This window comes from Aeromonas sp. Lyrl_2, assembly GCF_051948815.1.
GTDB lineage: Bacteria > Pseudomonadota > Gammaproteobacteria > Enterobacterales > Aeromonadaceae > Aeromonas > Aeromonas veronii.
This window is the reverse complement of sequence record NZ_JAYJLJ010000024.1, coordinates 1-57671: the sequence shown is the minus strand read 5'-3', so window position 1 is coordinate 57671 and position 57671 is coordinate 1. Positions and strand designations below refer to the sequence as shown.

Below are 57671 nucleotides of genomic sequence, written 5' to 3'. Positions count from 1 at the left end.
CCGCCACGAGCTGGATCCGGATCGGGTGGTCGCCATGGGAGCTGCTATCCAGGCTGCCTGCCGTTTGCGTGACAGTGCGGTTGAAGAACTCATCATGACAGATGTTTGTCCTTTCACGCTGGGCATCGCCGTCAGCCAGGGTGACCAGCACGGCATCTTTAGTCCCATCCTCGAGCGCAATACAGTTGTACCAGCTTCACGAGTGGAGCGTTACCGCAGTGGCCATGAACAGCAGAGTGCTGTGTGCATCAGCATCTATCAGGGGGAGCGCTTCTGGGTGCGCGACAACCTGCATGTGGACGATCTCGAGATCCCGTTGCCGACCGGCAAGGGCATTCAGGAAGTTGATGTGCGTTTCAGTTATGACATCAACGGCATGCTGGAGGTGGACGTTACCCTGGTGAATTCGGGTGAGCAGTTCCAGAAGGTAATAGACAGAAGTCCGGCTGGCGTGACCGAAGAGGGCAAGCACGAGAGTCGAGAGCGTCTGGCCCGTCTCAAGCAACATCCGCGCGATGCGTTGCCCAATCTGACCCTGAGCGAGCAATTACAGCAACTCTATGAAGAGAGCATCGGTGACGAGCGGCGTCAGATAGAGCAGTGGCTGCTGCAATTTGAACGGGTCCTGGCTGGCCAGGACCCGCAGCTGATCCGCTCATTTCGAGAAGAGATGAACGCTCTGCTCAAGCAGTTGCACTAGTCGAGAATGTCGCTCAGCGACATCCGGCCCTGTTTGTAGAACTCCCTGGGCCAGCCACGGCGCAGTGCGCCCGGCCTTAGCTGACTGCTCATGACTAGGTGGCCGAGCCACAGGGGGATCGCCAGCCAGGCGTTATTGATGTAGAACGCGATGGCTAGCCAGATCAGACTCCAGACCAGATAGTTCCGACTGGTGCGCGGACGTGTCTGGGCCCGGCAGATATGCCACATCAGATAGAGGTTCATGAACAGCATCGCTGCCATATCCAGACCGAGGGAATAATATTCCATCCAGTTGGGGGAGCCGGAGGCGAGGACTTCGCGCAGGGATGGTTCCAGTGGAAACGCGAAGTAGGGCAGGATGGCGGACAATATGCTGACGAACATCAGCTGTGAACCGCTTTGTAGCCTGAAACGCTTTTTAGCGTGTGCCCTGTCATGTTCAAGCTGGGCGTTGAGCTTGTCCTCCAGATAGCTCTGTACCAGAGATCGCACCTCCTGCTGGGCTGGCGTGAGGCCATCCTGTTGCTTATAAAGCGGGTCTAGTTGACGGGCCTGAAAGCCATTTTTGCCAAAATCATGAGCCAGCATGGCCAGGGCATAACAAACGGGATAGACAAACCTGGCTGCCGCTTCGTTCGGGCGGTATTTCTCAAGTTCTTCCAGCGTGGTGATATTGTCAGGGTCCTGTTGCAGGTAAGCGTAAATTAGTGACTCTTCGGCATAGGGGTAGACTTCCAATGCTAATCCCTGTGCCTGGCGCAGTTTTTCGAGCCGTTCGCGCAGTGGCGTCAAAATATAGCCATAGGACTCATTGCTTGCCTTGTGGCTGAGCAGCAGGTTCCACAGCACAATGGTGCAGGCCAGATCCGGTTCGTTATCCAGTCGTCGATCGATCAGGGCTGCCAGTGCGGGTAGTTCGTTCAAGCGGGCTCGTTCGAAAAGCACCTCGTCGCTGACATCAGAGTGTTTAAGAAGTTCTGCCTGGTTGCGCAGTTCCAGCGACAACACGTACTGCTGCGGCCAGCGGGCGCAGGCGTCCATGATGGCAGCTTGGTATAGGGTGGGTTGGGCACAGAGACGCAGGAGGGTGGAGAGCGGTGTGTCCTCCTGACTGGTTGGCAGTGAGCCCACCGACTGGCGAATGGCGTCGAGATGCTGTTTCGGCGTCCAGGGTCTGGCATAGTAGAACTGCGCCCAGCGAAAACAGCCTGGCCAGCTCTCGCCATGCCAGGCATCAGCGAGCGCCGTATCGCTATAGAAGCGTTGATGAGAGAGACGAGCGCCCAGATGCATCCCCAGCATCATCCGCTCATCCCATCCTTCATTGCTTGCGCGCTGGGCGATTGCTTTGAACCAGGAGTCAGGCAGCAGCGGATAGCGGCGCAGGCAATCGAGCCACTGCTCCGGCGTGGCGCAGGCAATCTGCTCGGCACTGGGGGGCGCGATACTCAGCCAGTCATCGCTGCCATAGCGGGCAAGCAGTGCGTCAAGCAGGGGCAGTGCTGGCCGCTCGGCCAGTTTGCGGCGAGCGTGGCGTTGCAGCAGGTGTGCGAGGTACCGCCAGCCGCCCTCGGCCTCGGCCAGCTCGGGTTGTGTCAGTGCTGCTTCCAGTGCCTGCCAGGTGCCATATTCGCTGTGCCACCAGAGGCGTGCCAGGGCACCACGTGTGCCGGGTAGCGCGTCCAGCGCCAGGGCGGTGAGCGGCATATTGTCAAACCCCAGCATCTGGTCGTGCAGCCACTCTTCCACCGGGTCCGGCTGCTGCCAGGGCAGCATCAGCCACTGGGGTTCCCAATAGGCGCTGCGTGAGGTTGGCCACTTCTGGGCTGTGGCGAATGCCTGTAGCCAGCGGGACAGCTCCTGATCGCTGTCTAGATGCCACTGGATAAGGTGATTGGCGAGCAGCGCCTCGTATTCCTGCTCTTCCAGTGCCTCGGCGACCTGCATCACCAGCTGTTCCTTGCCGCAGCGCAGGCTGGCGTCGGAGAGCAGGTGCCAGTCATCTTCACTGAGGTGATCCTGCTCCAGCAGAGCAAGTGTGAGCGCAAGACGGTGGGTGGGATCACCGTGAGTACCGGCGGCATGGAGCGCGCGCAACTGCAGCCGAAGCAGGTCCGGGTGGTCACCGACGATGGGGAGGGCTGAGTGATAGATGAGCCCTAACACGCTATTGCGATCACCTGCCTCGAGCGATAGCAGCAGTGGCTGATAGAAGGCCAACACTGCGCGCTGACGGGCATGATCAAGGGTGGCAAGCCACTTCAGAGGGGCTGCCAGCGGCGTCTGACGCCACCAGTCGAGAAATTCCCCCTTCTTTTGCATGTCCCCGGAAAGGCGAAGCAGTGACGCCCAGTCGAGCGCTTGCCAGAGACGCTCGATCACCGGTGCTGGCAACCATTGCCATTGAAAGATGTGTTGCAGCACTTCGTCCGACAGCCGGCTCTGCTGAACCAGCGAAAGTGACTGCAGTGATGTTTGCCACTTATCCCATTCAGTCATTACAAATCGCCGGCTGGCATCGCAAAGCAGTTCAAGCAGGGCGGTCAGTTCAGCGGCGTCGGCCGGACGAACCAGCTCGGTCTGTGGCTTCGAGGCGTCACTCATGGTTGGACGCGGCTGGCTGGCCTCTTCATAAGCCTCACGCAGCAGGCGGAAGCCTTCGGGATCGTCTTCCGGGTGGCAGTCACGCAATTTGATATGGTAGGCGCGCTTGATAGCGGCCAGATCGTTGGTCTCTTGAAGACCGAGACGTTGCCAGATGTCCATGTTTTATTCCTGCGGATCGCTGTTGAAGAGGTCAATGAGGCTTTGGGGCTGATCTATGTCGGGTAGGGGGACCTCGTACCAGCTCTGTCCGTGGATCGGGTTCTCCTTATCCCTGAGCGCATCGGCCAGCATTGTCCTCATCTCCCTGGCAATCCAGCCGTGTAGCAGAGCCTGGGCGGCTTGCTCCGGCTCCCCCTCTTCATGACTGAATTTCCATAGGCAGCGGCCGGCATACCAGGCTTGGGTGTACTGTTCCCAGGAGTGGTAACGCCGACGAGCCTGGTGGGCGAGATGGTTGTGGATAAAGCCGAACTCCTCCTCGCTGACCCAGCCAAAACGCAGCCCCTCCCGGGTGAGGTACGAGGCGCGCCCATAGTCCCATGCCTGCACACCATGGGGGCCGATATAGGGGGCGGTACGAGCCACGAAGTCGAGTGAGGCGCGGTGACGCGGCGAGGTTGCGCGCTCTCGCATGGTTTGCCACTGGCTCGGTTGCAGGCAGTGAAAGGCGCCGTATTCCTCGAGCATGAGATGCCCGTGGCAGTCGCCAAAGGCCAGCTGACGAACCTGCCGGTGCAAGTCGAGGCGATTCTCAATGCCCCAGTCGTCGGCGAGTGCATTCCTCTCCTCCAGGCCATCTCGCAGGGAGGTGGGTTTGAGATACTCGCGCCACTCGGTCTGGAAGGCGATCTGTGGGGAGGTTAAAGTCAGCCACCATCGTTCGTGTGGGGCAAGATTGGTACTATCTAACATGGGGCTCACCAAGGGTGCGTTTGAGTCAGCTGGCAACTATAAAGGCGTGCGAAAATGGATGCAATTGATCCTCTGTTACTGGTTACGCAACCAGTCGGAGAGTTGTTCAATGAGCTGACGCGCCGCGGGGCTGACTCCGGCCAGTTGGAAGAAGCCGTGTATAACCCCCAGTTGCCGCTGACAGGTAGCCGTGACACCGACTTGCAGCAGTTTGCGATAGAAGGCTTCCCCCTCATCGCGCAGCGGATCATATTCCGCCGTTACGATATGGGTCGGCGGCAATCCTGACAGGTCCGGATGGTGGAGAGGGCTGGCTTCGGTGTGAGTGACGGGCTGCTCCCCCAGATAGGCGTGAAAACCGCTTAACAGCATGTCGCGGGTGATGAGGTAGTCATCCCCTAGCTGTCGATAGCTGTCACTGTCGCCCGCAGCATCGAGCATCGGATAGATGAGCAGTTGGACGGCAGGCAAGGGGGCGCCTCGCTCCTTGAGTCGCAAGGTGGTGATCAGGGCTAGGTGGCCGCCGGCACTGTCGCCCGCAAGGGCAATCCTTGCCGGATCCCCATGCCATTTCTCCACATTGGCCATGATGGCGAGCGTGGCTGCCAGTGCGTCGTCGTGTGCTGCAGGATAGGTGTGTTCAGGGGCAAGGCGGGTATGTACCGCGAACACCAGTGCCTCGGCGCGATTACACAGCATGCGCATCTGGCGGTCGTGGGTGTCGAACTCGCCACTGACAAAACAGCCGCCATGAAAGTAGATCAGGGCCGGACGGTTTGCGCTTGAGGTGGGCGCCGGCTGATAGAGGCGAATGGAATAATGGCCATGTTGCCACTCTTCGACAGCGCCAACCTCCTCCCGTTCACCGCCCAATATGGCCGAAGCAAGATAGCCTTCACGTCGTGCCTGCCAGCTCAGGCTACTCGCCTTGGGGCGGCCTGCAGCGATGAACTCCGCCACCATGGCCGCAATGGCCGGTTCAAGTTGTGTTTCCATAACGCACCAATGACTGTATATAAAAACAGTTATTTTGCGCTTTAAGCCAGAGAGCGCAACCGGCGTTAGCTGAGGCAGCTCACAAAATCAGGCTTCAATCAGCTGGAATTCAATTACATAGAGCGGCGGCAGATCGGGGTAGATATCGCGGATCACCTGTTTGAGCTCAGGTAGGGTCATATTCTCCTGACGGGCGTGCTCGTCATTCAGTTCATCGAAGGCCACTGCGTTGACGGAGAGCACCTCTATGGTGCCAAAGGGCTGATGCTCTGGGTTGGTAAACAGCGCCAGCCGTTGGCCGGGCTGCCAGTTGGCTTCGCTCTCGTCGCGGATGGTGATGGTCTTGCGGCCCACCTGAATATCGGCAACGAAGCGGCTGAAGAAGGTGAATTCGGGATAGGAATGAGCAGACATGGTGACTCCTGACTGGGTGAATCGAAATGAGGTGAATGGAAATCAAAGATCGAGATAGGCGCGCAGCCTGGCCAGATCGGCGATAACGGGGCCGTCACTGCTGTCGGCAATTATGCCCTGTTCGACCAGCTCCTTGAGGGCGCGGCGGTAAACCCGCTCGGTGGTGCCGAAGCGCGCCGCCTCATGGGCCCGCTTGCGCGATCCCAGCATCGGAGTGCGCTGGCGCTCACGCCATAGCTCATAGGCGATGTTGTAGGCGATGGGGTGCAGCAGCCGGCTGGTGGTGATCTCCAGGGTATCGAGATAGTCGCTGGCCAGTGCAGCGGCGAAAAAGAGGGTCAACTCGGGTTCTGCCAGCAGGCGCTGGGCCAGCTTGTGGGCGCAGATGACCCGGGCATCCAGCTCGGTCTCGGCCACCACGTTCCACTGCACCGGAGTGGCGCTGAAGAACTCCATCTCACCGAAGATCTGGCTGTGGCACTCAATTTCGCCAAGCTGGAAGATGCGGCCCGAGTGGACGGCGCTATTGAGGGAGACCCGGCCATGTTCGACCAGATAGAGCTGCTCGCTCTGCTCCCCCTGCCGCATTATCAATTCGCCCGGCAGGTAACGGCGCAGAAACAGGGTGCAGGCGTCGAGCGCCGCGGCAAAGCGGGGTTCAAGCTGCTGGAGTTCGGCGTGAAAACGGCCGAGGGGGTAGGGCTGTTGCTGCATGACTTGCCTGTCGCACCGGATGACGAGGGCCATGAGGCTAGCAAGAGTGCGGGCAGGATACCAGCCCGCACGGTAGCGGATGTGCCGCAGTTAACGGTTTGCGCTTTATTGCACCAGAGCGTGGAGGGCGGCCGCGATGGCTTGCTGCTCACCGGCCATCATCGCCTGTTCGGCGCTGGCGTAATCCGCCACCCCTTGTTGCACATCCTGCTCGAACAGTACCACGTTGCAGAGCACGGCGGCGACCCGCACCTTGCGCAGGCGACCCACGGTCAGCAGGGAGGCGGTCTCCATGTCAGCGCCGAGCACGCCACGGGCATGCCAGTAGCGGCACACCTCCTGCTCGTCATCCCGATAGAAGCTGTCGTGGGAGCGTACCAGCCCGTGCCAATGAGGCTGGCTGCCGGTCGCTAAATGGTTGAGCAAGGCGGCCTGCAGCCAGATATCGGCGCAGGCGGGGTACTCGGCGGGCAGATAGGCCTGCGAGGCGCCCTCATTGCGTACCGCCCCTTCCACCACGATAAGGTCGCCAAGGCCGATGTCGTGCTGCAGGGCCCCGGCGGAGCCGACCCGAATGAGCGAGCGGGCACCGGCTTGCACCAGCTCCTCCAGCGCGATGATGGCCGAGGCGCCACCGATGCCGGTGCTGCAAACCGTGATGGGCAGCCCTTGATAGCGGCCGTTGGTGAGGCGAAACTCCCGGTTTTGCCCCAGCACTTCACACTGTTCGAGCTGGCTGGCGATGCGATCGACCCGGGCCGGGTCGCCGCACAGTACCACCCGCTCGGCAATCTGGTCGGGGCGGCACTGGAGATGGGGTAACAGACTCATGGCTTACAGACCTTGTGGCTGGCGCTTTGCGGCAATCACCCAGAGGCGAGTGCCGTTGGCGGCGATAAACAGCAGGATCAGGTACTCCAGCGACATGGCGTAGACGCCCTGCGCGGCATAGACACCGATGCTGATGATGTTGATGACGACCCAGAGGATCCAGTTCTCCACGTATTTGCGGGTCATCAGGATCTGGGCGACGACCGAGAGCACCGTCATGCTGGCATCCCAGAACGGGAAGGCATCGGGGGAGGGCTCGGGGATGGCAAGGTTGGCACCAAACAGGTTGAGCAGGGAGACTGAGGTGCGTGCCAGGGTGGCGAAGACCGGGTCGATATAGCGGGTCAGCAGAGCGATGGCCAGCACGCTCACGGCGGCGGTCACCATCAGTTTGGATTTGCTGAGCCAGCGGATCTGCAGGGTATCCCCCTGATCGTTGGCCGGGCGGGTCCAGGCGTACCAGCCGTAGACGTTGGCGCAGAAGAAGAACAGCTGCAGCATCAACAGTCCGTAGAGCTGGATCTGGAAGAAGATGATGGCAAACAGGCTGACGTTGATCAGGCCAAACAGGTAGTTGATGGTTTTCTCCTGACTGGCGAACCAGATACAGGCCAGACCAAACAGGGTGCCGATGGCTTCAATCCATGACATGGCATAGCCGCCACCCAGCGGTATGGTCACTAGCGTGTTATTGATGCTGAACAGCTCGAATATGCTCATTTTCTGATCCTTGGGCATGAGGGTTAGTATGCGAGGGCGCCATTCTAAGGGGTGAGGGGGAGGAGGGGCAGGACTTTTGTCCGCCCCGGGCTTGGCCCATATCAAAGAAATCGCCGCTGCTGCCCGGTTATTCCAGCAGTGATGGGTTATGGGGCCCCGGCGGGCCGGACTTTATTGATATGTAGCAAGATGATAGCGCCGTGGCTGTGGTCTGATAGAGTCCACTCTCCGGGAGGAGAATCACGTGATAAAAGGAGGTTGCATTGAATTCCGAGCTTGTCTGGGTGCTCTGTCTGCTGGCTGGCGCCATCTATCTCTTCATGACCAACAAGGTGCGCATGGATGTGGTCGCCCTGTTGATCATTATCCTCTTTGTGCTGAGCGGCACCCTCACCCTGCCGGAGGCGCTGGCGGGCTTTAGCGATCCCAACGTTATCCTGATTGCCGCCCTGTTTGTGGTGGGTGAGGGGCTGGTGCGCACCGGCATCGCCTATCAGGTGGGGGATGCATTGGTGAAGGTGGCGGGTAGCAGCGAGACCAAGCTGCTGGTGTTGCTGATGGTAGCGGTGGCGAGTCTGGGGGCTGTGATGAGCAGCACCGGAGTGGTGGCCATCTTTATCCCGGTGGTGCTGAGCGTGGCGAACCGGATGGGGATCCCGGCCGGTCGCCTGATGATGCCCCTCGGTTTTGCCGGGCTGATCAGCGGCATGATGACGCTGGTGGCCACGCCCCCCAACATGGTGGTCAACAGTGAGCTGATGCGCCACGGCATTCACGGCTTCGGGTTCTTCGATTTCACCCCGATGGGCGTGCTGATCCTGGGGCTGGGCATCCTCTACATGCTGCTGGTGCGCGGCTCCATGGTGGGCGAAGGGGAAGAGGGCAAGGGCAAGCCGACCGGGCGCCGCACCCTGCGAGATCTCATTCGAGACTATCGATTGGCCGGTCGGGCCCGTCGTCTGGCGCTGCGGCCGGACTCCCCGCTGATTGGCCATACCCTGGATGAGCTGCAACTGCGTGCCCGTTATGGTGCCCACGTCATCGGGGTGGAGCGCTGGCGCAAGTTTCGCCGGGTGATGGTGCCAGTGTCCGGGATCAGTGAGTTCCAGGCCAAGGATGTTCTGCTGATCGACATGTCAGACCCCGAGGTGGATGTGCGGGCGTTTTGCAGCGAAGCGCGGCTCGAACCCATGATCCTGCGCGGGGAGTACTTCTCCGATCAGGCGCGGGAGGTGGGGATGGCCGAGGTGTCGCTGATCCCTGAGTCCAAGCTGCTGGGTAAAAGCGTGCGTGAGGTGACCTTCCGCTCCAGCTATGGTCTGAGCGTGGTGGGGCTGCGCCGCGACGGTGAAGCGCTGGCAGGCAAGCTGGTGGACGAGCCGCTGCAGATGGGGGATACCCTGCTGGTGGTAGGAAACTGGAGCCACATCAGACAGTTGCAGACCCATAGCCGCGACTTTCTGCTGATGGGGTTGCCCGCTGAAGTGGACGAGATGGCCCTCGCCCGCAGCCAGGCCATTCATGCCCTCTTCTGTCTTGGAGTAATGATCCTGCTGATGGTGACCGATCCGGTGCCCAACGTGATTGCCGCGCTGATCGCCTGTCTGCTGATGGGCAAGTTTCGCTGCATCGATATGGAGAGTGCCTACAAGTCGATCCACTGGCCGACCCTGATCCTCATCGTCGGCATGCTCCCCTTCGCGCTGGCGCTGCAAAAAACCGGCGGGGTGGATCTGATCGTCGGTGGCCTGATCAATGCGGTAGGGGAGATGGGGCCGCGGGTCATGCTGGCCAGCCTGTTTGCCCTCTGCGCGGTGATCGGGCTCTTTATCTCCAACACCGCCACCGCAGTGCTGATGGCGCCCATTGCGCTGGGCACGGCCCAGCAGATGGGGGTATCGCCCTATCCGTTTGCCATGACCATTGCCATCGCCGCCTCGGCCGCTTTTATGACGCCGGTCTCGTCACCGGTCAATACCCTGGTACTGGGGCCGGGCAACTACAAGTTTGCCGATTTTATCCGTATCGGGGTGCCCTTCACCTTGTTGGTGATGGCGGTGAGCGTGGTAGCGATCCCCTGGTTCTTCCCGTTCTGATAACCGGGATGATGAATGTGTGCACCAGCGGCCTGCGGGCCGCTTTTTTATGGCCGGGAGACAAGAGTGGCAAGGCGTGATCGGAATCAGTGAAGAGGGACGTGAACGTGAATTAACGTGGCGCTGGGTTAATAGAGGAGCGAGAGAAAAACTGGGGAGAGGCAAATTTCAGATACAAAAAAACCAGCGTGAGCTGGTCTGTTTGGTACTGCTATTAATGGTGCGGAAGGAGAGACTCGAACTCTCACGCCTAGGGCGCCAGAACCTAAATCTGGTGCGTCTACCAATTTCGCCACTTCCGCAATATTAATGGTGGCTATGACGGGATTCGAACCTGTGACCCCCGCATTATGAGTGCGATGCTCTAACCAACTGAGCTACATAGCCGTTTGTTATCTACCACAGATGTGGAAGAGAACAGAAAAATGGCTGGGGTACTAGGATTCGAACCTAGGGATGGCGAGATCAAAACCCGCTGCCTTACCGCTTGGCGATACCCCAACAGAAATAATGGTGGCTATGACGGGATTCGAACCTGTGACCCCCGCATTATGAGTGCGATGCTCTAACCAACTGAGCTACATAGCCGTTTGTTATCAACCACTGATGTGGAAGAGAACAGAAATATGGCTGGGGTACTAGGATTCGAACCTAGGGATGGCGAGATCAAAACCCGCTGCCTTACCGCTTGGCGATACCCCAACAGCGCTCCTCAACAGTCATGAGACTGGCAAAGAACTTTTAAAAATGGCTGGGGTACTAGGATTCGAACCTAGGGATGGCGAGATCAAAACCCGCTGCCTTACCGCTTGGCGATACCCCAACAGCGTTCCTCAACAGTCGCGAGACTGGCAAAGAACTTTTAAAAATGGCTGGGGTACTAGGATTCGAACCTAGGGATGGCGAGATCAAAACCCGCTGCCTTACCGCTTGGCGATACCCCAACTAGAGATGGTGGCTATGACGGGATTCGAACCTGTGACCCCCGCATTATGAGTGCGATGCTCTAACCAACTGAGCTACATAGCCAACCTTGCTTCCGATGAGTCGTTACCTCGTCACCGTGCGGGCCGAATTATGCGTATCTGGCTCTGGGGCGTCAACCCTTTTTTTGCCAGAAAAACGCAATTTGAGTGCGTTTGACCAGTTATTGGTCTCTGTTGCGCAAAAGCCCAACAATCTGCTTTTTTTTAAGACATTGCCATGATTGCCCGGGCAATGGCAGATAAAAAACAGGCCAGCAAATGCTGGCCTGTCATGGGATTAGACGTTGAACAGGAAATTCATGATATCGCCATCTTTGACGATGTAATCTTTCCCTTCAGCGCGCATCTTGCCCGCTTCCTTGGCGCCTTGCTCACCCTTGTAGTTGATAAAGTCTTCAAAGGCGATGGTTTGGGCGCGAATAAAGCCTTTTTCAAAGTCAGTGTGGATCTTGCCAGCCGCTTGCGGGGCAGTGGCACCGACCGGAATAGTCCAGGCGCGTACCTCTTTCACACCGGCGGTGAAGTAGGTCTGCAGGTTGAGCAGCTGGTAGCCGGAGCGGATAACGCGGTTCAGGCCCGGCTCTTCGATGCCCAGGTCAGCCATGAACTCGGCGCGATCTTCATCGTCCAGTTCGGCGATGTCGGCTTCGATGGCGCAGCAGACCACGACCACGACCGCGTTCTCAGCGGCGGCGATTTCACGCACCTTGTCCAGATAGGGATTGTTCTCGAAGCCATCTTCCGCCACGTTGGCGATATACATGGTAGGTTTGAGGGTCAGGAAGTTGAGGTAGCTCACGGCGGCCAGCTCTTCCTTATCCAGCTTCATGCCGCGGATCATCTGGCCGTTTTCCAGCGCGACCTTGATCTTCTCCAGGGTTTCGACTTCCAGCTTGGCATCCTTGTCGCCGCCCTTGGCGCGCTTGGACTGGCGGTGAATGGCGCGCTCACAGGCGTCCAGATCCGACAGGGCCAGCTCGGTGTTGATCACTTCGATGTCGTCGGCAGGGGAGACCTTGCCGGCAACGTGGATGATGTTTTCGTCGTCGAAGCAGCGCACAACGTGGCCGATTGCTTCGGTTTCACGGATGTTGGCCAGGAACTGGTTGCCCAGACCTTCACCCTTGGAGGCACCGGCAACCAGACCGGCGATGTCGACGAATTCCATGGTGGTCGGCACAACGCGCTGCGGATTGATGATGGCAGCCAGCTGATCGAGGCGAGGATCCGGCATCGGCACCACACCAGTGTTCGGCTCGATGGTGCAGAACGGGAAGTTGGCGGCTTCGATACCGGCCTTTGTCAGCGCGTTGAACAGGGTGGATTTACCTACATTGGGCAGGCCCACGATACCGCATTTAAAACCCATGGATTGTTACCTTACTTGATGGATGCTGTTGGGGGTCGCCCGCAGGCGGCCCATGTCATGCTTGTTCTGGTCGTTGCTCATGTACCGGCACAATGCCCGTACAGGGTCAAACCGACCTAACCCTTTTCCGCCTTGAAGCTGTGCAAGCGATTCATGGCCTTGGTCATATCTTGTTTGAACAGGATGTCGGTGGCGCGCAGGGACTCGTCCAGCGCGGCGTCGATCAGGTTCTGTTCACTACTGGGGGCCTTGGTCAGGACGAAGCCAGCCACCTGCTCTTTGCTGCCGGGATGGCCGATCCCGAGACGCAGCCGGAAGAAGTTATTGTTGTTGCCCATCTTGGCGATGATGTCCTTGAGACCGTTATGGCCACCGTGACCACCACCCTGCTTGAACTTGGCGATGCCAGGCGGCAGATCCAGTTCGTCATGGGCCACCAGAATCGCTTCCGGCTCAATCTGATAAAAACGCGCCAGTGCGGCCACCGCCTTGCCAGAGAGGTTCATATAGGTGTTCGGGATGAGCAGCCGCACATCCTGCCCCTCGACCAGAATGCGGGCAGTATGGCCGAAGAACTTGGGTTCTTCACGCAGGCTGACATTGTGCCAGCGGGCCAGTTGCTCTACATACCAGGCGCCCGCATTGTGGCGGGTCTTGGCATATTCCGGGCCGGGGTTGCCCAGTCCGACGATCAGTTTGATTTCGCTTGTCACGCTTGATGTCTTCACTCGCAGCTGCCGTGGGCACACTACCCAGGGCAATAGGACGCAATATTCTAGCCGCCGAGTGGCGATCACTCAACCAATGCGCATGTTATGGCGGGATTTGCAGCATTATTGCGGCCAATGGGTGGCTAACGGTGGGCAAACGGGCCTCTTGCAAGAGGCCCGTTTCAGCTTATCGATGGATTGTGCCCGGTTGACTACCGTCGTTATTTGGTACGCAGCAGGGTGACAGTCTCTTCATCCAGTGCGGTCAAGGTGGGACGGGCATCGCGCACATACTCCACGAAAGACGCTGCATCGGTGCCGCAATCCACGCCGCTGGCTTTGCAATCGAGGGCTTGGCCCGGGGCATAGACGGCGCTCAGCAGCTCGCCGTTTTGTGCCACCTTCAGCACCGGGAAGGCGGTCAGCTTGCCATTGACGCTGGCGATATCGACCCGCTCGCTCTTCTGACGCTGGGCATTGGCCAGTGCCTGCCAGCCATCGTTGCCGTTGGCGCTGTAGGCCTTCATCACCACCCGATAGTGCTGGCTATCCACCAGATCTTGCCACTCGCCGCTTGCGGTCTTGCGTTGCAATTGGGTCAGGGTGCCCGCTTTGCCTGCGTCGGTCTCCTGGAAGGTGTAACGCAGGTGGCCGCCATAGGGGAACTTGCCGGCATGGGCGCTGGCGGGCAGGGTGGCGGTGATAGTCTCGGTCAAAAGAGCGCGTACCTCGGCGCCAGTCAGGGTCAGCACCGCGAGCTGGTTCTTGAACGGCAGCAGGGTGAGGGCACTATCCCCCTCACGCCATTCGCCAGCAGGCAGGTCGGCGCGCACGCCCCCAACCGCCACCAGAGCGAAGTCGACCGGGCCACCGGTCAGATCTTGCACTGCTGGGGTATTGGCCCAGTAGAACTCCCCTTCGGCAACCAGCGGCGCCACGTCGGAGCCATGGCTGTCGCTGCCGTTGTCACCGGGGCGACGGGCATTTTGCAGCTGCTCGGGGATGGTGCCGATCACCGGGCCGTAGGCTTTCTCCAGCGCCGGTTTGTAGTGGCTGTCGATGATGCCGCGCAGGCGCGGATCTTCATCCACGGTCACCAGATTGGGCTGGTTGTCGACAAACTGGCTTGCCTCTTTGCTGCGGGCGTCGTCGAGCGCTTGCTTGCGCGCCGCATCGGCGAAGAAATCGCGGCTGGCCAGCAGGCTGTTGTGGCCCTGGCAGTCGGTCACCTGACCCTGGCTGTCAAAGGTCACTTGTGCCAGACCGATGGCCTGGGCGTAGGAGCCCGCCTGCACCACGCAGGTTTTGCCGATGCCATCCGGATTGGTCACCAGCTTGGCGTAATCGCCGGTCTTGCCCCAGCCAATATTGCGAAAATCGCCGAGCAGGCTGTGGGAGTGGCCGCCGACGATGGCATCGAGGCCGTTTACCTTGGCCGCCAGTGCCAGATCCCGCTCGTTGCCGATGTGGGTCAGCGCCACGATCTGGTGGATCCCCTTGGCTTGCAGCATGTCGACCGTGGCCTGAGCCGAGGCGACCTCCTTGCCAAAGCGCAGCTTGCCGACGTTGGGGGCGATATTGCCCATGTCTTCCAGCACCAGACCGATGACGGCGACCAGCTGCTTGCCTTGCGGCAGGTTGTCGAGATCGGTGACCGGGCTCTTCTGGTTGCCGTCAAAGGCGTAGACCACGAAGGGCTTGAGGTTGTCAGCCTTGCTGAGGGCCGGATCGGCCTTGGTGTCGAGGTTGGCGGCCAGCACCGGGAAGTTGACCCCCTCGATGAAGCGGGCCAGCTTCTGGTTATCCAGATCGAACTCGTGGTTGCCCAGCGCCATGGCATCGAGGCCGAACTGGCTCAGCAACTCGGCGTTGGCCATCCCCTCGTTGAGCTTGAAGTAGCCGCTGCCCTGCCAGGCATCGCCGCCGTGCAGCAGCAGCAAGGGCTGGTTCTTGGCCAGCGCCTCGGCCTGATAGGCTTTCGCCATGGTCAGCAGGCGCGGATAACCGCCAAAGCGGGTATAGAGGGTGTCCGTCTCCCCCTGCTGGTGCTGGGCAAAGATCTGCCCTTTGATCTCCGCATTGACCGGATCAAACTGGGAGTGGGTGTCGTTCATGTGAGCCAGGGTCAGCACGAAGGGCTGGTTCTCTTTGGCGGGCTGACAGGCGAACAGGGCGGAGGTGAGGGTCGCGAGCAGGAGGGGACGCAAGCAATTCATGGGTAAATCCTTAAGCCTGCCGGGGGCAGGGTCGTACCAGATAGCAGAAAGTTGGAAAGAGAAGGTCCAGAAAGACGAAAACCGCCTGATGGCGGTTTTCGTTATTGCTGAATCTATCAATGCTCAAACATGGCAGAGATGGACTCTTCGTTGCTGATGCGACGAATGGCTTCGGCCAGTACAGTTGACAGCGTCAGCTGCTTGACCTTGCCTACCGCTTTCATCTCCGCAGTGAGCGGGATGGAGTCGGTGATGATCAGTTCATCGATCACGGAGTTCTTGATGTTCTCGACGGCGGAACCGGAGAAGACCGGGTGGGTAGCGTAGGCGAATACACGCTTGGCACCGCGCTCTTTCAGGGCCTCTGCGGCTTTGCACAGGGTGCCGCCGGTGTCGATCATGTCATCAACGATGATGCAGTCGCGGCCGGCAACGTCACCGATCAGGTGCATGACCTGGGAGACGTTCGGGCGGGGACGGCGCTTGTCGATGATGGCGATGTCGGTGTCATCCAGCAGCTTGGCGATGGCGCGGGCACGCACGACGCCACCGATGTCCGGGGAGACAACGACAGGAGACTCGAGGTTCTTGGACTTCATGTCTTCCAGCAGCACCGGGCTACCGAACACGTTGTCTACCGGAACGTCGAAGAAACCTTGAATTTGTTCGGCATGCAGGTCAACGGTCAGCACGCGATCCACACCGACGCTGGAGAGGAAGTCAGCGACAACCTTGGCGGTGATGGGTACACGGGCGGAGCGGACGCGGCGATCCTGACGGGCATAACCAAAGTAGGGGATAACGGCAGTGATACGGCCAGCTGAAGCACGACGCAGAGCATCCACCATGACGATCAATTCCATCAAATTGTCGTTGGTCGGGGCACAGGTGGATTGAATGATGAAGATATCGCCACCACGTACATTCTCATTGATCTGTACGCTGATCTCGCCGTCGCTAAAGCGACCTACGGCAGCATTGCCGAGTTTGATAAACAGGCGATCTGCGATCTTCTGGGCTAGTTCCGGCGTTGCGTTACCAGCAAACAGCTTCATGTCAGGCACGGTTTGAAACCTCGGGGTTGCATCCAGTATGTGGGGGAGTCTGAAATCAGACCCTATCGTTTTGGGGCAAACGATTTATCAAGATAACGTACAAGGTGTCTGCTGCCCAATGATTGTGATGATACCGGTAACCCGAATCCGTGGCCGAGTGCAAAACCGGCCACGTTAATCATCATCAATACTGTTCGGTAAAATTGGCTGGGGTACTAGGATTCGAACCTAGGAATGGCGAGATCAAAACCCGCTGCCTTACCGCTTGGCGATACCCCAATCATTTGAACTGTTGCAATGTGGAGAAGAGAGGTGATATGTTCTCGCCCTTGGCGACAAACCCATCAAGTCCCTTCGGCACGCAGGCCAACACTTCCCGAGCAGTCACTTCGTCTTCAAATTGAGCAAAGACGCAGGCTCCTGTGCCCGTCATTCTTGACGGCGCGTATTCTAGCAACCAGCCGAGCGCATTGGCAACCTCGGGGTGGCGCTTTTTCACCAGTGATTCGCAATCGTTTTTCCACTCACCTTCCAGCAGGTTGTCCAGCGCCATTTTCGGCGTGGCTCTCGGCAGGTCCGGATCCTGGAATACGGCCGCGGTCGCCACATGGCAATCGGGCTTGAGCACCAGATACCAGGCATCGGGCAGTTCGACCGGTTGCAGCCGCTCGCCCACCCCTTCGGCAAAGGCCGCCTTGCCACGGACAAACACCGGTACATCAGCCCCCAACTGGACGCCGAGCGCTGCCAGCTCATCTTCGCTCAAACCCGCTTGCCAGAGGTGGTTAAGCGCCACCAGCGTGGTCGCTGCATCGGATGAACCACCGCCAATGCCGCCGCCCATGGGAAGCACTTTTTCCAGCCGGATATGGGCACCTTGCGGGCTCGGCAGGGTTGCTTGCAGCAGGCGTGCCGCCCGAATAATCAGATTCTGCTCATCCGGTACCCCGGGAATGGCCGGGCTCAGTGTGAGTGTGTCGTTATTCGGTATCACCTCGAACTCGAGCCAGTCGCTGTGGTTGAGGAAGATAAACAGGGTCTGCAGCTCGTGATAGCCATCGGGACGACGGCCATTGACGTGAAGAAACAGGTTGAGTTTGGCCGGTGCCGGCCAGCGTGTGGAAGCCATTAACGTGCAAGAGTCCATTGGTTGATCTGAAGCTTGAGGCGGCTGTTCTGGCCAGTCATGGTCAGCTGGTGCGGCAGGCGGTAGCCATCCTGATCCCGATAATCGCCATAGACGATTTGCCACTGGCCGTCGCGCACGCTGGCCAGACTGCTGTCGGGGTTGAGTTCAAACTCCGCCTGACCCGGCAGCCCCTTGATCCACTCCGGTAATCCCGCAACCGGAATATTCCAGCCGGTCAGTTGATAGATGAGCGCTTCGGCATCCTGGCTCTGGTGGCGATTGCCGTCGCTGTCGAGCAGGGTGATTTCGCCCTTGCTGCGGGAGAGCTCCAGAATGCTGGTGCCAATCAGGCTGGTGAGGTTGAGGCGATAATCCTCGCCATCCTGCTGCCAGTTGAGACGGGCGCTGCCCTTTTGCTGTGGCGTGATGATGGCCATCTTGCCGGATAGCTGCCAGTGGGTCAGTTGCTCGAGACGGGTCCGCTCCTGGTTCCAGTTCACTTGGTCACGCTGGGGCTGGGTGGTGGCACAACCGGCCAGCAACAGCAGGCAGGTGAGGGTAAAAATACGTAGCAGCAAGAGATGGCTCCAGAGAGAGGAATTTGCCACAGTATACGGGGCGGCCGTATTGCTTTTAAAGACTTACCCTTTCTCGTACAATTGGCAGCCTTTGCACCCAGCGTATGAAATGATCGTCGCCCACTCATGAGTTTGCTTGCCCTCGGAATCAACCACAACACCGCCAGTGTCGCCTTGCGGGAACGGGTCGCCTTTGGCCCGGACTGCATCGATCGCGCCTTGCGTGAGCTGGTGAGCCAACCTGGTGTCAGCGAGGCGGTGATCGTCTCCACCTGCAACCGGACCGAACTCTATTGCAATCTGGAGGAGCAGCGGCAGGAGCAAGTGCTGCGCTGGCTGCAGCAGTTCCACGGGCTGGACGCTGCCGAACTGGTCACTGCCATCTATCAGCATCACGATGAAGAGGCGGTGCGCCACCTGATGCGGGTGGCGTGCGGGCTCGACTCGCTGGTGTTGGGGGAGCCGCAGATCCTGGGGCAGATCAAGCAATCCTATGCCCACGCCCAGCAGGCGGAGTCGTTGAAGGGGGCGCTGGAGCGGTTGTTCCAGAAATCCTTCTCGGTGGCGAAAAGAGTGCGTACCGATACCGAGATTGGCGCCAGTGCCGTGTCGGTGGCCTTTGCCGCCGTCAGCCTGGGTCGGCGGATCTTCTCCGATCTCTCCCAGACCAAGGTACTGCTGGTCGGGGCGGGGGAGACCATCGAACTGGTTGCCCGTCATCTGCGCGAGCAGAACGTCACCAAGATGATGGTGGCTAACCGCACCCTGCAGCGTGCCCAGACCCTGGCAGCCGAATTCGGCGCCCAGGTGATGACGCTCGAAGAGATCCCCGACTATCTGCACGAAGCGGATATTGTCATCAGCTCGACCGCCAGCCCCCTGCCCATCATCGGCAAGGGGATGGTGGAGCGCGCGCTGAAGGCCCGCCGCTTCAAACCCATGTTTCTGGTGGATATTGCCGTGCCGCGCGACATCGAAGCCGAAGTCGATGAGCTCTCCGATGCCTATCTCTACACGGTGGATGATTTGCAGGGGATCATCGAGCAGAACCTCGAAACCCGTAAACGGGCTGCCGCACAGGCGGAAGTGATCGTGCAGGAAGAGCGGGACGAGTTTATGGGGTGGTATCGCGGCCAGAGCTCGGTCGACCTCATTCGCGATTACCGCCATCAGTCCCAGCAAGTGGCTGACGAAGAGTTGCAACGCGCCCTGCTGGCGCTGGCCCAGGGCGAGAGTGCCGAACAGGCGCTCAAGGCGATGGCCCATCGCCTCACCAACAAATTGATCCACGCGCCGACCCAGGCGTTGCGCCAGGCTGCCTCCCAGGGGGATCAGAGCGAGCTCTCCCGCTTGCGGCAGGCGCTGGGGTTGTCACAAGAGCCATAATTTTCGGGCAACCTGCCGGTTGTCCCGTCCTCCATTGAGAATGCAAGAGTTATGAATCCGTCACTGATCAGAAAGCTGGAAGGCCTCATCGAGCGCCACGAAGAAGTACAGGCCATGCTCGGCGAGCCAGATGTGGTCTCGGATCAGGATCGCTACCGCGCCCTGACCCGCGAATATGCTCAGCTGGAAGATATCGTTCACGCCTTCCAGCGTTACCGTCAGGCGCAGGATGATCTTGAGACCACCCAGATGATGCTGGAGGAGGATGATGCCGACCTGCGTGAGATGGCGCAGGAGGAGCTGCCGCTGGCCAAGGCCAATCTGGAGGCGCTGGAGCAGGAGCTGCAACTGATGCTGCTGCCCAAGGATCCCAAGGATGACAACAACTGCTATCTGGAGATCCGCGCTGGTGCCGGTGGCGACGAAGCGGCCATCTTTGCCGGTGACCTGTTCCGCATGTATTCACGGTTTGCCGAGCGTCAGGGCTGGCGCGTCTCCATCGTCAGCTGCAACGACGGTGAATACGGTGGCTACAAGGAGGTGATCGCCAAGATCGACGGCGAGCGCGTCTATGGCCGTCTCAAGTTTGAATCCGGTGGTCACCGGGTACAGCGGGTGCCGGAGACCGAATCTCAGGGTCGGGTGCACACCTCCGCCTGTACCGTCGCCGTGCTGCCGGAAGTGCCGGAAGCCGAGCAGATCGAGATCAACCCTTCCGATCTGAAGATCGACACCTTCCGCGCCTCCGGTGCCGGTGGTCAGCACGTCAACAAGACCGACTCGGCCATCCGCATCACCCACCTGCCGACCGGTCTGGTGGTGGAGTGTCAGGACGAGCGCTCCCAGCACAAGAACCGCGCCAAGGCGATGTCAGTGCTCTCCGCCCGCCTGCAAGCGGCCGAGGATGAGCGTCACCGCGCCGCCGAGCAGAGCACCCGCCGCAATCTGGTGGGCTCCGGCGATCGCTCCGAGCGCATCCGGACCTACAACTACCCGCAGGGTCGCCTCTCCGAGCACCGCATCAACCTGACCCTCTATCGCCTCTCCGAAATTTTGGAAGGGGATCTGGACTGCGTCATCACGCCGCTGGTGCAGGAGTATCAGGCCGATCAGCTCGCCTCGCTGGCCGAGAACAACTGATGCAAATGGTGATTCGGCAAGCTCGCATTAAGTGTCGTGCCCATAAGGTGGAGTGGCACTGATGCAGATACAGCAGGCCCGCACCCATATCATGACTGTGTTGGCTGAGGGGGAGTCCCCCCGCGCCGATGCCGATGTACTGCTCTGCCATCTGCTCGGGTGTCGTCGCAGCTATCTGATGACCTGGCCCGAGCGTGAGCTGGATGCCGCCCAGCAGGCCACCCTGCAGGGGTGGCTGGTCCGTCGTCTCAATGGCGAACCCATCGCCCATCTGGTGGGCGAGCGGGAGTTCTGGTCGCTGCCCCTCAAGGTGAGCCCGGCGACCCTGATCCCGCGCCCCGATACCGAGGTGCTGGTCGAGCAGGCGCTGACCAAAATCCCGCAGGGGCCGTGCGCCGTGCTGGATCTGGGCACCGGCACCGGCGCCATCGCGCTGGCGCTCAAGTCCGAGCGGCTCGAGGTCGATGTGTGGGCGGTGGATCGGATGGCGGATGCCGCGGCACTGGCGCGCGAGAACAGCGTCGCACTGGGGTTACCCATCGAGGTGCGCGATGGCAGCTGGTTCGAGCCCCTTGGCGAGCCGGATCACGACGAAACGCCACGATTTGCGGTGATTGTCTCCAATCCCCCTTATATTGATGGCGCCGATCCCCATCTCGAGCAGGGTGACGTGCGCTTTGAACCCCGCTCGGCGCTGGTTGCCGATGACGCCGGGCTGGCTGATATCCGCCACATCGTGGCCCATGCTCCCGCTTATCTGCTGACCGATGGCTGGTTGCTGCTGGAGCATGGCTGGGATCAGGGGGAGGCAGTGCGTCAGTTGCTGCGTGATGGCGGCTACCGCGAGGTAGCCACGGTGCGTGATTACGGGGATAACGACAGGGTGACGCTGGGCCTCTGCCCGCTGCGCTGACGGTTCCTCACTGTTACTCGGCGGGTTGCCTGTGCGCCCTCATGCAAGGATTGAATATGATTTTTGTGCTCAAACACCTGCACCTCACCCTGATTGCCGGGGCCGTGCTGATGTTTATGCTCCGTTTCTACTGGGTACAGACCGCCACTGGCCGAGCCTACAGCGCGCCGGTGATGAAGGTCAGCGGCTGGCTCAACGGTCTGGTGGTGCTCTCCGGCGTATTGCTCTGCATGGTGCTGGATCTCAACCCGCTCAATAACGGAACGCCCTGGCTCAGCGAGAAGCTGATGGCCATTCTGGTGCTGGTATTTCTGGCGGCGATGGCGCTGCGGCTGGCCAAAAGCAATCTGGTGCGCAGGTGCTCCTTTCTGGGGGCGCTCGGCTGGATCTACTTTATTGCCAAGTTGGCAGTGCTCAAACAGACGAGTGTGTTCGGCTAAGGCATGAAGAGAATGTTACACATAGACGAATGGACCGATTTCGAAGCCCACGACATCACCGAGCTGGCGTTGTCAGTCAGTGACGAGATTTATGGCTCGGTCGAGGAGGGGATGCGCGAGTTGAACCTGCTGGACGAGTGGCTGGACGAGCAGATCGAAGAGGGCACCTGCGATGAGGTGCGCCAGCAGTTGCTGCAGGGCTTCTACCACAGCCTCGGTTTTCATGGCGACTGGCAGGATTATTTCTCTGCCAACAACTGCGATCTCAATCAGGTGCTGGTTCAGCGCAAGGGGATCCCGGTCAGCCTCGGTATTCTCATCATCCAGCTGGGGCGCAAGCTTGGGCTCGATGTGGAGGGGATCTGCTTCCCCGGCCACTTCCTGGTGAGCTTTGCCGGTGGCGAGGGGGAGGTCTATGTTGACCCCTTTACCGGCGACGAGCTGAGCCTGGCCCGCATCGAGCTGCTGCTGCGCGGTGCGTTGGGGGACTTGGCGACCCTGACCCCCGACTACCTGCAGCCCTCCGGCCAGTGGGAGATCATCGAACGGCTGCTCAACGTCAGCAAGGGGGCCCTGCTGCGGGAAGATCGTATGCCCGAGGCGCTGCGTTGCAGCGAGCTGTTGTTGCGTATGAAGCCCGGCGATCCGCTGGAGACGCGGGATCGCGGCTTTATCTACGAGCAGCTCGACTGCCCGCGTCAGGCCGCCGACGATTTTGAATATTTTATTGAACAATGCCCGGACGATCCCGTCGCCGATGTGCTGAAAGTGCAGCTGGCCGCGCTGGATCTGAGCCCCAAGCCCCTCCATTAAGGGCGGCTTGAAACTGAAACAGAAGAATATCAAGGCCGCTGCGTCCGGTCGCAACGGATTAACTAGGCTTCAGGCCCTTTTATTAAGGATGTCTTAGATGGAACAGAAGAATATCAAGATCAACCAGATCGACGTTGCCAATGACAAACCGTTCGTGCTGTTTGGTGGCATGAACGTGCTGGAATCCCGCGACATGGCGATGGCGGTGTGCGAGAAGTACGTGGAAGTGACCAGCAAGCTGGGCATCCCGTTCGTGTTCAAGGCGAGCTGGGACAAGGCCAACCGCTCCTCCATCCACTCCTACCGCGGCCCGGGTCTGGAAGAGGGGATGAAGATTTTCCAGGAGCTGAAAGCGACTTTCGGCGTGCCGGTCATCTCCGATCTGCACGAACCCCATCAGGCCAAGCCGGTCGCCGAGGTGGTTGACGTTATCCAGCTGCCCGCTTTCCTGGCACGCCAGACCGATCTGGTGGAAGCCATGGCCCGCACCGGCAACGTTATCAACATCAAGAAGCCGCAGTTCCTCAGCCCCAGCCAGATGAAGAACATCACCGACAAGTTCGAGGAGTGCGGCAACGACCAGCTGATCCTGTGCGAGCGCGGTGCCAACTTCGGCTACGACAACCTGGTGGTGGACATGCTGGGTCTGGGCGTGATGAAGAAGAGCACCGGTGGATATCCGGTGATCTTTGACGTGACCCACTCCCTGCAGTGCCGTGATCCGCTGGGTGCCGCCTCCGGTGGCCGTCGCGAGCAGGTGACCGAGCTGGCGCGCGCCGGCATGGCGGTCGGTCTGGCCGGTCTCTTTATTGAATCCCACCCGGACCCGAAAATTGCCCGTTGTGATGGCCCGAGCGCCCTGCCGCTGGAGAAGCTGGAAGGCTTCCTCAAACAGATGAAGGCCATCGATGACCTGATCAAGGGCTTCGAACCTCTCGATACCTCGGCCTGATCCCGACGCTGTCATGCCTGATGAAAATGCCCCGCAATGCGGGGTATTTTTATATCTGCCATATTTAGTTGAAGACTCAAATTAATCTGCGAGCAAACAATTGTCGGTTGCTGTGGTGTTAATGGTGTTAATTTTGTTGTGTGATTAATGTCTCTTAATTGTTTTTTATTACATGTAAAGTGGTCCCCGTAGTAATGCAGAAACAGCATGGATCGGGTGAGGTACGCAGATATCTCGTCCGGCTATCTGCATGTTTATTGCTGCCATAACAATGTGCAATTAAATTAACAGGACGTTAATAATGCGAAAGAAACTATTTAGCAGCCTCTATTTTCAGGTATTGCTCGCGATTACCCTCGGGGTATTTCTGGGGCATGTCTATCCGGAACTGGGCGCCGATATGAAGCCCCTCGGTGATGGCTTCGTCAAATTGATCAAGATGATCATCGCCCCCGTTATTTTCTGTACCGTGGTTACCGGCATTGCCGGGATGGAGAGTATGAAGGCGGTCGGCAAGACCGGCGCCATTGCTCTGCTCTACTTCGAGGTGGTCAGCACCATCGCCTTGATCATCGGGCTGTGCGTGGTCAACCTGCTGCAACCGGGTGCCGGCATGAACGTCGATCCGGCAGCGCTGGATGCCAGCGCCATCTCCGCCTATGCGGAGCAGGCCAAGTCCCAGGGCATTATCGCCTTTTTGCTGGATATTATTCCGGGCAGTGTGATCGGTGCCTTTGCCAGCGGTAATATCTTGCAGGTGTTACTGTTTGCGGTGCTGTTCGGCTTCTCCCTGCATCATATCGGTGAAAAAGGACAGATTATTTTCGGCGTCATCGACAGTTTCTCCAAAGTCATATTTGGCATTATCAATATGATAATGAGACTGGCGCCGGTCGGTGCATTCGGGGCAATGGCATTTACCATCGGCAAATATGGAGTAGGTTCACTGGTACAGCTGGGCCAGCTTATTGCCTGCTTCTATCTCACCTGCCTCTTCTTTATCTTCATTGTGCTGGGCAGCATCGCTAAAGCCTCAGGCTTCAGCATCCTGCGTTTCATCTCCTACATTCGCGAGGAGTTGCTGATCGTGCTGGGGACTTCCTCTTCAGAGTCGGTACTGCCGCGGATGCTGGATAAGATGGAGAAGCTGGGTTGCCAGAAATCGGTGGTGGGGCTGGTCATTCCGACCGGATACTCTTTTAACCTGGATGGCACCTCCATCTATCTGACCATGGCGGCGATTTTTATCGCCCAGGCCACCAATACGCCGCTCGACCTGTTCCAGCAGATCACCCTGCTGGTGGTACTGCTGATCTCCTCGAAAGGGGCGGCGGGGGTGACTGGTAGTGGCTTTATCGTGCTGGCAGCGACCATTTCGGCGGTGGGCCATCTGCCACTGGCTGGTTTGGCGCTGATCCTGGGGATCGACCGTTTTATGTCCGAAGCGCGGGCGTTGACCAACCTGATCGGTAACGGGGTTGCCACCGTGGTGGTCGCCAAATACTGCAAGCAGCTGGACGAGAAGAAAATGGATGCAGTGCTCGGCGGCAAGGTCGGGCAACTGGAAGTGGACAGGGCGTAAGCGCTGTTTCCCCCGCACGGCCGCGTTGGTTGGTGCGGGGGCAATAAAAAAACGGCCGATTGGCCGTTTTTTTGTGCTGATACCGCAAGTATCAGCTCTTCACTGCAGGGCGCTGATTACAGGCTCTGGGTGAAAGTACGGGTAACCACGTCACGCTGCTGTTCCGGGGTCAGGGCGTTGAAACGCACTGCGTAGCCAGATACACGGATGGTCAGCTGCGGGTACTTCTCCGGGTTTTCGATAGCATCTTCCAGAGTTTCGCGACGCAGCACGTTGACGTTCAGGTGCTGGCCACCTTCAACAGCAGGCTCAGCCTGAACCGGCAGTTCGCGGTATTCGAACTGACCCAGGTCAGCCAGTTGCACTTCTTGATCGGCAGCGAAAGCATCGCCTTTGACGCAGATGCAGCGAGCTTGTTGCTTCTCTTCGTCCAGCAGCCAGAAAGAGTTCAGCAGAGCGGTGTTGGCGGCCTGGGTGATTTGAATGCCTTTGATCATGGTATGACTCCTCAATGGGAACGCGAATCCAACTGTAAGGAAATTACCCTGATGTATTTAAGCTACCGTCGATGGCGATGACTTAAAGGGCCCTTGCCTTACACCTTTTCTTTGATGGGGTCATATATACCACGGTGGTAATATTACAAAAATTGATCTAGATCAAGAAAATCCGACAAAGCGCCATTTCAATGGGATTAAATTCTTGAGTTGAATCAAAAATAGGTCATTTTTCTGATTTTGTAAGATATGCAAATTATGCATCTTTTATCTCGTTAATCTAGTAATTCAACTACATCTTTTATGCTTTTTCTGAGGTTAATTGAGGGGTTGGCTACACTCAGCAAAAAAAGCGAGGAGAGTGCCGGGTGAATAATGGGTGGCGAAAGTGGGTATGGCTGGCCCTGTTCTGTTGCTGGGCAAGCAGTGTTGCGGTACGGGCCGAGACGGTGCGTATTGCTGTGGGCGAGTGGCCGCCCTATATCAGTGAGGCGTTGCCCAATCAGGGCTTTCTCTGTGAGGTGGTGCGCCAGGCCTTTGCCGAAGAGGGGCTCGATGTCAGCTTTCACTTCTATTCCTGGGCCGAGGCTTACCGACTGACTCTGGAAGGGCGCTATGTGGTCACCATGCCCTGGTTTCGCTCCCGCGAGCGGGAGCAGCTTTTCTATCTCTCCGCCTCGCTCGGCCATTTCACCACTCGCCTGATGACGCTGACCGGTACGCCCGCGGTCAATCTGGGTGAGCTGAAACACGAGCCGGTCGGGGTGACCCGTGGCTATTTCTATGGCGATGGTTTTGCCGCTCGCCAAGCCGGGCTCACTCTCGAGTGGTCAGATTCCGATGAGGAGAGCATGGGCAAGCTGCTTGACGGGCGGATCCACTATCTGGTGATGGATGAGCAGGTGGCACAGACTCTGTTCCAGCAGGCGCTCGTTCGTCATCCCCAATCGCTGTCACTGACCGGTGCAGCCGACCCCATCTGGTCGCAACCGGGATACCTGCTGATGCGCAAGGCTGATCCCGAGGCACGCCGTCTGATGCTGCTGTTCAATACCGGGCTGCGCAAGTTGGAGCGCTCGGGGCGCCTCGCCAGGCTCTGGAAAGCGTGAGCCACGGTTGCGTCTTGCGGGCTGGCCCCCTATCCTGAGCCCTTCGCCGTATCAAGTGAGGAGGCCGGGGTGCTGACCTGGAGTGATGTGATTGGCTCTGAGAAAGAGCAGGACTATTTCAAGAGTACGCTGGCAACCGTCAGAGCCGAGCGGGAAGCGGGCAAGGTGATCTACCCGCCAGCCACCGATGTGTTCAATGCCTTCAAGCTGACCGAGCTGGATCAGGTCAAGGTGGTGATCCTGGGACAGGATCCCTACCACGGCCCCAATCAGGCGCACGGTCTCTGCTTCTCCGTTCTGCCCGGCGTGCGTACGCCCCCCTCACTGGTCAACATCTATAAAGAGATGCAGCGTGACCTGCCAGGTTTCGTCACACCCAATCACGGCTTTCTCGAATCCTGGGCCAAACAAGGTGTCTTGCTGCTCAACACTGTGCTGACGGTGCAGGCCGGTCAGGCCCATTCCCACGCCCATCTGGGATGGGAGACCTTTACCGATCGGGTCATCGAGCAGATCAATGCCAGTTGTCAGGGTGTTGTGTTCCTGCTGTGGGGTGCCCACGCCCAGAAGAAGGGACGTTTCATCGACCGCCAGCGCCACTATGTGCTGACCGCGCCGCACCCGAGCCCCCTCTCTGCCCACCGCGGTTTCATCGGTTGCGGTCACTTTAGCGAGACCAATCGCTTGCTGGAACAACAGGGCAAGAGTCCGATAGAGTGGAAATCTGTCTGCATCCCACTTGATTGAGTGCAAAGTTCGGGCGACAAATGACCGTATACTCAGGGACATAAGATTAATTCAGAGCCAAGGAGTGCCCATGTTATCCAGTCTGCACAAGGATCATCTCAACATCGCCCGACTTTTGGAGCTGCTCAAGCACAAGCTGGCAGCCATCCGTGCCGAAGAGCCCATCAGCTATTTTCTGGTGCGCGATGTCATCGACTACCTGCGGGAGGTCTCTGACAAGTACCACCATCCCAAGGAAGACCTCATCTATGACTACTACCTGAAATATCGGGTGGTGGAGGGTGAGGTCGCCAACCGCCTGCAGGAGGAGCACGTCAAGCTGCTGGAGGCCGGGGCCGATCTCAAGGAGATGGTGGAGATGATCCTGATGGATGCGGTGATCCCCCTCGATCAGTTTACCACCAAGCTGGAGCGCTTCGTGGAGCTGCAAGAGGCACACATGAACTATGAAGAGGGGGTGATCTTCCCCCATCTGCGTGACTCCCTGACCGAGGATGACTGGCGTCATCTGGAGCAAAACTGGCAGAACCGCGCCATTGGCGACCCCCTGTTCGGGGCCGAGGTGAGCCAGCACTTCCAGGCACTGGCCAAACGCCTCTCTCTGCCGCTCACGACCGGCTAAGACGAGCCCGTACCTGCCGTGTGGCGGGTATTGTGTGAGTGCAACTTGAGTGAAAACAGAAAGGCCTCCATCCGGAGGCCTTTTGCATGGTGGAGCAAGCTTACGCCTGTGGTTTCAGGAAGTTGCGATAGAGCATATAGAGGTGGGCCGAGCTCCAGCTGAAGTTGCTTGCCCCCTGCATGGCGCCGGTCTCCGGATTGTAGTTTTCGCGGATGGGGCCGCTGCCCGCCAAGCCCTCTGCGTTGTTGAATAGCTTGTTGACCAGAGCCTCGGCATCGCTGCGGTAGCCGTAGTTCTCCAGCCCCTTCACCCCGAAGTAGAACTGATCGAGCCATACCCGGCCGCGCCAGTAGATATTGGGGTCGTAGGCCGGGTTGGTGAGTGCGGCTGTGCCCAGCGGAATCTTTGTGTTGAACTCCTGGGCGTTGAGCATCACCTCACGCACCCGCGCCGCTTTCTCCTTGTCTGCGACCTCTGCCCAGAGCGGGCTCCACCCTTCCGGACCACGGCCGCGAGCGGTCAGCAATTTGCCGACGCAGCCGTTGCCGTCAGCCACATCCCCCTGAGCAATCTGACGATCGTAATAGAAGCCTGACGCCTCATCGAACATGCAGCTGTTGATGTAACCAGCCAGCTGGGCCGCGCCATCGCGGTAGCGGCTCGCGTCGTCCGGCTTGCCAAGCAGGTCGGCCATGTCTGCCAGAATGCGTTTCTCTTTGGCGAGGAAGGCGTTGAGCTCCACTGACTCCTGATCGATGGAGAAACCGATCAAATCGCCATTGTCCTGATGGTTTTCAAAGAAGGCGACGTTCCAGTCCTGACGTGCCTTGGCCAAATCTCCGCCATAGGTCTTGTCGGCATAGCGTTGCAGCTGGCCCGGTTCGATAAAGCCGAAGCGGGCGGCGTTGTCCATGCCTGACTCCCAACCGGCGCCGTGCTGGGCACCGATATCCATGTCGCTGTACCCGCCCACGTTCAACACCTGCTGATAGAGCGGCATACCGGCGCAGGCATACCAGCCATCCCCCTCACTGGTACAGCTGGAGAAATCCAGCCCGGCGGGAATACCGTTGGAGTACTGCACCTTGAAGGTGATATTGCCGTACTCGTCGTTGTGCTCCACATGCTTGGTGGCGCCATATTCGATGATGCCGTTGCGGTTGTTGTCCCGCGCGCGGTACCACCAGTCGTGGTAGGCCTGCAGCTTGGGATACATCTCGGCGATAAAGGCCTTGTCCTTGGTGGCGCTGTAGATTTCCCAGATGGCCCAGGCGGAGAGGGGCGGCTTGGTGTCGCGCTCGTTCCAGTTGCCGCCATCGCCACCGCGATCCGCCAGCTTGTTGTAGAAGACGGCGTCGATCACCATGCCCGCATCCTGTGGTCGCACCGGATCATCCGGCTGTACCTGATAGTCATACATGGCGCGCACGTTGTTCTTGGCTACCTCAGGGTTGAAGTGTGCCATGGCATAGGCGTGCTTCCAGCTATCCCAGGCCCAGACGCCGTCGAACCAGCGGGCGGTATTGGAGGGGGTTACCCCGTCGTGGAGGATGGCGCCAGCCGGGGAGCGCCAGTTGCCGTTGAGGGTCTCCATCGCCTTGACGGCGATGCGACGCTCCGACTCGGGGATCCCCTGATTGGAGAGACCGTTGGCAAGGTAGCCCTCCCAGCGGCGGATGGAGTCGGCAAAATAGCTGGCCGGGTTGGCCAGCAGGGCTTGACGGCTCTGCAGATGGCGGCTGGCGTCATCTGCGGAGTGGAGATAGCTCTGCAGGGTGTAGATATCCTCGCTCCCCTTGGCGGCCAGGGTAATGCTGGCGTCACTTTGGTAGCCCAGTGTCTTCTGGTCGAGGGTGGTGCGACTTGGCAGGGTGCGGTCGATTCGATAGCGGGCGCTGCCGCTCTGCATGATGTTCCAGGTGCTGCGCAGTTTACCGAACTGGAATTCGATTCCTTTGTCGCTCTCGCTGATGGTGCGTGTCCAGCCTGGATATTTGCTGGCAATCGTATCCTTGGCATCCCATTGATTGAGCAACTCGCCCTGCCAGTTGAGGTTGAGGGTGAGCGGTGCATCGGTCTGGTTGATGAGTCGGGTGCGGATAAGAGCGGTGCGGGCATCGCCATAACGCAGCTCCAGCTCCAGCGTGAAGGGCTCGAACTCGAAGCGTTGCACCAGTGCACCGGGAATGGCGTACACCTCCTGCTTGCGGGCGCTGGTGAGCGGGAACGGGCGGCCGCTCGCATCGCTCAGGGTGAGCTTGTCCAGCTCGCTGGCAAAGAAGAGGCTGTACTCCTCGGAGATGACCATGGGACCGGTAAAGCCCCCCCACTCCTTGTCGCTGGCAGGCAGCAGGAAACCGTGCCAGGCCCCCAGATCGAGCAGCGGGTTGTATTTGAGGTTGGAGTAGCTGTCAAAGTCGCGGAATTGGGTCGGTGTTCCCCGACGGTCGATCACGTCCTTGTACTGGATGGCCTGCTCCGGTTTGGCGACTGTGCTGCTCTCTGTCTGGTTATCGTTGCAGGCAGTCAGTCCGAACAGGGCGGTGCCGAGGGCTACCGAGAGTAAAGTTTTACGAAACATTGCTCGCTCCAATTCCGTTTCTGTAGGTTAAAAGGAAGATTTTTTTACGCTTATTTTTAGTGAAAAGGTGTTCGGTAGCCATTGTATGGCAAGGGAAAAAGGGAGCGTTGGCGCGAGATCACACTCTGAAGAGGCGGCAATGTGAGCGGGATCACCGGGTTACATCAGGTTACATAAGATTGGATTTAAGTAATATTTTACTTGTCGTTGCTCGCCAATCTGGCAGGGCAGGTGTGCTGGTATTGGTGGGGCGTCAGGCCGAACTCCTGTTTGAAGCGGGCGGCAAAGCGGCTGGGGGAGTCATAACCGCAGGCGAGGGCGACCTCCAGCGGGGTCAGGCCCTGTTGCAACAGGTTGAGGGCGTGACTCATCCGCACCTGAGCCAGCAACTGGCGAAAGCTGCGACCTTCGGCGGCCAGCTTGCGCACCATGGAGGCGCGGCTCATGGAGAAGTGGGGGGCCACCGCCTCCAGGGTGTGGTCGATGCCGGGTTCCACCGCCAGGTAGCGTGCCAGCCGCTCTGCGAGGGTCATGGTGCTGGCGGGAAAGAGTAACCCGAGGGCGTTGGCGGCCCGCAGCTCGGCATAGAAGCCGCGCAGCAGTTCGGCCTGGGTCGCCTCGCTCAGTCCCCGTTCGGCCATGGTGCTGATGAGCTCAAAGCAGAAGGCGAGCCCGGGGGTGACCTTGACGGCAGGTTCCTCCAGATCGGCGTGGGAAGGGGCTGACTCGGCCAGCCATTCTGGTGGCGGCGGAGTGAGCAGCGTGATGGCGTGGGAGCGAAACTTGCCCTGCTTCGGCTGATTGACGAAGGTGAGCTGGTGGCCTGCCGGGATCAGCAGCCACCGCTCCCTGTCAAACGACAGACGTCGCTCGCGCCACCATAGTTGCTTGCTCCCCTGGGTGACCCATATAAGGGTCGGGGCATAGATGAGCACCCGGTGCAGGGGCTGCTGGCGGATCCCGAGATAGTGGCTCTGTTGCAGCAGGGGAGTGCTCATCCGGTTGGCTCCTAGGGGGTGACGAAGGTGGCGGTCAGGGTGGCTTTGCCGAGCGCCATGCTGTTGAGCATGTAGCCTACCATAGCCGGCGGGGTATCAGCCTTTACCTCGAGATCATGGGGCAGGGCCCAGGCGGTGAACTGATAGCGGTGCATGCCGTGACCAGCGGGCGGGCAGGGGCCGCCATAACCCTGGCTGCCAAAGTCGGTGCGGATCTCCAATCCCTGCTTGAGCTTGCCGGAGGCATTGCTGGCCAGTTCGCTCTGGGTGGCAGGCAGGTTAACCACCAGCCAGTGCCACCAACCGCTGCCGGTGGGGGCATCTGGGTCATAGGCGGTGATGGCAACACTCTTGGTGTCTGCCGGCAGATCCTGCCAACTCAGCTGGGGCGAGTGGTTGTCGCCGCTGCAGCCAAAGCCGTTGAAGCTGAACTGTTTGTCCATCAGCTGGCCTTCGTGAATGTCCGTGCTCTTCAGGGTCATGGCAAAGGCTGGCATGGCCGTCAGGCAGAGCAGTGGCAACAGGGCACTCTGTTTGAGCAATTTCATCGGGTGACTCCTCGTGTGGTAACGGGTTCACTTTAGCGAGAGCAGGGCAGAATAATATTGCAGAACGGCTCAATTTGAGGTCGATTGTTGAGTTAATTGAGCCTTTTGGTGGTTTTTATGGCGATAAGGTAAATAGCAGCCATAAAAAAACCGGCATCAGGGATGCCGGTTTTTTGTTTGACGATAAGAGGTGCGGCTTAGCGCAGGATCATCTCGTCACGGCCCGGGCCGACGGAAACCATCGGAACCGGTACGCCGAGCAGCTCTTCGATACGCAGCACGTACTGCTGGGCAGCGCGCGGCAGCTCTTCGAAAGTGCGGCAACCGGTGATGTCTTCGCTCCAGCTTTCCATCTGCTCGTAAACCGGCTTCAGGGCAGCGGTTTGCGGCCAAATCGGGTTCTCGGTGTGGGCACCTTCGTAAGCCACGCAGATCTTCAGATCCGGCAGACCGGTCAGGCAGTCCAGCTTGGTCAGAGCCACTTCGGTGGCGGCTTGCAGCTCGACACCGTTCTTGGTGGCGACGGCGTCGAAGTAACCGACATCACGGGGACGGCCGGTGGTGGCACCGAACTCGTTGGTGATCTTGCGGAACTCGTCCTGGTTTTCCATGGCGGTCAGCAGGGTGCCGGTACCGACAGAGGAGCTGAATGCCTTGGCTACAGCGATGACGCGCTCCGGGCGCAGACCCGGCAGACCGCCACCGATACCGGCGTAGGCGCCAGATACGTGGGAGGAGGTGACCCAAGGGTATTCACCGTAGATCAGGTCACGGCCAGCGCCCAACTGTGCTTCGAACAGCAGGGTCTTGCCTTCTGCCTGCAGCGCTTTGAGCGGCATGCTGACGTTGCAAACGGCGTCGATCCAGGGTGCAGAGACTTCCAGCAGCCAGTCGGCCATCTCCTGGGCAGTCTGGGTGAATTCGAAGGAGGGGTAGATAGCCTTCATCTGCGGCAGTTTCCAGTCCAGCATGAACTGGATGCGCTCGACCAGCACGTCCGGCTGTTTCAGCCAGCCAACCAGGATCGCTTTTTTCATGACGCGATCGCCGTAGGCAGGAGCGATGCCCTGACGGGTGGAGCCATAGGCGCCGTCACCCAGACGTTGCTCTTCCAGGGTATCTTCCAGTGCGTGCAGCGGCAGGCAGAGGGTTGCGCGGTCAGAGATGGCCAGCTTCGGAGTCACGCCGGAGGCTTTGACTTCCTCGAGCTCGACGGTCAGTTTCTCGGGGCTGATCACCATGCCCGGGCCGAGGACAACCAGGCAATCCGGGTTGAATACGCCACTCGGAACCTGGTGCAGCTTGAAGGTGCCAAGGTCGTTGACCACGGTGTGGCCAGCGTTGTTGCCGCCCTGGAAGCGAATGCTGGCGCCAGCTTGACCTGCCAGATAATCCACGATGCGGCCTTTGCCTTCATCACCCCAGTTAGCACCTACGACTACGATAGACGACATGACTCTTTCTCCTAAGACGTTAGGCGTCCATCCTAGGAGCCTGATGCGGATTAGAAAAATTAATTATCTTTATAATTCCGATAAGAGAACCATATAATTATGGCCAATTAAGCGGCAAACCGCCCGATTTTGCCTAGCAAGCCCCGCACATCGCGGGTTGAGGGACTCTTATGCTGGATATTCACTGGTTGCAAACCTTTGTCACCCTGGCCCGGTTGCAACATTTTGGCCAGACCGCCACCGAACTGCACATGACCCAGCCCAATGTCAGCCTGCATATCAAGCGGCTGGAGCAGGCGACCCGGGTGCGGCTGATCGAGCGCAGTCCGTTTCGCCTGACGCAGGCGGGGGAGCGGCTGCTGCAAAGCGCCGAGCGCACCATTGCCGAGTTGCAGCTCTGTCAGTCCGATCTCAATGCCCTCAACCAGCTCAGCCAAGGGACGCTGGCTATCGCCGCCAGCGACATCATCTCCCGCCTGCTGCTTATCCAGCCGTTCCAGCGCTTCAAGCGGGAGTTCCCCGGCATCGACCTCACTCTGTTCAACACCACTTCGGATCAGGCCGCCGAGCTGGTCAAGGCGGGCAAGGCGGATCTGGGTTTTGTCATGGCGCAAAAGCGCAGCGAACCGCTCTTCTATACCGAGCTGCAACAGGTAACCTGGTGCGCGCTGGGCCACGGCCTTGCCCGCTGGCAGGCGCGGGCGGTGGCGGGAGAGAGCGATCCCCTCGACGAGCCGACCCTGATCCTGCTCGGTCACGACACCCGCACTCGGGCGCTGATCGACCCGTCCCTGCCGCTGCTGGCGCTCCCCCCTTGCCGCATCATGGAGGTGGGCAGCGTGGACGCCCAGCTCGATTGGGCCGAGGCGGGCTTTGGTGTCGCCATCGTACCGGACTTCTCCCTGCATCCGCGCCTCAACCTCACCGCGCCGGTCACCAGCCTCGGCGACTTTCCCGGTACCAGTCTGGGCTACGTGGTGCGCCAGAATCAGGTATTGTCGCGGGCCATCAAGCAGTTGCTGCACTGGGTTGAGGAGGAGATCCAGAAGCCCAACCCCTATCTGACCCGGGTGATGGAGCCGTAGCGGGGCGGCAAGGTGAGCAGGCCTATCGGGGTGACTAAGCCGCCATCAATTGTCACTATTGAACGCGCGTAAACAATCAGGGCAGCCGAGGCTGCCCTGATGCATTTGTGGGCGCTGACCACTCAGTGCTGCGGCGGTGTGGCTGCACTGGTGGCAGGGGAGGGAAGTATATCGGTTTTATCCTGCGGTGGGGTTTCGTCAGCAACCGCGCTGCTGGCAGGCTGGGTTGCCTGCTCTTGCGGCGCAGTGGCCGCAGAGGCGCTTTGTGGCAACTGAGTTGAAACGGCAGCCGATGGTGCTGGCGCCGTTGACGCTGCGGCAGAGGGGGCCACGCTCCCACCCTCGGTGGTTGGCGCAGTGAGCTCGGGGGTGACCTCGAGCGCCTCTTCGGGTAAGGGATTAACCTCTGTGGCTTCTGTCGCCACTGCGGCACTGCTGGTGGCGGTCGCGTCGGAGGGCGCCTCAATGGGCGTTGTCGTCCCGTCGGCGGCACTCACCTGCTCTGTCGTGGGCACCGCTTCCGAGGTCGATGGTGCTGGTGTTAACGGCTCCGGCGTCAGCTGTTCCGCGGTTAACTGCTCGGGGGTCAGTGACAAGGGAGCTGGCGGTTGATCCGACATTCCCGCATGGAGGGGCAGCTCGGTTTGCGCCTGCAACTGCTCGGGAGTCACCTTGCTAAGGGCGGGATGCAGCCGACTGAACTGTTTGACCCGGGCCAGCAGGGTATCGCGCACGGTACGGACGATGGGGTCCGGCAGGCTGGCCAGCGCCACCAGTTCGGCACTCATACCGATATTGTTGATGGCGGTGGTCTGCCCCGGATAGAGGTTGGCGGCGATGCGGCTGCGCTGGTAGTAGGGGTGTTGTTTGAGCAGCGTGTCGATCTGCTCCCCTTCGATGGGAATAAGGCGCACCTTGCAGCGGCTGATCAGATCGCCGACCGCCAGACTGGGGTGACCGGCAACCACAAACGCGGCATCCAGCGAGCCATCGCACAGCCCTTCCAGCGGTTCGCTGTCCGACTTGAGTTGATAGGCAGCAAACTGCCCGGGTTGCCATCCCATGGCTGCCATCAGGGCCTGGCTGGTGATCTGCTCACCGGCTCCGTTGTTGCCCGGATAGACCCGCTTCCCTTCGATATCTGCCAGGGTGGTGATGCCGCTATTGGGGGCGGCCAGCAGGGTCAGCGACTCCTGATAGAGGCGAAACAGGCTGCGCAGCTCATTGTTGGCCCCCTGCCCGCTGAAGGGGCCGGTGCCGTGCAGGGCGTGGTGCAACACATCGGACTGCACCAGCGCCAGCTGTACGTCCCCCTTGTCGAGTGCCTTGAGGTTGGCCATCGAGCCACGGGTGCTCTGCACGGTGCAGCTGTCCCCATGCAGGGCATGGCCGGCATTGAGCACCCGACAGATGGCGCCACCGGTCGGGTAGTAGACCCCATTGAGCGGGCCCGTTCCGATAGTCAGCGCCTGGCTGCCAAAGGGGAGCAGCGCAGAGAGTGCACAGAGGGGAAGCAGAAGGTGATGCAAGATCCGTAGAGACATAATTGACCGTTGACTGAGTTGACCGCTGGCTGATGACACAGGCAAAAAGGGATGGGGCTTGCCCATCCCGTTGCTGGCTGATCAGGGCTTGCCGTGGTTGAGGATTGCCTGCTCCATCCGCGCCAGCGCGTCGGTCAGCCGTGCCCTGGTGCAGCCGAAGTTGAGCCGCACGAACTGACCGTCGCCAAACTGGGCGCCGGGGGAGAGGCCAACGCCGGCCTGCTCGAAGAAGGCGATGGGATCGGCAAGGCCAAGGGCGCTCACATCGATCCAGGCCAGATACGTCGCCTGATGACTGGCCAGCTTGACGCCGGGCCAGCGGGCAACCGCCTGCTGGATCAGGGCCAGATTGGCCGCCAGATAGTCGAGCTGCTCGGTCAGCCACTGTTCGCCACCCTCATAGGCCGCTTCGGCGGCGACAAAGCCCAGCAGGTTGACGTCGGCGCTGATGCCGCGCATCGCCTGCTGCAGCCTGAAGCGCAGACGGGCGTTGGGGATAATGGCGAAGGAGCAGCAGAGACCGGCGATATTGAAAGTCTTGCTCGGGGCCATCATCACCGCGCAGCGCTCGGCCGCTTGTGCACTGATGGCGCCGTAGGGAATGTGGCGGGCGTTTTTATCCAGCAGCAGATCGCAGTGGATTTCATCGGAGCAGATCACCAGATTGTGGCGCGCGGCGATGGCATCGATGGCCAGCAGCTCGTCACGGGTGAAGATGGTGCCGCCCGGGTTGTGGGGGTTGCAGAGCAGCAGCAGATCTGCGGCGGGAGCCTGACGCTCCTGCTCTGCCAGATCCAGCACCCAACGACCGGCCTCTTCAATCATCGGCACTGTGAGCAGGGGGCGATCATTGAAGCCCGGCGCCTGCAGGAAGGGGTAGTAGACCGGCTTGGGAGTGATGATACCGCGGCCATGCTGGCTCCACGCCTTGCAGGCGAGGTTGAGCCCCGGCACCACGCCCGGCAGGAACACCAGCCATTCGGGCTCGATTGCCCAGCCATAGCGGGTCGCCATCCGTTCGATAATGAGTTCGATCAGGCGCGGCGAGGGGCGTGAATAGCCGAAAATGCCGTGGGCAACTCGTTTGGTCAACGCCTCGATCACGGACGGGGGGGAGACAAAGTCGGTATCGGCAACCCACATGGGCAGCACATCCTGACCCTTGTACTTGTCCCATTTCAGGCTCATGGTGCCACTGCGGTCTACTTCCTGATCAAAATCAAACATGCGAACTCCTTGTGCTGGCAGGATGGGCTTTCACTCTACGGGGTCGCGGCCTCCCTCGCAAGGCGCACACCTGCTTATGCCATCCTTGAGCCCGCTCTTGATAGTGACATAAGATAGGCGCCGAATTTTCATACGGCTGCCGCCCGTTAGCCCGTATCGTCCCTCCAACCAGTGGTAACCCTATGAGCTTGTCGATAGCGGCGGTCAAACGCCCGGACCCCGTCTCGCTTTCGTTTCTTGCCGTGACCTTTATGACCGGCGTCGCGGTGGCATTGCAGGTGCCTACCTTAAGTCTGTTTCTAGCCGAGGAGGTGCTGGTGCGCCCCTTTCTGGTCGGGCTCTTCTATACCATCAATGCGGTGGTGGGCATTCTGGTCAGCCAGTGGCTGGGCCATCGCTCCGACAACAAGGGGGATCGCAAGCGACTGATCCTGCGCTGCTGCTTTGCCGGGGTGGCGCTCTCCTTGCTGTTTGCCTGGAACCGCAACTACTGGCTGCTGGCGAGTCTGGGGGTGATGCTGGCGGCGCTGGCGGCCACTGCCAGTCCCCAGTTGTTTGCGCTGGCGCGGGAGTACTCCGACAGCCGCAACCGGCGGGCTGACATGTTCAGCTCTGTGATGCGGGCCCAGTTTTCGCTGGCCTGGGTCATAGGTCCGCCCATCGCCTTCGCGCTGGCCATCGGCTACGGTTTCGAGCTGATGTACCTGGCCTCGGCACTGGCCTACCTGCTCTGTGCCCTGGTGGTGTGGCGCTGGTTGCCCTCGCTGCCACTGCCCAAGATGGCTGAAGAGAGCGAGCGGGTCAGCAGCTGGCGGGATCCGGCGGTGCGGGCGCTCTTTATCGCCTCCACCCTGATGTGGACATGCAACAGCATGTACCTCATCAATATGCCGCTCTACATCACCCGGGAGCTCGGGATGGATGAGAAGCTTGCCGGTATCCTGATGGGCACGGCGGCGGCGCTGGAGATCCCCTTCATGCTGCTGGCGGGTTACTACACGGCCCGCTTTGGCAAGCGCCCCATGATGTTGCTGGCGGTGCTGGCTGGCGCGGCCTTTTACACAGGTCTGGTGACCCTCACCGACCAATACGCTCTGATCGCCTTGCAGCTGTTCAACGCCATCTTCATCGGTATCGTGGCGGGGATCGGAATGTCCTACTTTCAGGATCTGATGCCGGGGCGAGCCGGGGTGGCGACTACCCTGTTTGCCAACAGCATCCGCACCGGCTCCATCATGGCAGGGGCCATCGCCGGTGTGGTGGCGGAGGTGTGGAGTTTCCACGGGGTCTTTATGGTGGCGCTGGGATTGGCACTGGTGGCACTGGCCGCCAGCTGGCGGGTGCCCAACGTCTGACGGAGGATCTGGCTGTTATTTATCGTGCCGGGGCTGGGCGTGCGGGAGCGGCGCTGATTCGCCTTGATATTCGTTGCGCAGGCAGCGCAGCAGCAGCTCGGTCGCAGGGCCGAGGGATTCGGGGGAGAGGGTCAGCAGATAGGTGTAGAGGTGGCGCTCGTTGCCGCTCTCCAGAGCCAGCTGTATGAGTGAACCTTCCGCCAGCTCCCGCTCTACCAGATGGCGCGGCATCCAGGCATAGCCGAGGCCAAGGCGCAGCATGGCGAGCACTTCGTGGTAGTGGGTTGCCTTCCAGCCGGTGTCATCCGCATCGTTCCAGTCCACCGAGCGGTGAATGGGGGGATGAAGGCTGATCTGGTTGTGACTGGTCAATACATCGCTGCGGATCGCCCCCTCCTCTTGCGCCAGCGGATGGCTGGCGGCGCAGAGGGGCAGCAGGCATACCTCGTCCAGCAGCAGACCGGTGCGATCGCCGGGCAGGTGCTCGGAGAGCATCAGGTCCCCCGGTTGCAGGGCGTTGAAGTGGCAGTGAATGCGTTCGTGCAGGTTGACCCGGCAACCCCGGCTGCGGGGATAGAAGCTGGCCAAGGCCCGATAGAGGCGATCCCTTGGCTGCAGCGCCGAGACATAGAGGTTGATCTGCGGCTCCCACTGCCGCTCCAGGTTGTTGGCCAGATTCTCCAGCTCCTCCACCTGCTGGCTCAACTGACGGGCCCGCTTGAGGAAGATCTCGCCCGCCGGGGTCAGCACCGCCTTGCGGCCGCGCACCTCCAGCAAGGGCACCCCCAGACTCTGCTGCAACTTTGCAACCGCATGATTGAGGGAGGACTGGCTCTTGTTCAGCGCCTCGGCCGCCTGGGCGTAGCCGCCGCAGTCGACCACCGCCTGAAAGATCCGCCATTGCTCAAACGTGCTCTTGGGACGAAACATAGTTCAACCTGATTGGAGATAGGATGGTCAGTGGTTCGAACAGGGAGCCTGTGCCCCCTATTCAATTTAACCTCTGCCGCACAACACTCTGGGTATTTTATTGATTTATTTGGGCTGGGCCGCCTGTTTATTTTGGCTGAGCCACAAAGGTCTGGCCGGTTTTGCCGCGGCTGTCCGACCCCATCAGGTAGAGGTAGAGCGGCATCAGGTCGGCCGGAGTCTTGAGGTTCATGGGATCTTCCGCCGGGAAGGCGCTGGCGCGCATCTTGGTGCGGGTACCGCCCGGGTTTAGGGTATTGACCCGTACTCCGGTGTTCTCAAGCTCGTCGGCCAGCACTTCCATCATCCCCTCGATGGCAAATTTGGAGATGGCATAGGTGCCCCAGTAGGCGCGCCCCTTGCGCCCCACGCTGGAGGAGGTGTAGACGATGGAGGCATCGCCCTGCGCCTTGGCAGTCTGGCGCAGCAGCGGCAGCAGCGCCTGGGTCAGCAGGAATTCCGATTTGACGTTGACCTGCATCACTTCGTCCCACTCCTTCTCCTGAATATGTTCAAACGGAGAGAGGGTGCCAAGCAGACCGGCGTTGAACAGCACGCCGTCGAGGCGGCCAAACTGCTGGGCGAAGGTTTCGGCCATGCCGCGGTAGTGGGCGGCGGTGGCCCCTTTCAGATCCACCGGTACGATGGCGGGCAGCGGATAACCGGCCGCTTCAATCTGGTCATACACGGCTTCGAGTTTGGCGCTGGTGCGGCCGAGCAAGATCACGGTGGCACCGTGAGCGGCGTAGGTGAGGGCGGCTTCGCGGCCGATCCCGTCGCCGGCACCGGTGACCAGAATGACTTTATCCTTGAGCAGATCGCGGGGTGCCTGATAATCGAGCATGACAACTCCTGTTAACAAATTCCGGCCATAAGTGCATGGCAATCGGCGCCAAGTGTACTGATCCGCGCGCCTGTTTGACCAGCCAGCGGCAAGAAAAATGTGAAGAAAATAGAGAGGTTGTGATGCTCGGGTTGGTTTTTCCTGGCACTGGCTGCGATTTTTTGCGCGCCTCCATCAAACTCCCTAGAATGTGACGAAAACCGATCCATTCTGGAGTCCATCGTGACATTTCTGACCGAATATGGCCTGTTTCTGGCCAAGACAGTGACCTTCCTGCTGGCCATCGGCGCCATCATCCTGATGATTGTCAGCACTCGCCAGCCGAAAGCGCGCAAGGGTGAGCTGGTGGTGACCGATCTCTCGAGCGAGCTGGAGCAGGGGCAGTTTGCGCTCAAGAGCGCGCTTGCCAGCAAGGCCGAGCGCAAGGTGATGGAAAAGCAGCAGAAAGAGGAGCAGAAAAAGCGCGCCAAGGCCGGTGATGAGCGCAGCCGCCTGTTCGTGCTCGATTTCAACGGCAGCATGGATGCCAAAGAGGTGGCCTCCCTGCGCGAGGAGGTGAGCGCGGTGATTGGCGTCGCCCAGCCCGGCGACGAGGTACTGCTGCGACTCGAATCCGGTGGCGGCGTGGTGCATGGCTATGGCTTGGCCGCTTCCCAGTTGCAGCGACTGCGCGATCGTGACATCAAGCTCACCGTGGCTATCGATAAGGTGGCGGCGAGCGGTGGCTACATGATGGCCTGTGTGGCGGACAAGATCCTGGCTGCCCCCTTTGCCATCGTCGGCTCCATCGGGGTGATCGCCCAGCTGCCGAACTTCAACAAGTTGCTGAAAAAGCACGACATCGAATTCGAGATGCACACCGCTGGGCAGTACAAGCGCACCATCACCATGTTCGGCGAGAACGACGATCTGGGGCGCGAGAAGTTTCGTGAGGAGCTGGCGGCGATCCACGAGCGCTTCAAGGCCTTTGTGGTCGAACACCGCCCGCAACTCGATATCGATCAGGTCACGACCGGCGAGCACTGGCTGGCGAGTCAGGCCAAGGGGCTGGGGTTGGTGGATACCCTCTGCACCAGCGATGACTACCTGCTGGCGCAGGCCAGCCACCACAAGGTGATCGGCATCAGCTATCGCAAGCCAAAAAGCCTGACCCAGAAGCTGGGGCAGCAGGGCGCTCAGGCGCTGGAGGCGGGATTAGGGCGGCTGTGGCAGCAAAGCCCCTGGCGCTAAGCCTGGCCCTCTGGCGCTAGCCCGAGGGAAATCCCGTGATAAAAAGGCCAGCCGGACCACTCCGGCTGGCCTTTTTGCATCCGGTTGCACCTTGTTGGTGAGCGAGGGTTGTTTCCATTGAGGCCCTCTGTTACAACTGAATGCTTTCCCCGTTTATGACAGGATCTTGTGGTAAGAGCTACGGGGCATGGAGCATAGCGATGTCATGGAGCACCTTCAGGCAATTTACCCCGCTGGTCTGGATCGTCATTCTGGGCACCTTCATGGTGCGTACCAGCTACTACATGGTGTGGCCCTTCCTCTCCATTCTGCTCTATCGGGAGTATGCCCTCTCGGCCACCTTCATCGGCCTGTTGCTGGGTGGCTCGATGGCCCTCTCTACCCTGGTCAGTTTCTACGGCGGCTGGCTCTCTGATCGCTTCGGGCGGCGCAGCATACTGCTGGCCGGTTGTCTGGTGGCGATGATCTGTTTCGCCCTGCTCGGTTTCTCCCATGCGGTGTTCTGGCTCGGGGTCGGGGTGATGGGCAGCGGTCTCTCGTCGGGGCTCATCGATGCCCCCGGCAAGGCGCTGATGGCCGACAGTCTGGCCTCGGCCAAGGCGCGGGAGTTGGCACTGCACCTGCGCTATTTTCTGCTCAACCTGGGGGCGGCGTTGGGGCCGCTACTGGGGGTGACCCTCGGGATCAACGCCCAGCAGGAGACCTTCCTGTTTCTGGTGGTGAGCTATCTGCTGCTGGCGCTGGCCTTTGGCTGGGGATTTCGCCGGGCTGGCAGCACAGGCAAGCCGGGGACTGCCGGGCCCGGCTTGCGGGATGCCATCAAGGTGTTGCTGGCGGATCGCGCCTTCCTGCTGCTGGTGATGGCCAATCTCCTGATGGTGCTGGTCTACTCCCAGTTTCACTCGCCGCTGGTGCAATACCTGACCCGAGCCGGTATGCCGCAGGTGGCCGAGCTGGTTGCCCTGCTGGTGGCGACCAATGCCCTGACCGTGGTGCTGCTGCAGTTTCCGTTGCTGCGGTTGTTGTCACGCTGGCCGGTGCGGGTACGGCTTCATATCGGCATGGCGCTCTTTCTGGCGGCCCAATTGCTCTTTGCGCTGGGGGACCCGATGGTGCGCAGCCACTGGTTTGGCGCCGTGCTGTTGCTCAGCATTGGCGAGACCATCCTGTTCCCCCTGCTCAACGTGCTGATCGACCAGATGGCCCCCACCCACCTCAAGGGGAGCTACTTTGGTGCCAGCGCACTGGCCGGGTTGGGAGGGGCTGCCGGCGCCCTGCTGGGAGGCTGGATCCTCGAGCAGTGGAGCGGTCAGTTGCTCTATGTGCTGATGGCGCTGCTTTGTGTGGCGATTTTTGCGCTTTATGAGTGGGGTGCCAGAGTACAGCGTCCCGCTGTGGCCACGTCTGTGGTTGAGCGGAGCTGACCCGGTTAATGCGGGGATCTGTGATGCTGAATGTTCAGTGCGTGCTACCCGGCGTCTTCTCTTTGAGCGCCTTCTTGGCTGCGTACATCCTCTCGTCGGCGAGCCGGATCAGGTTTAGCCCGTCGTCGTAGTGCTCCGGCCCGGTCTGCACGATGCCGATACTGAGGGTGAGATCGCCCAGCTGCTCCTTGACGGTGTTGACCAATCGTTTGAGATAGATATCCCGCGCCTGACTCTCGTTGCAGTTGGGCAGGATCAGGCAGAACTCATCTCCGCCATAACGAAAGCAGCTGTCTTCGGCGCGAAAGACCTGACGGATGCAGTTGCCGACGATGCGCAGGATCTCGTCTCCGCGCTGGTGACCTTCGGTATCGTTGATTTGCTTGAAGTTGTCGATATCGAGATAGGCGATGGCCATGGGTTCGGCACGGCGCTGACAGGTGCGCAGGCTCAGCAACAACAGCTCGTTGAGGTGGCGAACGTTGAGCAATCCGGTCAGAGCATCGGTGCGGTTCAGCTCCTCCAGTTGCTTGGTACGCTCGCGTACTTTCTGCTCCAGACTCTTGGCATAGTTCTCCGACTTCTCTCTGGAGGACTCTATTTCCGACACCAGACTGCGAATGTAGGTTTCGAAGACCAGAGTGATGTCGAACAGAAAGAGTTTGTCCAGGGCGGCCAGCATGACGAGGCGCTCCGGTTCATCGCGGATCTGCTCGAACATATCCTCGATCAGCAGAGCTTTGAGGGTGTTGATGGCGGCCAGATAGAGCTTGGGTTCGACCCCGATCCGCTTGTGAACCAGCCCGATCCGAAGCCGGTTGTTGACGTACTCCAGATCGTAATGGCCGCTGAAGAGATCGAGCACATAGCGCCGTTGCGCGGTGCGCAACCGTATGAGGGTATCGGCATCCCCGATCAACAGGGCGATTTCGGTAATGGCTGTCTGCTGCTGGTAGAAGCGATCCACCAGGGCGTCGATCCGTGGTTCTATCTTGCTGCAATAACTTGCCAACCGCGCCACATCCTGTTCATTGAGCAGCAATAACTCCTTGCGATGGGCAATTTCAAAGTCGGTGATCCTCATCTGCTCAAGCAGGGTCTGTTCGGTCGGATTCATCGTCGTCCTCGGTTTATTACTGGGCGTTACGCTGTCCGTGAGGTGGGACAAACAAGCAGGCGTGGCAATTGATAGTGTAGTCAGTGAGGCTGGGGCGCGCGCAATGCCCCCGCGTGGCGGGGGCCATGGAGGGTCAGGTGAGGGCTAAAGGGGCAAGAGATCCGGAGGGGGTGATCAGAACGTCAGCACCTTGTCGGCAGCCAGGGTCCATTGGGCCAGCATCGGCAGGGTGCCGACCTCAATGCCCTCGATCAGCGGCAGGGCTGTGATGCCACGGGCATCGGTGCAGGTCTTGCACAGGCGAATGGTGACGCCCTGTGCCAGCAGGATCTCCAGCATCTGGCGCAGGTTGTACCCCTCGGCCGGTGCCTGACCGGCCAGCGCTGCACTCACCGCATCTGACATCAGGAACAGCTTCAGGCTGGCACCACCCTGTTCGTTGAGGGCGATAGCGAGGCGCAGGGCGTTGAACAGGGATTCGCTGCCATAGGGGGCACCGTTGGCAATAACCACAATTTGTTGATTCATAACAGACTCCCGATTGGAAAGAGCGCCATTGTAGAGCCAACAGGGTGGCAATTGCGTGATGTTGCACAACTTCTGTCGCACCTTTTTCCCGCTTGCTTGACCCTGCTGCCGATCGAGGTTTTTATGGTCAGCTCGCAAACAAGACCGGATGAATCGAGATGTGGAAAGTATTGGGAGCCGGCTTGCTGCTGTTGGCGGGTCAGGCCTTTGGCAGTGAGGCGGTCGGTTGCAAGGCTCGTCTGCAGGCCTTCAACGACCAGCTGGTGTTTGCCAAAGCACACAATAACGCCGGGCAGATTGCCGGGCAGGAACAGGCCGCGCGCAATATCAAGGCCAACTGTACCGATGAAGGTCTGCTCAAGGAGCAGAAAGAGCGGGTTAACAAACTGCGTGGCGAGGTGGATGAGCGTCTGCTTGAGTTGCAGGAGGCGAGAGTCAGTGGCAAACCGGAGAAGATTGCCAAGCGGCAGGCCAGGCTGGAGGAGTCCCAGACCCGTATGCTGGAGGCCCAGCGTGAGCTGGACAAACTGATCCGGCTGGTCGGCAAGTGATGCCCAGCCGCTGCACGCAGGATCAAAAAAGGCCGATTGCTCGGCCTTTTTTTCGTTTTACGGTCTGTGCATCAGCTACTGCCTGTGCATCCGCACAAACTTCTCCATCAGCTGATCTTCGGTCTCCACGTGGGCGGGATCCCAGATGATGCAGTCGATAGGGCAGACACTGATGCAGGTCGGCTTCTCATAGTGACCGACGCACTCGGTGCAGCGACTGGGGTCGATCTCGTAGATCTCCTCACCCAGGCTGATGGCCTGGTTGGGGCACTCGGGATCGCACATGTCACAGTTGATGCACTTGTCGGTGATGAGCAGCGCCATTTCAGGCCGCCGTGTGCGGGTTGCGGGTATCCTGGCTGTCGCCCAGATTGCGCAGCAAAATGCCGTAGTTCACATCCAGATCTTTCGGGACCGGCACATAGACCACGTGACCGTTGCCCGGCGCGGTGTCGATAAGCTCCCCTTTGCGGTTCTCCATCTGCTCCAGATTGAAACGGACGTTGCCCTGCGGGGTCATCAGCTCCAGGTTGTTGCCCACCAGGAACTTGTTCTTTACCTCGACCTCGACCATGTCACCTTTGCGTCCGGTGATTTCGCCGACAAACTGCTGGGTGTCGGAGACGGAGTAGCCGTAGTCGTAGTTCTGGTATTCGCTGTGGTTGTGACGGCGCAGGAAGCCCTCGGTATAGCCGCGGTGGGCCAGATTTTCGAGGGTGCCCATCAGACTGCGATCGAACGGACGACCCGCCACCGCATCATCGATGGCCTTGCGGTAAACCTGAGCGGTACGTGCGCAGTAGTAGAAGGATTTGGTGCGCCCTTCGATTTTCAGGGAGTGAACGCCCATCTTGGTCAGTCGCTCGACGTGCTCGACGGCGCGCAAGTCCTTGGAGTTCATGATGTAGGTGCCGTGTTCGTCCTCGAACGCGCTCATGTACTCGCCCGGGCGGTTGGACTCTTCCAGCAGCACCAGCGCATCGGTCGGTTTGCCAAGGCCCAGGGTGTTGTCCGGGCGAATGGCGATGGGCTCCTGACGGTGGACGATCTGGCCCACGTCATCTTCCTTGCCCTCATGCACCTTGTACTCCCAGCGGCAGGAGTTGGTGCAGGTGCCCTGATTGGGGTCACGCTTGTTGATATAGCCGGAGAGCAGGCAGCGGCCGGAGTAGGCCATGCACAGCGCACCGTGGACGAACACTTCCAGCTCCATCTCCGGCACCTGCATGCGGATCTCTTCGATCTCGTCCAGCGACAGCTCACGGGAGAGAATGGCGCGGGTCAGGCCCATCTGATGCCAGAACTTCACCGTGGCCCAGTTGACCGCGTTGGCTTGCACCGAGAGGTGAATGGGCATATCCGGGAAGGCTTCACGCATCATCATGATAAGACCTGGGTCAGACATGATCAGCGCATCCGGCTTCATCTCCACCACAGGGCGCATGTCGCGGATAAAGGTCTTGAGCTTGGAGTTGTGGGGCTGGATGTTGGCTACCACATAGAACTGCTTGCCCAGCTCATGGGCTTCGTTGATGCCCAGCTGCAGGTTTTCGTGATCGAATTCGTTGTTGCGCACCCGCAGGCTGTAGCGGGGCTGGCCGGCATAGACGGCATCGGCGCCATAGGCGTAGGCGTAACGCATGTTCTTGAGGGAACCTGCGGGGGAGAGCAATTCTGGTTTAAACATGGCGGACTCTTTATATCTGATTGCAAATCAGGAGCAAGTACAGTAGTACTGCTGTTAAATCAATGACTTAATCAAGCTTTTTAGGCGTGTATAGTCGTGTATAATTTGGGTATTCAAAAACAGTAATATTTTATCATCAAAACCCACCGTCAGTCACTTCACGACAGGTGACGATAGTGCAGCTTTCAAATCTTATGAAGGAGAAGCAACCGCGTTATGCTGGCTATCTTCTCTTAGCAGCATGTAGTGGCATCACCATGTGGTCTGATGAAACGGCCTTAGAGGCAAAATATGCGTCTGTAGCTGTTTCACCCCAAGATCCTTGACCATAGAGTGGGGTTGCTGTCATTGAGAATTGCCGCGCTACGCTTGGCTGCTGGCTTGTTCGGGGAGTCGGAATGATGTCTCCCCTCAAAGCCCAGCGACTATGTACTTGTTCTCTCAGTGAGTTTATAGCTTGCAGTTTACATAAACAGAATGCTTAGCCCTTATCTTATTAAATTTTTAGTTGCAAACTATCAGGTAGATAAAAAATCATATATTTATAATATAAATATTAGTTTTGTCATATTTTAACAAAATGAGTTTTTATAAATATAAATAGTTATTTAAAACTGGCTAGTAAATTAATATCACTCTGAATCAAATAACTCATTGATGTTATAGTATAAAACATACATAATAATAACATGCAACATCACTCAGCAAGTTTTTCGTAGCTTTGAGTTTTTATCAGCGGTGCTTAGTTTAGATCTGTTGTGCATATAATATACATTGAAATGTTTCTCAATAACTATATAAAGTAAATGCAACTATGGCCTGGTTTCGCTGCGCTCTAGCAGCGGAAATATATAAAAAGAGTATTGAATGAAAAATAAAGTAGAAGTTGAGTATTATAAAACTGTTAATGGAAAAAATGCGATTCGAGTTTTAAGAAATGAGAATTATTATCGAAATTTGATTAATGAATTGGAAAAGAAACAAAAAAAAATAGAAGAGTATAAGATCCTTAGCTTATCAAGTGAGGAGTATGATGATTTAAATGCTGAAATTGATGCTTTGCTTTATCACATTTTTCTTATTGATAGTAACGACGAACTCAATAAAGAGATCTTGAATTTTAAAAAATCAAACCCAGACATCGATTGCTATGAGTTAATTGAGCCTCGATGCATGGGTGATGAATACATTAAACCGCTACATTAAAAATTATCTTAAGCAAGATGCCCAGGGGTTTTTATAGCATACGATAAAGCGGCTAATTAATAAGGAAGATAAAATGACAGTGAAACTATCTGACAACGTAGTCAGTAAAACTGGAGATAACCAATTTTTAACACATATTACCCGTCAAATTGAGCTAAGAGAAAAGGTGATCGGGCATCTCAAGTATACAATTTATAATTTCGGTGCCGCGTTTGAACTTAATACGGCTAGAGCCTGGCTTGTAAGAGAAGATAATTATATTGGCCGTCTTCATAAGTATTTGCTTGATGATCAACATAAAATCGCAACTTTATCAGAATTTATTTCCTCAGGACTCATTGGCCCAGAGCAATGCGTGATCATTGATGATGTTGTGATGAACGCACCTTATAGATATATAGGTACTGAGCTGCGTATGATCAGGGAATTACTAACACAATGCGAAATGAAATTTAGTTTTGCCATGCTACCGAACTGGAGGTCATTCTGTGATTGGCTTGGAATTAATGACGAGTATAAGACTGAGGAGCTAGGAAAGTTAGGCTTCTATCCATTAGATGACTATTTGGCCTTCCGCTATCTGGATGATGAAATGCTCAATATGTTGATAAATGAGTCGGTAGTTGTATGAGGAATATGGAGATATAAAACTGTTATTTTCCCTATCCTGATTGCATGAAAGGGGGGGGGAGAGTAACAGTTTTAATGCTTACATCTAAAACGAATTTTTATCCTCTTGTCGTTCTTTATTAGTAAGTGGCAGATCGAAAAGTTTTCTATCGATATTTTTTGTAAGAAATTTATCTAAGCGTGCAGTAATCTGATCTTTTAACGTTTCATTTTTCAACATCAAGCCAACAACCATTGAGCCGATAAGAATCTTCTTCCTAAGATCAGCTTTATTTTTACTCTCCTTTTCTTGATTTTTTAGGAGTGCAATCTTACTGGCTAATTCAGCCTTCTCTTTTTCTAAACGTTCAATTCTTGACGGATTATTATTATTCTTATACATATCAACAAACCCGTTGACTATTTATTTATTAAATAATAACATTGCTTTAGTAAATATTACAATAGTTATTTTCCTTAAATTATAAAAAATCTATTAAATAAATTAATTTGCCTAATCTCAAGAGCTGGAACATAGGAAGTATAAGGGTGATACGTGTGTTGAATATCAAAGCTCTTATCACCGCATGGTGCGCACTTACTCGTTTCTCCTGCTTCGCGGAGAAACGGTGCTCAAGTCAAAATCAAAGTCAGGATATGGCAGAAAGAAAAAATCTGCTTTTAGATAAATAAAAATAAAAATAAAAATAAAAATAAATTGGAAAAAAATGGCAAATTATCATCTATCATTGACTAATGGCAGCAAGGAAGCAGGGAAATCTGGCAAGATAAGAAACGATTATATTAAGCGTGAGAATAAGTATGCCAAGAAAAATAATGAGTTGTTATATTCAGACTGTGGAAATATTCCTCATTGGGCAAAAAGTGATTCAGAGTTTTGGCATGCGGCAGATCTTTATGAAAGAAGTAATTCACGAGTATATAGAGAGATTGAGTGTTCACTTCCTAATGAACTTACAATTGAGCAGCAAAAGGAATTAGTTAAATCTTTTGTAAGATGTGTCACTGAGAAAGAAGGGTTCCCATGGTCATTAGGCATACATGAAGGTAAGTCACAGGACATTGGTAAACCTAACAATCCTCATTTTCATCTTATTTTCAATGAACGTATAAGCGATGGAATAGAGCGAACAGCAGCTACACATTTCAAGAGATATAATAAAAAAAATCCTAAAAAAGGCGGCGCAGAGAAATCAAAAGTAACTAGGGAGACTGAATGGCTTAATGAATTAAGAAAAAATTGGGCTGACATGCAGAATTCCGCCTTAGAAAAGGCTGGTGTAAAGGTCAGAGTGGATCACCGCTCCTTAGCTGCACAAGGCATAGATAGACTTCCTACAACACATCTAGGCGTGAAATCAGTCGCTATGAAGCGGAGGGGAATTGCAACTAATAGATTCGATTTTAATAAAGAAAGAGGTCTTCTTATCAGTGAGATGGAGAGATTAAAAAGAGAAATAAATTATATCGATGACAAGCTATCAATTGAAAAAATTTTGACGGAAGAAAAAGCAATTGGTTATATGTTAGAGCAAGTGAAAGCAATTTGTGGTCAAAAAATAGATATAAAAATAGAAAATAAAAATGAATTTAAAGATTTGCACATGAATGAGACTGAAAAAATCATACATATTCTATTAAAAGAAAATGTAGATAAACACAACATTTTGATCAAACCATCAATATCAGATAACGCTGGAATGCTTATTGTTTCTGACGTAAGTGCTAGCAAACTAAAAATTTTGCATGATGCAGGTTTGAATGCTGCGGCAATAATAGAAACTCGTCGTGGGGTATATGATGCTTGGATTAAAATAGCAGAAGTATTAGAGCCAGAAATAACAAGAGAGGCGGCTCATTTATTAGAAGAAGAGTTTAATATCGATGTGTCATCTAGTAAGTATGGGAAACTATCAGGTTTTAATTTCCATAAAAATGGGGAGAGCTTTTTTGCTAGATGTATTCAAGCTACAGGTCTAATTGCAAAACGAGGCAAACAAATGATAGAAAAAGTACAAAAAAGAATAGAAATTAAAAAAAACAGGATGACTCGTCTCTCCAGAATAACTGCTTGGACTCATACCCCTTACAAGAAAATGAGTTTTATAGATAAGTGTATCCAAGTTTATCAACCGTTAGTGAATAAGTTTAATGCAAATTTAGAACGATGTGATATTACATTTGCAGAGATAATGATAAAGAATGGGTATAGTGAAAAAATGATTATAAATGCTATTATCGAACTTAGTCCGGCTTTACCTGAAAATGCTGAGAAGTATGCAAAGAATGTAATAACAAGCACACCAACTATCAGGTTTATCCTAAAACACAAAGGAGACGTAATCGAGTGGTAGAACATCAGAGCACACATTTCATCCAAGTAGTATATGGATAACATTAAAAGTAAATCGTTGTTAAGTAATGCTAGAAAGAAGCCGTCTTAATTCATCTTCAGGATTATATTTTTTAGATAAATCGTCTGCTTCTTTCAATATAAAGTTAACCTTTCTATTTAGACCTACTTGTGATTTATCAAATGTTTGTTGGCATTGATCGAGGGCTCTTTCAATTGCAATATGAGCATTGAACAGGGCCTTACCACTTAGGCTTTCATTCACTTTTTTAATCGCACCGTAATACATCAAATCCAACGTCTCTTCACATTTTGCGCGCTTGAACCTAGTTAGAATATTTTCAAATTCATAAAAATTCGTGACATTAATATCGGAACTTTTCTTTTTCATAGAATGCTACCCATTGTTGATGTTGGTTTTATTTATTGGCTTAATTGAGTTTTCTTCAAAGTTGACGGAGATGGGTATTTTTTTTGATGAAAATATCTATCTCGTTACCTCAAGTTTCGGTTAGTTGCGAGGAATGTAAGGTATTACATTCCTCGTAAAAATTATAAAAGCATAATAAATATAAATCAGCAGTATTCTTGGATTCTAGGGAAAGTGCGAACAAGTATCCCAAGAACAAAAAATGAAAATTTTAGTCATTTAATATCAATGGGTTACCAGTAAATGCTCTCGTGCCATATGACTTATTCGCACCTTCCCTAGGGAAAGTGCGAACAAGTATCCCACGAACAAAAAATGAAAATTTTAGTCATTTAATATCAATGGGTTACCATTAAATGCTCTCGTGCCATATGACTTATTCGCACCTTCCTTAAGCCTCCAGTTGAACAGCCAGTTAAGCATGATGCAAAATCTCCTCTCCGAGCGCTGCTATTTGGTTAATAATCTCAGCTCGTTCTGCCGCATCATGTGTTGCATGTGCGGTTTCCGTTAAAGCGGCCAGGCGAATGTGATCCGCATTGCCAGCGTCAAATTCAGGCAACTGAGTATGCTTAAAGATATTCCCGACCTGGATGTTCACGGTATGGCTTTCAATCCATTCCGCAACCATTGGCGTGTTGAGCAAACCACACAGGTAAAATGCTTCTTCCTTCCGCTCAAAGGCTGAGTAATACACCTTATGGTCTGGCACGTAAGGCCGCATTCCAGCAACTGGCACTTCGGCGTCGCCAACAACAGCAGCGTAAAAGCGGCTGGACATTTCAGGCCACACCACTTTCCACGGCATAAAGGTGTACTCGCCCACGTTATAGACGCCAAAAAATGGTGCGCCTTTCATTTGGCGGCGATAGGTTGACCGTTCAGTCAAAAGCCCTTTGTAGCTGGAGAACCACGCCTTGGTTTTTGTTAGCTCCGGCGAGTTCATCAGCATCGCGCTTGATGAATATTCCTCTTTGTCGATGCCACGATTAGGCACAAAGGTATACAGCTTTTCTTCTACTCTGGCCGGATCTGCCAGTTTTAAGTAACACGCTTCAAAATCACCGGCCCCTTTAAGTAGAGGGTAAAGCAAATTGGGTTCGACCCACGCTGTTCTTGCTTGGCCAATATCTTTCCTTCCCGCATCTGGACGGCTACGAATTTGAACAAGCGAGTGGTTGGCATCAACAATTGGCACGTAATAAATGCCGTTTAAATCTGGCGTAATGCCTTTGCGTCCAGTCGTCCAGGAACACTGGCCTGAAATGGACTTTAAGACGTGATGACGTCCTTGAGTCAACACGGCCCAGGGCGAACCCGTTTCACCCACAGGGATAGCTTCTTTCACTTCAATGGCAATACGCTGCTTTACTTCGTCCAAACTCAGTTGAGTGGGAATGTTTCGGGTTGTTCCTGCCTTATTGCTCCACAGTCGGTATGGTACTGGGTACTGTCCTGACTGGCTTGTTTTGTTAAACACAGCAACTACCGTGTGATTGGAGGCATCATCAAAGGGTTTTAAGCCTTTCATATCATCCACGCATACAGGTGTTAAGTAGGCTGATTTTGGGTTAGACGGCTCTAACATGAAGGTTCTGAACCCAGCGGATGAAGGATTTTTAAATACCGTGCCCGTGATCACAAAAACCAGACGGCCATCGGCCTTTAGCCACTTATCAGCGGTTGTATACGTGATCATGGCGGAAATATCTAACTCATTGCCACCGTGACGCTTATTCTTTGAGAAAATGCCGTAATGGTCGCATGTTGGCTTTACCCGCTCACGATACGCATCTGGCAACTTAGACCAACGTACCCACGGTGGATTGCCAACAATACAGTCAAAATGACCAGCGGTTGCTGACCAGAAGAAGTTGCGTACTACACGAAACCAAATACCATTCCATTGTTGCCTGTGAAGCGACAGGATTTGATCGTAGGTGTATTGCAGTGGTTCACACCATTCAGTAGCTTCCTTTTGAGTCATTAGCCCTGAAGCGATAAGCTTTGCTTCTGACTGTGGGTATTCCAGATCGCATTCCACATCTTCGCCCATCTGGATAAATATATGATCCAAACGTGAGCGGTCAAAGGCCAGCGCTGACGGCAGCGCAATATCCAGTCCAGCAACCTGACTACCTATCTGATATTTCACAACGTCCTGTCCTTTCACCGGATCAGGCGCTGGGGAGTATATGGCATCAGCCAGCAGCACAGGCACTTCAAGTGTTTGCCCAGGGGCTGCTTTGAGCAAATCGGCAATTTCCATCAGAAAGTTGACTCGCGCTGTTTGCACAGCAAGCGGATTGAGATCAAAACCCCATACTGACGAACACAAATGCCGAACAATGCGTTGACTATCCCAGCCTTCCTGAATGGCTTCATCGCGCATCCGGCGTATGACTGCTAACAAAAATGCGCCAGAGCCACAGGTTGGATCAAGTACCCGCTTATTCAGCCACGTACCGTTCTGTGCGTTTTCAACCGCAAAATCAACCAGCCAATCTGGTGTATAGAACTCACCTAGGCTTTGACGCAGTTTACCAGGAACCAAGCCTTGATAGAGATCACGCAAAACGTCACGGGTATGACTTAACTTGTCCGTCCGGTACAGTGATAGTGCGGACAAAATGCCGCGAAGTGCGGGAACAATAAACGGTGCGTGAACTTTGTTCCGTGCAACATCCAAGTACCAGCTAAAAATAGCTTCCTCTACAAAACCGTTGATCCCTGCCTGTGTAAATATACCTGCGCGTTCGATGTTCTGTGCCAGGGAGTCTAGCAACGCAGCGTCATCTAACAAAGCTGCCATTTCTTGTGCAGGTTGCTGTATGGAGGACAGGCCATGTGCTGAGACTATTTCAGCGGCCAGCAACTTTATAAGTAGCGAGTTGTAGGAGTGAATGATGAAAAGCCGCCCTGACATAGCCTGCTCTGGCTGCCCCTGCCACGTAAAGCCCATTTCTCGGCTTATGGCGTCAGCTTGCAGCACGGACATATCGGCAACTTGTCCGTAAAGCGTTCTCCATTCTTCAAATAACATTTTGATTTTGGTGTTACCCACAACCGCCAGTTCATCGGCCAGCGCATTAGCCATTGCCTGCATCAACGATTGTGCGTTGCGTGAGCCGTGGCCGAAGTCAGACAATAAGTTATCAATCGACACGGCCCGTCGAGTTTCCGAACGAATGGCCTGCATCACCAAGCCAACCGCATATTCTGAAAAAGGGATTAAATGCTGAGTTTCAATGGCATCGTCACGGACTTGAGCAAAACAAATGTGTTCGCCATCAATTGCTATCCCGATAAAGTCTTCTGGGGGAATACCTACTTTTACAGCTTCTCGCTTGATATAGGGCAGTAAACGATCATCGGTAGCTTCTTTGAACTTGGCGCTGCTTTTGGAGGACTTGAAGTAACCAGGGGCTTTGAATTCAATAATAACGTTGTTGTAACTGCAATCTTTTTTGGCACGTTCAGCATCAAAGTGAAGCCCTAATGCAGCTTCCAATGCTGTCACCCATGCAATCCGTACTTCTTCTTCACCTTTCCAGGGCCGATTTCGCTTTACAGAGATGTGATTGAAGGCATCACGCTGTGCTGTGCTGTCAGAAACTATATTTTGGCTCATTTGTCACCGTCAACTACTGATATCGATTTACTTTTCATTCCGCCAAATACGCCTTTGGCAGCAATACCCTTCGCTGGTCTTGGCTTAATATTCATTTTTGCGATCACTGGACGGAAATCTACCCCATGCTCGGCCATTTCCCCCATAAGGGCGGCAATGATCCCAAGATGCACAGGTACTTCTTCTTTTTTTGCAAGATTAGAGATAGACACGCGGTTCATGCCTAAAAGTTCAGCAAAATCACGGATAGTTAAGCCGGATTTCCCGATATTTCTGAGGAGTTCTTCATAGTTCATAGCTTCGGAGTATAAATGGCGAATGTTATTCATGCAATAATTAATGGTTGTAATTACTGCATTACTAATTATTTTGTGAAAATCGTCATCGCACGCCTTGAAATGTCATGTAGAGATGAATAAAATAAAGTCATCACCACATGACGTTTTGAGCGCAAAATGAAACAACATTTCCTTCTCTCAGCAAAAGCCCGAAGCCTGTCTGTGCGTAAAGTGTTCGCTATGTCAGATGATGAAGCGTTTTCACTGTTTAAAAGCTTACGCTGGGGTGATACCGGAACTGTGACCTGTCCTTGTTGTGGCGTGGTGGACGTCCATTACTTTATCCGCACCCGCAATCAGTGGCGCTGCAAAGACTGCAAACATACGTTTTCTGTGACAAGCGGCACAATCTTTGCGTTTCACAAGCTGCCATTAAAGGTGTATCTCGGTGCGATTGCCATTTTCACCAACGCAGTGAAAGGCTTGTCTGCCTTGCAGATGTCCCGTGATTTAGGGAAGGGAAGGTGCGAATAAGTCATATGGCACGAGAGCATTTACTGGTAACCCATTGATATTAAATGACTAAAATTTTCATTTTTTGTTCGTGGGATACTTGTTCGCACTTTCCCTAATCATTAGATACCTAGAGCTAACAACCTAGTCAAACCAAAGCGTTGTGAATAGTTACCATCGCGTGGTAGTTATCTGCATAAGTGAGAGGCCATTGTATTTTGTGTTGATAAATAAATCATCATAGGTAATTTACAGTCGCGTTCATTCATAAAGCCAACAGTTTGTTATAATAAATTTATCTTAAATGCCATTAGTATCATAAAGCATAGCAAATTTATAAAAAATGGTTGCAGTTATTATTGCTGCAATGCATTATTAATTCGTTGCCACGTTTTTAACGTTATAAAAATTTTATGGCTAAGCCGTAGTCTTTAACATTTCATATACGTGCTTTTGTGGGCTTTATTGAGTGGATTAATATAATCGTTTTTTACCTGATGTCTAACCTTTAAATGCTGATCGCTAGAGGTTGATAATAATTCACCTAATAATAGTAGTCTATTTATGATTTTTAATAGAGGGGACGCATGGAGTCTGTAAAAACTAGAAAGTGTAAAGTTACAATGGATAGGGGGGCTGGACGGGTTAATTATGATCAGGATTCATTTTTAGTCGAAGGTCTTTTAGATGAAAATTCACTGGCGGGTTTCTATGGCCCAAGCGGTTCGCGTAAGTCTTTTTTGATAATCGATATAGCTTGTAGAGTGGCCACAGGTAAGCCTTGGCAGGGTTTGGATGTCAAACAGGGCTCGGTTATCTATGTTGCTGCGGAAGGCAGTAATGGAATGATAAAGAGAATGAATGCCTGGGTTAATAAATATAACAATGGCGAAGATATAAAAAATTTCTATCGTATATCTCAGCCTATGTTTGTGTCTAAGCAAGAGTATATCGATGATTTGATTTTAGCTACAGAGGATGTCTTGTTTGAGACGGGGGTGCCTGTACGTTTGATCGTTATCGATACTTTGGCAAGATGCTTCACTGGAAATGAAAATGCAGCAGAAGATATGGGGGCATTTATTGCTGGCTGTGATCAGATAAAGGTCAAATCTGGCGCAACAATTTTAATTGTGCACCATACTGGTAAGGACATAGATCGTGGAGCTAAAGGAGCATACTCTTTCAAGGCGGCCCTAGATAATGAGTATTTTGTTACAAAAGATGAAGATAAGAAAAATCTTTCTTCTAG

At 56.2% G+C, this 57671-nt stretch carries 50 protein-coding genes, 9 tRNA genes and 2 pseudogenes (1 of these 61 running past the window's edge); 22 read left to right on the top strand and 39 right to left on the bottom strand.

The annotated features are described in order from the left end of the window. A protein-coding gene (locus tag VF684_RS18045) for an Hsp70 family protein (RefSeq protein WP_107683605.1) crosses the window boundary here: on the top strand, positions 1 to 700 show its 3' portion. 974 nt of this gene lie to the left of the window's left edge; 700 of the gene's 1674 nt are visible here — the last part of the coding sequence; its start codon lies off the left edge, out of view; its stop codon occupies positions 698 to 700. Here VF684_RS18045 and VF684_RS18040 read toward each other — a convergent pair. The 7 genes from VF684_RS18040 to pnuC all read right to left on the bottom strand — a co-directional run bounded on the left by VF684_RS18040 (position 697) and on the right by pnuC (position 7896). Continuing rightward, a complete protein-coding gene (locus VF684_RS18040; RefSeq protein ID WP_139442060.1) occupies positions 697 to 3468 on the bottom strand; it encodes a J domain-containing protein in 2772 nt (923 codons plus the stop codon). The two genes, VF684_RS18045 and VF684_RS18040, sit on opposite strands and share 4 nt — an antisense overlap. Positions 3469 to 3471: 3 nt before the next feature. After that, a complete protein-coding gene (locus VF684_RS18035) occupies positions 3472 to 4221 on the bottom strand; it encodes a DUF1266 domain-containing protein (protein WP_076491287.1) in 750 nt (249 codons plus the stop codon). A 75-nt stretch (positions 4222 to 4296) separates the two neighbouring features. Then, positions 4297 to 5217, bottom strand: coding sequence for an alpha/beta hydrolase (locus tag VF684_RS18030; protein ID WP_139442059.1), 921 nt, complete (start codon positions 5215 to 5217; stop codon positions 4297 to 4299). A gap of 87 nt (positions 5218 to 5304) precedes the next feature. Beyond that, complete coding sequence (gene yqfB, locus VF684_RS18025; protein ID WP_139442058.1) at positions 5305 to 5631, bottom strand: N(4)-acetylcytidine aminohydrolase; 327 nt, start codon at positions 5629 to 5631, stop codon at positions 5305 to 5307. Positions 5632 to 5673: 42 nt separating this feature from the next. After that, on the bottom strand, positions 5674 to 6345 hold the full coding sequence (locus VF684_RS18020) for a Crp/Fnr family transcriptional regulator (protein ID WP_139442057.1): 672 nt from the start codon (positions 6343 to 6345) through the stop codon (positions 5674 to 5676). A gap of 105 nt (positions 6346 to 6450) precedes the next feature. Then, the gene (locus VF684_RS18015; protein ID WP_139442056.1) at positions 6451 to 7176 is read right to left on the bottom strand and encodes a nucleoside phosphorylase; all 726 of its coding nucleotides are present in this window, start codon (positions 7174 to 7176) and stop codon (positions 6451 to 6453) included. A gap of 3 nt (positions 7177 to 7179) precedes the next feature. After that, positions 7180 to 7896: a nicotinamide riboside transporter PnuC gene (pnuC, locus tag VF684_RS18010; RefSeq protein ID WP_040066934.1), complete on the bottom strand. Its 717-nt coding sequence runs from the start codon at positions 7894 to 7896 to the stop codon at positions 7180 to 7182. Positions 7897 to 8159: 263 nt separating this feature from the next. Here pnuC and VF684_RS18005 point away from each other — a divergent pair, with 263 nt between their 5' ends. Next, positions 8160 to 9992: an SLC13 family permease gene (locus tag VF684_RS18005; protein WP_204381610.1), complete on the top strand. Its 1833-nt coding sequence runs from the start codon at positions 8160 to 8162 to the stop codon at positions 9990 to 9992. Between the two features lie 218 nt (positions 9993 to 10210). Here the strand turns inward: VF684_RS18005 and VF684_RS18000 are convergent. The 15 genes and pseudogenes from VF684_RS18000 to lolB all read right to left on the bottom strand — a co-directional run bounded on the left by VF684_RS18000 (position 10211) and on the right by lolB (position 18035). After that, positions 10211 to 10294: transfer RNA gene (locus VF684_RS18000), tRNA-Leu, on the bottom strand. Positions 10295 to 10302: 8 nt separating this feature from the next. Beyond that, positions 10303 to 10379: transfer RNA gene (locus VF684_RS17995), tRNA-Met, on the bottom strand. A 39-nt stretch (positions 10380 to 10418) separates the two neighbouring features. Further along, a tRNA-Gln gene (locus VF684_RS17990) sits at positions 10419 to 10493 on the bottom strand. A 10-nt stretch (positions 10494 to 10503) separates the two neighbouring features. After that, positions 10504 to 10580: transfer RNA gene (locus VF684_RS17985), tRNA-Met, on the bottom strand. A gap of 39 nt (positions 10581 to 10619) precedes the next feature. After that, positions 10620 to 10694 (bottom strand) — tRNA-Gln (locus tag VF684_RS17980). 46 nt (positions 10695 to 10740) lie between these two features. Then, a tRNA-Gln gene (locus VF684_RS17975) sits at positions 10741 to 10815 on the bottom strand. A 46-nt stretch (positions 10816 to 10861) separates the two neighbouring features. Continuing rightward, a tRNA-Gln gene (locus VF684_RS17970) sits at positions 10862 to 10936 on the bottom strand. Positions 10937 to 10944: 8 nt separating this feature from the next. Then, positions 10945 to 11021 (bottom strand) — tRNA-Met (locus VF684_RS17965). Positions 11022 to 11255: 234 nt separating this feature from the next. Beyond that, a complete protein-coding gene (ychF, locus tag VF684_RS17960) occupies positions 11256 to 12347 on the bottom strand; it encodes a redox-regulated ATPase YchF (protein ID WP_139440410.1) in 1092 nt (363 codons plus the stop codon). Between the two features lie 116 nt (positions 12348 to 12463). Next, positions 12464 to 13060: an aminoacyl-tRNA hydrolase gene (gene pth / locus VF684_RS17955; protein ID WP_058059203.1), complete on the bottom strand. Its 597-nt coding sequence runs from the start codon at positions 13058 to 13060 to the stop codon at positions 12464 to 12466. A 218-nt stretch (positions 13061 to 13278) separates the two neighbouring features. Continuing rightward, the gene (locus VF684_RS17950) at positions 13279 to 15273 is read right to left on the bottom strand and encodes a bifunctional metallophosphatase/5'-nucleotidase (protein WP_376899894.1); all 1995 of its coding nucleotides are present in this window, start codon (positions 15271 to 15273) and stop codon (positions 13279 to 13281) included. Between the two features lie 116 nt (positions 15274 to 15389). Beyond that, positions 15390 to 16337 carry a ribose-phosphate pyrophosphokinase gene (locus tag VF684_RS17945; protein ID WP_005343846.1) on the bottom strand — a complete coding sequence of 316 codons (948 nt, stop codon included), beginning with the start codon at positions 16335 to 16337 and terminating at the stop codon, positions 15390 to 15392. A 195-nt stretch (positions 16338 to 16532) separates the two neighbouring features. Then, positions 16533 to 16607, bottom strand: a tRNA-Gln gene (locus tag VF684_RS17940). After that, positions 16587 to 17457 (bottom strand): annotated as a pseudogene (gene ispE / locus VF684_RS17935) (4-(cytidine 5'-diphospho)-2-C-methyl-D-erythritol kinase). Before ispE ends, VF684_RS17940 begins: the two are co-directional and overlap by 21 nt. Further along, positions 17457 to 18035 carry a lipoprotein insertase outer membrane protein LolB gene (lolB, locus tag VF684_RS17930; RefSeq protein WP_005353907.1) on the bottom strand — a complete coding sequence of 193 codons (579 nt, stop codon included), beginning with the start codon at positions 18033 to 18035 and terminating at the stop codon, positions 17457 to 17459. The pseudogene ispE and the gene lolB overlap by 1 nt, the downstream one beginning before the upstream one ends. A gap of 126 nt (positions 18036 to 18161) precedes the next feature. Between lolB and hemA the strand changes: the two genes are divergently transcribed. From hemA to VF684_RS17895, 7 genes are all read left to right on the top strand, one after another. Beyond that, positions 18162 to 19421 (top strand): glutamyl-tRNA reductase, encoded by a 1260-nt coding sequence (gene hemA / locus VF684_RS17925; protein ID WP_113739726.1) that lies wholly within the window; start codon positions 18162 to 18164, stop codon positions 19419 to 19421. Between the two features lie 51 nt (positions 19422 to 19472). Continuing rightward, positions 19473 to 20561, top strand: a complete 1089-nt coding sequence (gene prfA, locus VF684_RS17920; RefSeq protein ID WP_005353897.1) for a peptide chain release factor 1 — start codon at positions 19473 to 19475, stop codon at positions 20559 to 20561. Between the two features lie 61 nt (positions 20562 to 20622). Continuing rightward, positions 20623 to 21474, top strand: a complete 852-nt coding sequence (prmC, locus tag VF684_RS17915; RefSeq protein ID WP_376899896.1) for a peptide chain release factor N(5)-glutamine methyltransferase — start codon at positions 20623 to 20625, stop codon at positions 21472 to 21474. Between the two features lie 56 nt (positions 21475 to 21530). Next, positions 21531 to 21914, top strand: coding sequence for a SirB2 family protein (locus VF684_RS17910; protein ID WP_139731175.1), 384 nt, complete (start codon positions 21531 to 21533; stop codon positions 21912 to 21914). A gap of 12 nt (positions 21915 to 21926) precedes the next feature. Next, positions 21927 to 22727: a SirB1 family protein gene (locus VF684_RS17905; protein ID WP_005334938.1), complete on the top strand. Its 801-nt coding sequence runs from the start codon at positions 21927 to 21929 to the stop codon at positions 22725 to 22727. Positions 22728 to 22824: 97 nt separating this feature from the next. Next, a complete protein-coding gene (gene kdsA, locus VF684_RS17900; RefSeq protein WP_204381616.1) occupies positions 22825 to 23679 on the top strand; it encodes a 3-deoxy-8-phosphooctulonate synthase in 855 nt (284 codons plus the stop codon). A gap of 301 nt (positions 23680 to 23980) precedes the next feature. Further along, positions 23981 to 25261, top strand: coding sequence for a dicarboxylate/amino acid:cation symporter (locus VF684_RS17895; RefSeq protein ID WP_139731174.1), 1281 nt, complete (start codon positions 23981 to 23983; stop codon positions 25259 to 25261). Between the two features lie 116 nt (positions 25262 to 25377). Here VF684_RS17895 and grcA read toward each other — a convergent pair whose 3' ends face one another. Next, positions 25378 to 25758 carry an autonomous glycyl radical cofactor GrcA gene (grcA, locus tag VF684_RS17890; protein WP_005334936.1) on the bottom strand — a complete coding sequence of 127 codons (381 nt, stop codon included), beginning with the start codon at positions 25756 to 25758 and terminating at the stop codon, positions 25378 to 25380. A 368-nt stretch (positions 25759 to 26126) separates the two neighbouring features. On the opposite strand from grcA, the gene VF684_RS17885 reads away from it, so the two are divergent. The 3 genes from VF684_RS17885 (at position 26127) to VF684_RS17875 (ending at position 28236) form a co-directional block, all read left to right on the top strand. After that, positions 26127 to 26867 (top strand): substrate-binding periplasmic protein, encoded by a 741-nt coding sequence (locus VF684_RS17885; protein WP_107683617.1) that lies wholly within the window; start codon positions 26127 to 26129, stop codon positions 26865 to 26867. Between the two features lie 69 nt (positions 26868 to 26936). Then, entirely contained in the window at positions 26937 to 27614 is a 678-nt protein-coding gene (gene ung / locus VF684_RS17880; protein WP_005353881.1) for a uracil-DNA glycosylase, read from the top strand. A 70-nt stretch (positions 27615 to 27684) separates the two neighbouring features. Continuing rightward, a complete protein-coding gene (locus tag VF684_RS17875; protein WP_005353878.1) occupies positions 27685 to 28236 on the top strand; it encodes a hemerythrin domain-containing protein in 552 nt (183 codons plus the stop codon). A gap of 100 nt (positions 28237 to 28336) precedes the next feature. Here VF684_RS17875 and ygjK read toward each other — a convergent pair whose 3' ends face one another. The 4 genes from ygjK to VF684_RS17855 form a co-directional block, all read right to left on the bottom strand. Then, on the bottom strand, positions 28337 to 30817 hold the full coding sequence (gene ygjK / locus VF684_RS17870; protein ID WP_139730732.1) for an alpha-glucosidase: 2481 nt from the start codon (positions 30815 to 30817) through the stop codon (positions 28337 to 28339). Between the two features lie 197 nt (positions 30818 to 31014). Continuing rightward, positions 31015 to 31815, bottom strand: a complete 801-nt coding sequence (locus VF684_RS17865) for a helix-turn-helix transcriptional regulator (protein WP_139440415.1) — start codon at positions 31813 to 31815, stop codon at positions 31015 to 31017. Between the two features lie 11 nt (positions 31816 to 31826). Then, on the bottom strand, positions 31827 to 32363 hold the full coding sequence (locus tag VF684_RS17860) for a YbhB/YbcL family Raf kinase inhibitor-like protein (protein ID WP_139440416.1): 537 nt from the start codon (positions 32361 to 32363) through the stop codon (positions 31827 to 31829). Between the two features lie 197 nt (positions 32364 to 32560). Continuing rightward, positions 32561 to 33817: an adenylosuccinate synthetase gene (locus VF684_RS17855; RefSeq protein WP_005347796.1), complete on the bottom strand. Its 1257-nt coding sequence runs from the start codon at positions 33815 to 33817 to the stop codon at positions 32561 to 32563. A gap of 170 nt (positions 33818 to 33987) precedes the next feature. Here VF684_RS17855 and VF684_RS17850 point away from each other — a divergent pair, with 170 nt between their 5' ends. Then, entirely contained in the window at positions 33988 to 34902 is a 915-nt protein-coding gene (locus VF684_RS17850; protein WP_005353868.1) for a LysR family transcriptional regulator, read from the top strand. Positions 34903 to 35024: 122 nt separating this feature from the next. Here VF684_RS17850 and VF684_RS17845 read toward each other — a convergent pair whose 3' ends face one another. Together VF684_RS17845 and VF684_RS17840 are read right to left on the bottom strand one after the other, a co-directional pair. After that, on the bottom strand, positions 35025 to 36446 hold the full coding sequence (locus VF684_RS17845; protein ID WP_139440417.1) for a TAXI family TRAP transporter solute-binding subunit: 1422 nt from the start codon (positions 36444 to 36446) through the stop codon (positions 35025 to 35027). An 81-nt stretch (positions 36447 to 36527) separates the two neighbouring features. Continuing rightward, entirely contained in the window at positions 36528 to 37673 is a 1146-nt protein-coding gene (locus VF684_RS17840) for a MalY/PatB family protein (protein ID WP_440174355.1), read from the bottom strand. A 182-nt stretch (positions 37674 to 37855) separates the two neighbouring features. Between VF684_RS17840 and VF684_RS17835 the strand changes: the two genes are divergently transcribed. Then, positions 37856 to 39028, top strand: coding sequence for an MFS transporter (locus VF684_RS17835; RefSeq protein WP_139440418.1), 1173 nt, complete (start codon positions 37856 to 37858; stop codon positions 39026 to 39028). A gap of 15 nt (positions 39029 to 39043) precedes the next feature. Here VF684_RS17835 and VF684_RS17830 read toward each other — a convergent pair whose 3' ends face one another. Beyond that, positions 39044 to 39958, bottom strand: a complete 915-nt coding sequence (locus VF684_RS17830) for a LysR family transcriptional regulator (RefSeq protein WP_139440419.1) — start codon at positions 39956 to 39958, stop codon at positions 39044 to 39046. A 127-nt stretch (positions 39959 to 40085) separates the two neighbouring features. Further along, complete coding sequence (locus tag VF684_RS17825; protein WP_005334909.1) at positions 40086 to 40841, bottom strand: YciK family oxidoreductase; 756 nt, start codon at positions 40839 to 40841, stop codon at positions 40086 to 40088. A 222-nt stretch (positions 40842 to 41063) separates the two neighbouring features. Between VF684_RS17825 and sohB the strand changes: the two genes are divergently transcribed. Continuing rightward, on the top strand, positions 41064 to 42071 hold the full coding sequence (sohB, locus tag VF684_RS17820) for a protease SohB (RefSeq protein WP_069526366.1): 1008 nt from the start codon (positions 41064 to 41066) through the stop codon (positions 42069 to 42071). Between the two features lie 200 nt (positions 42072 to 42271). Continuing rightward, the gene (locus VF684_RS17815; protein ID WP_139440420.1) at positions 42272 to 43495 is read left to right on the top strand and encodes an MFS transporter; all 1224 of its coding nucleotides are present in this window, start codon (positions 42272 to 42274) and stop codon (positions 43493 to 43495) included. A gap of 34 nt (positions 43496 to 43529) precedes the next feature. On the opposite strand, the gene VF684_RS17810 is transcribed toward VF684_RS17815, so the two are convergent. After that, positions 43530 to 44612, bottom strand: coding sequence for a diguanylate cyclase domain-containing protein (locus VF684_RS17810; protein ID WP_043822377.1), 1083 nt, complete (start codon positions 44610 to 44612; stop codon positions 43530 to 43532). Between the two features lie 174 nt (positions 44613 to 44786). Next, positions 44787 to 45140, bottom strand: coding sequence for a DsrE/DsrF/TusD sulfur relay family protein (locus VF684_RS17805; RefSeq protein ID WP_005334901.1), 354 nt, complete (start codon positions 45138 to 45140; stop codon positions 44787 to 44789). Between the two features lie 158 nt (positions 45141 to 45298). On the opposite strand from VF684_RS17805, the gene VF684_RS17800 reads away from it, so the two are divergent. Next, the gene (locus tag VF684_RS17800) at positions 45299 to 45691 is read left to right on the top strand and encodes a DUF1090 domain-containing protein (protein ID WP_376899905.1); all 393 of its coding nucleotides are present in this window, start codon (positions 45299 to 45301) and stop codon (positions 45689 to 45691) included. A gap of 75 nt (positions 45692 to 45766) precedes the next feature. On the opposite strand, the gene VF684_RS17795 is transcribed toward VF684_RS17800, so the two are convergent. Together VF684_RS17795 and trhP are read right to left on the bottom strand one after the other, a co-directional pair. Next, positions 45767 to 46015 (bottom strand): YfhL family 4Fe-4S dicluster ferredoxin, encoded by a 249-nt coding sequence (locus tag VF684_RS17795; protein ID WP_005334896.1) that lies wholly within the window; start codon positions 46013 to 46015, stop codon positions 45767 to 45769. A 1-nt stretch (position 46016) separates the two neighbouring features. Then, positions 46017 to 47378 (bottom strand): prephenate-dependent tRNA uridine(34) hydroxylase TrhP, encoded by a 1362-nt coding sequence (trhP, locus tag VF684_RS17790; RefSeq protein WP_139440422.1) that lies wholly within the window; start codon positions 47376 to 47378, stop codon positions 46017 to 46019. Positions 47379 to 48245: 867 nt separating this feature from the next. Between trhP and VF684_RS17785 the strand changes: the two genes are divergently transcribed. Both VF684_RS17785 and VF684_RS17780 read left to right on the top strand, forming a co-directional pair. After that, positions 48246 to 48584: a hypothetical protein gene (locus VF684_RS17785; RefSeq protein ID WP_104014145.1), complete on the top strand. Its 339-nt coding sequence runs from the start codon at positions 48246 to 48248 to the stop codon at positions 48582 to 48584. Between the two features lie 73 nt (positions 48585 to 48657). Beyond that, positions 48658 to 49215, top strand: coding sequence for a hypothetical protein (locus tag VF684_RS17780; RefSeq protein WP_069652100.1), 558 nt, complete (start codon positions 48658 to 48660; stop codon positions 49213 to 49215). Positions 49216 to 49299: 84 nt separating this feature from the next. Here VF684_RS17780 and VF684_RS17775 read toward each other — a convergent pair whose 3' ends face one another. Further along, the gene (locus VF684_RS17775) at positions 49300 to 49596 is read right to left on the bottom strand and encodes a hypothetical protein (RefSeq protein WP_104014146.1); all 297 of its coding nucleotides are present in this window, start codon (positions 49594 to 49596) and stop codon (positions 49300 to 49302) included. Between the two features lie 325 nt (positions 49597 to 49921). On the opposite strand from VF684_RS17775, the gene VF684_RS17770 reads away from it, so the two are divergent. Further along, the gene (locus tag VF684_RS17770; RefSeq protein WP_111873363.1) at positions 49922 to 51568 is read left to right on the top strand and encodes a MobA/MobL family protein; all 1647 of its coding nucleotides are present in this window, start codon (positions 49922 to 49924) and stop codon (positions 51566 to 51568) included. A 60-nt stretch (positions 51569 to 51628) separates the two neighbouring features. Here the strand turns inward: VF684_RS17770 and VF684_RS17765 are convergent, their stop codons facing one another. From VF684_RS17765 to VF684_RS17755, 3 genes are all read right to left on the bottom strand, one after another. Then, entirely contained in the window at positions 51629 to 51958 is a 330-nt protein-coding gene (locus VF684_RS17765) for a hypothetical protein (RefSeq protein ID WP_141712026.1), read from the bottom strand. A gap of 454 nt (positions 51959 to 52412) precedes the next feature. Then, complete coding sequence (locus VF684_RS17760; RefSeq protein ID WP_317842135.1) at positions 52413 to 55628, bottom strand: Eco57I restriction-modification methylase domain-containing protein; 3216 nt, start codon at positions 55626 to 55628, stop codon at positions 52413 to 52415. Continuing rightward, positions 55625 to 55957 (bottom strand): hypothetical protein, encoded by a 333-nt coding sequence (locus VF684_RS17755; RefSeq protein ID WP_216823798.1) that lies wholly within the window; start codon positions 55955 to 55957, stop codon positions 55625 to 55627. The genes VF684_RS17760 and VF684_RS17755 overlap by 4 nt, the downstream gene beginning before the upstream one ends. 126 nt (positions 55958 to 56083) lie before the next feature. On the opposite strand from VF684_RS17755, the pseudogene VF684_RS17750 reads away from it, so the two are divergent. After that, positions 56084 to 56419, top strand: a pseudogene (locus VF684_RS17750) (transposase); the annotation flags it as partial. A 587-nt stretch (positions 56420 to 57006) separates the two neighbouring features. Beyond that, a partial coding sequence (locus tag VF684_RS17745; protein WP_440174354.1) for a helicase RepA family protein occupies positions 57007 to 57671 on the top strand: 665 nt, incomplete at its 3' end.

Coding starts and splice junctions, on each gene's coding strand:
- VF684_RS18040 (WP_139442060.1), bottom strand. CDS start 3,468: ATGGACATCTGGCAACGTCTCGGTCTTCAAGAGACCAACGATCTGGCC.
- VF684_RS18035 (WP_076491287.1), bottom strand. CDS start 4,221: ATGTTAGATAGTACCAATCTTGCCCCACACGAACGATGGTGGCTGACT.
- VF684_RS18030 (WP_139442059.1), bottom strand. CDS start 5,217: ATGGAAACACAACTTGAACCGGCCATTGCGGCCATGGTGGCGGAGTTC.
- yqfB (WP_139442058.1), bottom strand. CDS start 5,631: ATGTCTGCTCATTCCTATCCCGAATTCACCTTCTTCAGCCGCTTCGTT.
- VF684_RS18020 (WP_139442057.1), bottom strand. CDS start 6,345: ATGCAGCAACAGCCCTACCCCCTCGGCCGTTTTCACGCCGAACTCCAG.
- VF684_RS18015 (WP_139442056.1), bottom strand. CDS start 7,176: ATGAGTCTGTTACCCCATCTCCAGTGCCGCCCCGACCAGATTGCCGAG.
- pnuC (WP_040066934.1), bottom strand. CDS start 7,896: ATGAGCATATTCGAGCTGTTCAGCATCAATAACACGCTAGTGACCATA.
- ychF (WP_139440410.1), bottom strand. CDS start 12,347: ATGGGTTTTAAATGCGGTATCGTGGGCCTGCCCAATGTAGGTAAATCC.
- VF684_RS17950 (WP_376899894.1), bottom strand. CDS start 15,273: ATGAATTGCTTGCGTCCCCTCCTGCTCGCGACCCTCACCTCCGCCCTG.
- hemA (WP_113739726.1), top strand. CDS start 18,162: ATGAGTTTGCTTGCCCTCGGAATCAACCACAACACCGCCAGTGTCGCC.
- prfA (WP_005353897.1), top strand. CDS start 19,473: ATGAATCCGTCACTGATCAGAAAGCTGGAAGGCCTCATCGAGCGCCAC.
- prmC (WP_376899896.1), top strand. CDS start 20,623: ATGCAGATACAGCAGGCCCGCACCCATATCATGACTGTGTTGGCTGAG.
- VF684_RS17910 (WP_139731175.1), top strand. CDS start 21,531: ATGATTTTTGTGCTCAAACACCTGCACCTCACCCTGATTGCCGGGGCC.
- VF684_RS17905 (WP_005334938.1), top strand. CDS start 21,927: ATGTTACACATAGACGAATGGACCGATTTCGAAGCCCACGACATCACC.
- kdsA (WP_204381616.1), top strand. CDS start 22,825: ATGGAACAGAAGAATATCAAGATCAACCAGATCGACGTTGCCAATGAC.
- VF684_RS17895 (WP_139731174.1), top strand. CDS start 23,981: ATGCGAAAGAAACTATTTAGCAGCCTCTATTTTCAGGTATTGCTCGCG.
- grcA (WP_005334936.1), bottom strand. CDS start 25,758: ATGATCAAAGGCATTCAAATCACCCAGGCCGCCAACACCGCTCTGCTG.
- VF684_RS17875 (WP_005353878.1), top strand. CDS start 27,685: ATGTTATCCAGTCTGCACAAGGATCATCTCAACATCGCCCGACTTTTG.
- ygjK (WP_139730732.1), bottom strand. CDS start 30,817: ATGTTTCGTAAAACTTTACTCTCGGTAGCCCTCGGCACCGCCCTGTTC.
- VF684_RS17865 (WP_139440415.1), bottom strand. CDS start 31,815: ATGAGCACTCCCCTGCTGCAACAGAGCCACTATCTCGGGATCCGCCAG.
- VF684_RS17860 (WP_139440416.1), bottom strand. CDS start 32,363: ATGAAATTGCTCAAACAGAGTGCCCTGTTGCCACTGCTCTGCCTGACG.
- VF684_RS17855 (WP_005347796.1), bottom strand. CDS start 33,817: ATGTCGTCTATCGTAGTCGTAGGTGCTAACTGGGGTGATGAAGGCAAA.
- VF684_RS17850 (WP_005353868.1), top strand. CDS start 33,988: ATGCTGGATATTCACTGGTTGCAAACCTTTGTCACCCTGGCCCGGTTG.
- VF684_RS17845 (WP_139440417.1), bottom strand. CDS start 36,446: ATGTCTCTACGGATCTTGCATCACCTTCTGCTTCCCCTCTGTGCACTC.
- VF684_RS17840 (WP_440174355.1), bottom strand. CDS start 37,673: ATGTTTGATTTTGATCAGGAAGTAGACCGCAGTGGCACCATGAGCCTG.
- VF684_RS17835 (WP_139440418.1), top strand. CDS start 37,856: ATGAGCTTGTCGATAGCGGCGGTCAAACGCCCGGACCCCGTCTCGCTT.
- VF684_RS17830 (WP_139440419.1), bottom strand. CDS start 39,958: ATGTTTCGTCCCAAGAGCACGTTTGAGCAATGGCGGATCTTTCAGGCG.
- VF684_RS17825 (WP_005334909.1), bottom strand. CDS start 40,841: ATGCTCGATTATCAGGCACCCCGCGATCTGCTCAAGGATAAAGTCATT.
- VF684_RS17815 (WP_139440420.1), top strand. CDS start 42,272: ATGTCATGGAGCACCTTCAGGCAATTTACCCCGCTGGTCTGGATCGTC.
- VF684_RS17810 (WP_043822377.1), bottom strand. CDS start 44,612: ATGAATCCGACCGAACAGACCCTGCTTGAGCAGATGAGGATCACCGAC.
- VF684_RS17805 (WP_005334901.1), bottom strand. CDS start 45,140: ATGAATCAACAAATTGTGGTTATTGCCAACGGTGCCCCCTATGGCAGC.
- VF684_RS17800 (WP_376899905.1), top strand. CDS start 45,299: ATGTGGAAAGTATTGGGAGCCGGCTTGCTGCTGTTGGCGGGTCAGGCC.
- VF684_RS17795 (WP_005334896.1), bottom strand. CDS start 46,015: ATGGCGCTGCTCATCACCGACAAGTGCATCAACTGTGACATGTGCGAT.
- trhP (WP_139440422.1), bottom strand. CDS start 47,378: ATGTTTAAACCAGAATTGCTCTCCCCCGCAGGTTCCCTCAAGAACATG.
- VF684_RS17785 (WP_104014145.1), top strand. CDS start 48,246: ATGAAAAATAAAGTAGAAGTTGAGTATTATAAAACTGTTAATGGAAAA.
- VF684_RS17780 (WP_069652100.1), top strand. CDS start 48,658: ATGACAGTGAAACTATCTGACAACGTAGTCAGTAAAACTGGAGATAAC.
- VF684_RS17775 (WP_104014146.1), bottom strand. CDS start 49,596: ATGTATAAGAATAATAATAATCCGTCAAGAATTGAACGTTTAGAAAAA.
- VF684_RS17770 (WP_111873363.1), top strand. CDS start 49,922: ATGGCAAATTATCATCTATCATTGACTAATGGCAGCAAGGAAGCAGGG.
- VF684_RS17765 (WP_141712026.1), bottom strand. CDS start 51,958: ATGAAAAAGAAAAGTTCCGATATTAATGTCACGAATTTTTATGAATTT.
- VF684_RS17760 (WP_317842135.1), bottom strand. CDS start 55,628: ATGAGCCAAAATATAGTTTCTGACAGCACAGCACAGCGTGATGCCTTC.
- VF684_RS17755 (WP_216823798.1), bottom strand. CDS start 55,957: ATGAATAACATTCGCCATTTATACTCCGAAGCTATGAACTATGAAGAA.